The sequence below is a fragment of the Streptomyces sp. NPDC094143 genome, assembly GCF_040303825.1.
Classification (GTDB): domain Bacteria; phylum Actinomycetota; class Actinomycetes; order Streptomycetales; family Streptomycetaceae; genus Streptomyces.
The window spans coordinates 56,075-112,626 of the sequence record NZ_JBEOTZ010000023.1; the positions used below are offsets into that span (position 1 = coordinate 56,075).

Annotated in this window: 55 protein-coding genes and 2 pseudogenes (2 of these 57 running past the window's edge); 39 read left to right on the forward strand and 18 right to left on the reverse strand. The window is 69.9% G+C overall.

The genetic code is table 11. From position 1 onward, the window contains the following. From ABTZ58_RS26435 to ABTZ58_RS26460, 6 genes are all read left to right on the forward strand, one after another. A protein-coding gene (locus ABTZ58_RS26435; RefSeq protein WP_082319687.1) for a WXG100 family type VII secretion target crosses the window boundary here: on the forward strand, positions 1-105 show its final stretch. 195 nt of this gene lie to the left of the window's left edge; 105 of the gene's 300 nt are visible here — the last part of the coding sequence; its start codon lies beyond the left edge, outside the window; its stop codon occupies positions 103-105. Between the two features lie 89 nt (positions 106-194). Beyond that, on the forward strand, positions 195-518 hold the full coding sequence (locus ABTZ58_RS26440) for a DUF6317 family protein (protein ID WP_351361479.1): 324 nt from the start codon (positions 195-197) through the stop codon (positions 516-518). Then, positions 515-2,035, forward strand: coding sequence for a putative T7SS-secreted protein (locus ABTZ58_RS26445; RefSeq protein ID WP_351361482.1), 1,521 nt, complete (start codon positions 515-517; stop codon positions 2,033-2,035). Before ABTZ58_RS26440 ends, ABTZ58_RS26445 begins: the two co-directional genes overlap by 4 nt. A 12-nt stretch (positions 2,036-2,047) precedes the next feature. Continuing rightward, positions 2,048-3,400, forward strand: a complete 1,353-nt coding sequence (locus ABTZ58_RS26450) for a hypothetical protein (protein ID WP_351361485.1) — start codon at positions 2,048-2,050, stop codon at positions 3,398-3,400. Positions 3,401-3,432: 32 nt separating this feature from the next. Beyond that, entirely contained in the window at positions 3,433-4,074 is a 642-nt protein-coding gene (locus ABTZ58_RS26455; protein WP_351361682.1) for a hypothetical protein, read from the forward strand. Then, complete coding sequence (locus tag ABTZ58_RS26460; RefSeq protein WP_351361488.1) at positions 4,067-4,660, forward strand: hypothetical protein; 594 nt, start codon at positions 4,067-4,069, stop codon at positions 4,658-4,660. Before ABTZ58_RS26455 ends, ABTZ58_RS26460 begins: the two co-directional genes overlap by 8 nt. An 875-nt stretch (positions 4,661-5,535) precedes the next feature. On the opposite strand, the gene ABTZ58_RS26465 is transcribed toward ABTZ58_RS26460, so the two are convergent. From ABTZ58_RS26465 to ABTZ58_RS26510, 10 genes are all read right to left on the reverse strand, one after another. Further along, the gene (locus ABTZ58_RS26465) at positions 5,536-5,835 is read right to left on the reverse strand and encodes a hypothetical protein (RefSeq protein ID WP_351361491.1); all 300 of its coding nucleotides are present in this window, start codon (positions 5,833-5,835) and stop codon (positions 5,536-5,538) included. A gap of 33 nt (positions 5,836-5,868) precedes the next feature. Beyond that, complete coding sequence (locus ABTZ58_RS26470) at positions 5,869-6,045, reverse strand: hypothetical protein (RefSeq protein WP_351361494.1); 177 nt, start codon at positions 6,043-6,045, stop codon at positions 5,869-5,871. Positions 6,046-6,212: 167 nt separating this feature from the next. Further along, positions 6,213-6,863: a hypothetical protein gene (locus ABTZ58_RS26475; protein ID WP_351361497.1), complete on the reverse strand. Its 651-nt coding sequence runs from the start codon at positions 6,861-6,863 to the stop codon at positions 6,213-6,215. Continuing rightward, positions 6,863-7,741 (reverse strand): hypothetical protein, encoded by an 879-nt coding sequence (locus ABTZ58_RS26480; RefSeq protein ID WP_351361500.1) that lies wholly within the window; start codon positions 7,739-7,741, stop codon positions 6,863-6,865. Before ABTZ58_RS26480 ends, ABTZ58_RS26475 begins: the two co-directional genes overlap by 1 nt. 17 nt (positions 7,742-7,758) lie before the next feature. After that, complete coding sequence (locus ABTZ58_RS26485) at positions 7,759-9,021, reverse strand: putative T7SS-secreted protein (RefSeq protein ID WP_351361503.1); 1,263 nt, start codon at positions 9,019-9,021, stop codon at positions 7,759-7,761. Continuing rightward, complete coding sequence (locus tag ABTZ58_RS26490) at positions 9,018-9,323, reverse strand: hypothetical protein (RefSeq protein ID WP_351361507.1); 306 nt, start codon at positions 9,321-9,323, stop codon at positions 9,018-9,020. The genes ABTZ58_RS26485 and ABTZ58_RS26490 overlap by 4 nt, the downstream gene beginning before the upstream one ends. A gap of 47 nt (positions 9,324-9,370) precedes the next feature. Next, positions 9,371-10,459 carry a hypothetical protein gene (locus tag ABTZ58_RS26495; protein WP_502996124.1) on the reverse strand — a complete coding sequence of 363 codons (1,089 nt, stop codon included), beginning with the start codon at positions 10,457-10,459 and terminating at the stop codon, positions 9,371-9,373. After that, complete coding sequence (locus ABTZ58_RS26500; RefSeq protein ID WP_351361513.1) at positions 10,450-11,121, reverse strand: hypothetical protein; 672 nt, start codon at positions 11,119-11,121, stop codon at positions 10,450-10,452. The genes ABTZ58_RS26495 and ABTZ58_RS26500 overlap by 10 nt, the downstream gene beginning before the upstream one ends. 145 nt (positions 11,122-11,266) lie before the next feature. After that, positions 11,267-12,517, reverse strand: a complete 1,251-nt coding sequence (locus tag ABTZ58_RS26505) for a hypothetical protein (protein WP_351361516.1) — start codon at positions 12,515-12,517, stop codon at positions 11,267-11,269. Next, positions 12,507-14,486: a hypothetical protein gene (locus ABTZ58_RS26510; protein ID WP_351361519.1), complete on the reverse strand. Its 1,980-nt coding sequence runs from the start codon at positions 14,484-14,486 to the stop codon at positions 12,507-12,509. Before ABTZ58_RS26510 ends, ABTZ58_RS26505 begins: the two co-directional genes overlap by 11 nt. 663 nt (positions 14,487-15,149) lie before the next feature. Here ABTZ58_RS26510 and ABTZ58_RS26515 point away from each other — a divergent pair. The 12 genes from ABTZ58_RS26515 (at position 15,150) to ABTZ58_RS26570 (ending at position 24,127) form a co-directional block, all read left to right on the forward strand. After that, positions 15,150-15,878 (forward strand): hypothetical protein, encoded by a 729-nt coding sequence (locus ABTZ58_RS26515; protein ID WP_351361521.1) that lies wholly within the window; start codon positions 15,150-15,152, stop codon positions 15,876-15,878. 17 nt (positions 15,879-15,895) lie between these two features. Beyond that, positions 15,896-16,852: a hypothetical protein gene (locus tag ABTZ58_RS26520; RefSeq protein ID WP_351361524.1), complete on the forward strand. Its 957-nt coding sequence runs from the start codon at positions 15,896-15,898 to the stop codon at positions 16,850-16,852. Then, a complete protein-coding gene (locus ABTZ58_RS26525; RefSeq protein WP_351361526.1) occupies positions 16,849-18,156 on the forward strand; it encodes a TadA family conjugal transfer-associated ATPase in 1,308 nt (435 codons plus the stop codon). Before ABTZ58_RS26520 ends, ABTZ58_RS26525 begins: the two co-directional genes overlap by 4 nt. Before the next feature lie 49 nt (positions 18,157-18,205). Continuing rightward, positions 18,206-19,168 carry a type II secretion system F family protein gene (locus ABTZ58_RS26530; protein WP_351361685.1) on the forward strand — a complete coding sequence of 321 codons (963 nt, stop codon included), beginning with the start codon at positions 18,206-18,208 and terminating at the stop codon, positions 19,166-19,168. Further along, complete coding sequence (locus ABTZ58_RS26535) at positions 19,165-20,088, forward strand: type II secretion system F family protein (protein ID WP_351361529.1); 924 nt, start codon at positions 19,165-19,167, stop codon at positions 20,086-20,088. Before ABTZ58_RS26530 ends, ABTZ58_RS26535 begins: the two co-directional genes overlap by 4 nt. 55 nt (positions 20,089-20,143) lie before the next feature. Continuing rightward, positions 20,144-20,395 carry a hypothetical protein gene (locus tag ABTZ58_RS26540; protein ID WP_031107180.1) on the forward strand — a complete coding sequence of 84 codons (252 nt, stop codon included), beginning with the start codon at positions 20,144-20,146 and terminating at the stop codon, positions 20,393-20,395. A gap of 29 nt (positions 20,396-20,424) precedes the next feature. Then, positions 20,425-20,886 (forward strand): TadE family protein, encoded by a 462-nt coding sequence (locus ABTZ58_RS26545; RefSeq protein ID WP_502996125.1) that lies wholly within the window; start codon positions 20,425-20,427, stop codon positions 20,884-20,886. Further along, entirely contained in the window at positions 20,886-21,317 is a 432-nt protein-coding gene (locus ABTZ58_RS26550) for a TadE/TadG family type IV pilus assembly protein (protein ID WP_351361535.1), read from the forward strand. The genes ABTZ58_RS26545 and ABTZ58_RS26550 overlap by 1 nt, the downstream gene beginning before the upstream one ends. Positions 21,318-21,325: 8 nt before the next feature. Then, on the forward strand, positions 21,326-21,784 hold the full coding sequence (locus tag ABTZ58_RS26555; protein WP_351361688.1) for a TadE/TadG family type IV pilus assembly protein: 459 nt from the start codon (positions 21,326-21,328) through the stop codon (positions 21,782-21,784). Between the two features lie 96 nt (positions 21,785-21,880). After that, positions 21,881-22,555 carry a hypothetical protein gene (locus tag ABTZ58_RS26560; protein ID WP_351361538.1) on the forward strand — a complete coding sequence of 225 codons (675 nt, stop codon included), beginning with the start codon at positions 21,881-21,883 and terminating at the stop codon, positions 22,553-22,555. Further along, the gene (locus tag ABTZ58_RS26565; RefSeq protein WP_351361541.1) at positions 22,555-23,607 is read left to right on the forward strand and encodes a hypothetical protein; all 1,053 of its coding nucleotides are present in this window, start codon (positions 22,555-22,557) and stop codon (positions 23,605-23,607) included. Before ABTZ58_RS26560 ends, ABTZ58_RS26565 begins: the two co-directional genes overlap by 1 nt. 292 nt (positions 23,608-23,899) lie before the next feature. Continuing rightward, positions 23,900-24,127 carry a hypothetical protein gene (locus ABTZ58_RS26570; RefSeq protein ID WP_351361544.1) on the forward strand — a complete coding sequence of 76 codons (228 nt, stop codon included), beginning with the start codon at positions 23,900-23,902 and terminating at the stop codon, positions 24,125-24,127. Positions 24,128-24,236: 109 nt separating this feature from the next. Here the strand turns inward: ABTZ58_RS26570 and ABTZ58_RS26575 are convergent, their stop codons facing one another. Further along, complete coding sequence (locus ABTZ58_RS26575; RefSeq protein WP_351361547.1) at positions 24,237-24,566, reverse strand: hypothetical protein; 330 nt, start codon at positions 24,564-24,566, stop codon at positions 24,237-24,239. Between the two features lie 180 nt (positions 24,567-24,746). Here ABTZ58_RS26575 and ABTZ58_RS26580 point away from each other — a divergent pair, with 180 nt between their 5' ends. Further along, entirely contained in the window at positions 24,747-27,746 is a 3,000-nt protein-coding gene (locus tag ABTZ58_RS26580) for a BTAD domain-containing putative transcriptional regulator (protein WP_351361550.1), read from the forward strand. Next, positions 27,743-28,471, forward strand: coding sequence for a prepilin peptidase (locus tag ABTZ58_RS26585; RefSeq protein WP_351361553.1), 729 nt, complete (start codon positions 27,743-27,745; stop codon positions 28,469-28,471). The genes ABTZ58_RS26580 and ABTZ58_RS26585 overlap by 4 nt, the downstream gene beginning before the upstream one ends. A gap of 26 nt (positions 28,472-28,497) precedes the next feature. Here the strand turns inward: ABTZ58_RS26585 and ABTZ58_RS26590 are convergent, their stop codons facing one another. After that, positions 28,498-28,728: a hypothetical protein gene (locus ABTZ58_RS26590; protein WP_351361556.1), complete on the reverse strand. Its 231-nt coding sequence runs from the start codon at positions 28,726-28,728 to the stop codon at positions 28,498-28,500. A 153-nt stretch (positions 28,729-28,881) separates the two neighbouring features. Between ABTZ58_RS26590 and mqnC the strand changes: the two genes are divergently transcribed. Together mqnC and ABTZ58_RS26600 are read left to right on the forward strand one after the other, a co-directional pair. Then, positions 28,882-30,081, forward strand: coding sequence for a cyclic dehypoxanthinyl futalosine synthase (gene mqnC, locus ABTZ58_RS26595; protein ID WP_309096505.1), 1,200 nt, complete (start codon positions 28,882-28,884; stop codon positions 30,079-30,081). A 7-nt stretch (positions 30,082-30,088) separates the two neighbouring features. Further along, the gene (locus ABTZ58_RS26600) at positions 30,089-30,751 is read left to right on the forward strand and encodes an imidazolonepropionase-like domain-containing protein (RefSeq protein ID WP_351361559.1); all 663 of its coding nucleotides are present in this window, start codon (positions 30,089-30,091) and stop codon (positions 30,749-30,751) included. Positions 30,752-30,761: 10 nt separating this feature from the next. Here ABTZ58_RS26600 and ABTZ58_RS26605 read toward each other — a convergent pair whose 3' ends face one another. After that, complete coding sequence (locus tag ABTZ58_RS26605) at positions 30,762-31,760, reverse strand: chitinase (RefSeq protein WP_351361562.1); 999 nt, start codon at positions 31,758-31,760, stop codon at positions 30,762-30,764. Positions 31,761-31,919: 159 nt separating this feature from the next. Here ABTZ58_RS26605 and ABTZ58_RS26610 point away from each other — a divergent pair, with 159 nt between their 5' ends. After that, positions 31,920-32,615, forward strand: a complete 696-nt coding sequence (locus tag ABTZ58_RS26610) for a demethylmenaquinone methyltransferase (RefSeq protein WP_351361565.1) — start codon at positions 31,920-31,922, stop codon at positions 32,613-32,615. A gap of 29 nt (positions 32,616-32,644) precedes the next feature. Here ABTZ58_RS26610 and ABTZ58_RS26615 read toward each other — a convergent pair. Beyond that, positions 32,645-32,969 (reverse strand): annotated as a pseudogene (locus ABTZ58_RS26615) (PASTA domain-containing protein). Positions 32,970-33,186: 217 nt separating this feature from the next. On the opposite strand from ABTZ58_RS26615, the gene ABTZ58_RS26620 reads away from it, so the two are divergent. Beyond that, positions 33,187-34,470 carry a geranylgeranyl reductase family protein gene (locus ABTZ58_RS26620; RefSeq protein ID WP_351361568.1) on the forward strand — a complete coding sequence of 428 codons (1,284 nt, stop codon included), beginning with the start codon at positions 33,187-33,189 and terminating at the stop codon, positions 34,468-34,470. A gap of 349 nt (positions 34,471-34,819) precedes the next feature. On the opposite strand, the gene ABTZ58_RS26625 is transcribed toward ABTZ58_RS26620, so the two are convergent. Continuing rightward, complete coding sequence (locus tag ABTZ58_RS26625) at positions 34,820-35,665, reverse strand: C40 family peptidase (RefSeq protein ID WP_351361571.1); 846 nt, start codon at positions 35,663-35,665, stop codon at positions 34,820-34,822. Positions 35,666-36,389: 724 nt separating this feature from the next. Here ABTZ58_RS26625 and ABTZ58_RS26630 point away from each other — a divergent pair. From ABTZ58_RS26630 to nuoN, 14 genes are read left to right on the forward strand one after another with little or no spacing between them, the layout of a single operon-like run. Beyond that, complete coding sequence (locus ABTZ58_RS26630; RefSeq protein WP_003974383.1) at positions 36,390-36,749, forward strand: NADH-quinone oxidoreductase subunit A; 360 nt, start codon at positions 36,390-36,392, stop codon at positions 36,747-36,749. Between the two features lie 13 nt (positions 36,750-36,762). After that, on the forward strand, positions 36,763-37,317 hold the full coding sequence (locus ABTZ58_RS26635) for a NuoB/complex I 20 kDa subunit family protein (protein ID WP_018528252.1): 555 nt from the start codon (positions 36,763-36,765) through the stop codon (positions 37,315-37,317). Continuing rightward, a complete protein-coding gene (locus ABTZ58_RS26640; RefSeq protein WP_351361575.1) occupies positions 37,314-38,057 on the forward strand; it encodes an NADH-quinone oxidoreductase subunit C in 744 nt (247 codons plus the stop codon). The genes ABTZ58_RS26635 and ABTZ58_RS26640 overlap by 4 nt, the downstream gene beginning before the upstream one ends. Continuing rightward, complete coding sequence (locus ABTZ58_RS26645; protein ID WP_351361578.1) at positions 38,054-39,376, forward strand: NADH-quinone oxidoreductase subunit D; 1,323 nt, start codon at positions 38,054-38,056, stop codon at positions 39,374-39,376. The genes ABTZ58_RS26640 and ABTZ58_RS26645 overlap by 4 nt, the downstream gene beginning before the upstream one ends. Continuing rightward, positions 39,373-40,233: an NADH-quinone oxidoreductase subunit NuoE gene (nuoE, locus tag ABTZ58_RS26650; RefSeq protein ID WP_351361581.1), complete on the forward strand. Its 861-nt coding sequence runs from the start codon at positions 39,373-39,375 to the stop codon at positions 40,231-40,233. Before ABTZ58_RS26645 ends, nuoE begins: the two co-directional genes overlap by 4 nt. Continuing rightward, positions 40,233-41,579 (forward strand): NADH-quinone oxidoreductase subunit NuoF, encoded by a 1,347-nt coding sequence (gene nuoF, locus ABTZ58_RS26655; RefSeq protein ID WP_375141752.1) that lies wholly within the window; start codon positions 40,233-40,235, stop codon positions 41,577-41,579. Before nuoE ends, nuoF begins: the two co-directional genes overlap by 1 nt. Then, positions 41,576-44,080 carry an NADH-quinone oxidoreductase subunit G gene (locus ABTZ58_RS26660; RefSeq protein ID WP_351361584.1) on the forward strand — a complete coding sequence of 835 codons (2,505 nt, stop codon included), beginning with the start codon at positions 41,576-41,578 and terminating at the stop codon, positions 44,078-44,080. Before nuoF ends, ABTZ58_RS26660 begins: the two co-directional genes overlap by 4 nt. Next, positions 44,077-45,456, forward strand: a complete 1,380-nt coding sequence (gene nuoH, locus ABTZ58_RS26665; protein WP_351361587.1) for an NADH-quinone oxidoreductase subunit NuoH — start codon at positions 44,077-44,079, stop codon at positions 45,454-45,456. Before ABTZ58_RS26660 ends, nuoH begins: the two co-directional genes overlap by 4 nt. Next, positions 45,431-46,114, forward strand: coding sequence for an NADH-quinone oxidoreductase subunit NuoI (nuoI, locus tag ABTZ58_RS26670; RefSeq protein ID WP_502996126.1), 684 nt, complete (start codon positions 45,431-45,433; stop codon positions 46,112-46,114). The genes nuoH and nuoI overlap by 26 nt, the downstream gene beginning before the upstream one ends. Next, positions 46,111-46,953, forward strand: coding sequence for an NADH-quinone oxidoreductase subunit J (locus ABTZ58_RS26675; RefSeq protein WP_351361593.1), 843 nt, complete (start codon positions 46,111-46,113; stop codon positions 46,951-46,953). Before nuoI ends, ABTZ58_RS26675 begins: the two co-directional genes overlap by 4 nt. Further along, positions 46,950-47,249, forward strand: coding sequence for an NADH-quinone oxidoreductase subunit NuoK (nuoK, locus tag ABTZ58_RS26680; protein ID WP_003992252.1), 300 nt, complete (start codon positions 46,950-46,952; stop codon positions 47,247-47,249). Before ABTZ58_RS26675 ends, nuoK begins: the two co-directional genes overlap by 4 nt. A gap of 15 nt (positions 47,250-47,264) precedes the next feature. Continuing rightward, positions 47,265-49,229 (forward strand): NADH-quinone oxidoreductase subunit L, encoded by a 1,965-nt coding sequence (gene nuoL, locus ABTZ58_RS26685; RefSeq protein WP_351361596.1) that lies wholly within the window; start codon positions 47,265-47,267, stop codon positions 49,227-49,229. 5 nt (positions 49,230-49,234) lie between these two features. Beyond that, complete coding sequence (locus ABTZ58_RS26690; RefSeq protein WP_351361599.1) at positions 49,235-50,806, forward strand: NADH-quinone oxidoreductase subunit M; 1,572 nt, start codon at positions 49,235-49,237, stop codon at positions 50,804-50,806. Then, positions 50,803-52,452 (forward strand): NADH-quinone oxidoreductase subunit NuoN, encoded by a 1,650-nt coding sequence (gene nuoN / locus ABTZ58_RS26695; protein ID WP_351361602.1) that lies wholly within the window; start codon positions 50,803-50,805, stop codon positions 52,450-52,452. Before ABTZ58_RS26690 ends, nuoN begins: the two co-directional genes overlap by 4 nt. 82 nt (positions 52,453-52,534) lie before the next feature. Here the strand turns inward: nuoN and ABTZ58_RS26700 are convergent, their stop codons facing one another. Then, positions 52,535-52,744 carry a hypothetical protein gene (locus ABTZ58_RS26700; RefSeq protein ID WP_351361604.1) on the reverse strand — a complete coding sequence of 70 codons (210 nt, stop codon included), beginning with the start codon at positions 52,742-52,744 and terminating at the stop codon, positions 52,535-52,537. 645 nt (positions 52,745-53,389) lie between these two features. Here ABTZ58_RS26700 and recQ point away from each other — a divergent pair. Further along, complete coding sequence (recQ, locus tag ABTZ58_RS26705) at positions 53,390-55,468, forward strand: DNA helicase RecQ (protein ID WP_351361607.1); 2,079 nt, start codon at positions 53,390-53,392, stop codon at positions 55,466-55,468. A gap of 11 nt (positions 55,469-55,479) precedes the next feature. On the opposite strand, the pseudogene ABTZ58_RS26710 reads toward recQ, so the two are convergent. Together ABTZ58_RS26710 and ABTZ58_RS26715 are read right to left on the reverse strand one after the other, a co-directional pair. Continuing rightward, positions 55,480-55,784: pseudogene (locus ABTZ58_RS26710) on the reverse strand (winged helix-turn-helix domain-containing protein); the annotation flags it as partial. 130 nt (positions 55,785-55,914) lie between these two features. Further along, a protein-coding gene (locus ABTZ58_RS26715; protein WP_351361691.1) for a M56 family metallopeptidase crosses the window boundary here: on the reverse strand, positions 55,915-56,552 show its 3' portion. The gene runs 301 nt beyond the window's last position; the window shows 638 of its 939 coding nt (coding positions 302-939); its start codon lies off the right edge, out of view — the gene reads right to left on this strand; it ends in the stop codon at positions 55,915-55,917.

The following is a 56,552-nucleotide window of genomic DNA, read 5'->3' on the forward strand; positions in this document are numbered from 1 at the left end:
AAGACGACGCTGGACGGTCTCGACGGCATGGGTGACTACCTGACCATGGCGGCGGACAAGTTCGAGCAGATCGACGAGGAACTGGCCAAGCAGGCTCGTAAGTGACCTTGTGTTAGAAGATTCATACCGGCGGGGCGGGTACTGTGACCCGCCCCGCCCGGGTTGCACCAGTACGCCTCGCAGCGGGGGGACCTGTGTCGGACCAGACTGCGGACATCGAACGTATCAAGGAAAGCGCCAAGGCTCTGTCGAAGATCCACCGGGAGTTCGACAAGAACGCCAACCCGGCCGAAGGGCTGGGGGTGGCCACCCTGGGCGACCAAGGGCTTGTCGATGTCTTCGACGATTTCGGTGACAACTGGAAGATTCATCGTGAGCGTCTCACGGAGGAGCTGGAGAATCTTTCCAAGTTGCTCTCCACGGCGGCGAAGACGTATGAGGACGTTGATCACCAGCTTGCCGAGGCGTTGCGCAACGCAGGTAAGAAGAAGCCCGCTACCGGGGGAGGCGCCAAGTGACACGACCGCGCTCCGAAGAGTGGGCAGTTATCGGGGAGGCTGCCGACCCGATCCCCGGCGATCCGGATGAGGTTGCCAAGCTGGGTCGACAGCTGAGGAAGACCGCCGAGGCCATCAAAAAGCAAGCGGACGAAATCAAAGCGCTTTCGTCTGTTGATGAGTGGAAGAGCAAGACGGCCGAAGAGTTCCGTAAGGATGCCGAAGAGGCTGAAGGGAAGTTGCGGAAGGCGTTCAAGCGCTACGACGCCGCCGCTGATGCCCTAGGGGAGAAGGTAGTCGAGGGCGGCTGCTCAAGCCAGTACGCCTCGGAACTTCATCGCGCCCAGGCCATGGCTGACAAGGCGCTCCGTGATGCCCGAGACGCTCATGACGAGCAGTACGCAAGCAGCACCGCGATCGGCAAACTTCCCAAATCAACAGACGACGATGATCCGGACCGCAAGAAGCTGGAGAAGCGCCAGGACGAGGCGAGTGCGGCTCTGGAACGAGCCAAGAAACACTTGGAAGCAGCCAAGGACGTACGTGATGCTGCCGCAAAGAGGGCACGTGATTCCATCCGGCATGCCATTGATAACGATGGCCTGAAAGACGACGCATGGGACAAGTTCAAGGACTGGGTCAACGACAATTCCGGATGGATAGAGGACGTCCTCAAGGTTTCCGGTTGGGTATCGACCGTTTGCGGGACGCTGGCACTCATGGTCGGATGGATCCCGATTGTCGGGCAGGTTCTTGCCGGTGTTCTCGGCACCATAGCCCTGGTGGCCACCCTGGTTTCACTCGTGGGACACACCCTCCTGGCGCTAGGAGGTAAGGGGAGCTGGTTCGACGTCGCCCTCGACGTCGTGGGCATTGCTACGTTGGGTATTGGTCGAGGCGCCCTCGCCGGCGCGAAGGGCGCGTCGGCGGCGGCAAAAACCCTTGGGCGATCTGTGAGAGCGAAGGCGCTCAGAGAGGGCATCAAGGCGAAACCCGGCTCTGCCGCGTATAAGAAGGCTGTCAATGACGCCTGGAAGCGGGCCAATCGAGAAAGCGCCGGAGCCTTGCGCGGCAAGGCTGGTGTCGAGGCGATCGCCAAGGCGCCAAAGGGCTGGTTCCCCGGTGCACAGCGGATGGCGGATGCCTTCAACCCGAAACTGATCTACAGAGAATCGATGGACAGCCTCAAAGCGGTCAAAGACCTGCGTTGGAGTAATATCCGGCAGCTTGGGCAGGCCGACAATTGGTCGGGGGTTCGACCGGGACTGAATGATCCCGGAATCACGAGCCTGCAAAGGAGCCTTGACCAGATGTCCGACGGTCTGCGTGCAGACGACGCGGTGAGAGCCGCAAGCGACGTGTTCGAGACTCAGACCCGGATCTGGGCGGGCTCCACAGCCGTAGCGTCCACTACCGACTTGCTTGACAAGGGCGAGATCACGGGGAAGATCGGTGATCTTGTTGGGGTGCAAGGATTGGACGACGGCGTCTGGTCGGCAACCGGGATCAAGGATGCCACCACAACGAGTAACGGATGATCAGGGTAAGCAATGGCTGAGCAGCCTCGACTGAGTGCGTCGCTACCACAACCGACCGAGCCGACGGCGCGTCCCGCGGGTGCGCTGCCCCATCACGCGCAGGTCGTGCGTCGGGCCCGTCTGTATGTTGAAGGGCGCACCTTGGTGGTGCGGGACGCTCGGCTCGGGGAACGCCGGTACGCGGTCGGTGTCGATGGTATTCGCCGTGCGGTCTTCCATCCGCCTGCTGATCTCTGGGAGACGGTGCAGAAGCACCCCTGGAAACGCTGGGGCGTCCTGACGTTCAAGGGGGAGGGGGAACGAGACCTCCTGCAAGTACCGCTCGCAGCATGGTTGCCTGAGGCTGGTGTGGTCGGCGCCATGGACCTTGCACCATTGAAGTGTCTGGAGCGGACCGGACTCAGCGACTTGGTCGCCACCCTCGGGATCGCGCTTGAGGAGGGCTCGCCCAGCGGTCGTGCGGAAGTTCAGGGCGACAGCACTGGGAGCCGGCCGGATCGTGCTGTCCATGCCCACCTGCCGCGCTGGCACAGTTGGGTACGAGGGCTCGGCATGTTCGGATGGTTCGTCGCTCTCGTCACCGCCTTCTCCGCTGATCTGACGTGGGCCATGCCTGTTGCTGCCTGCGCTCTCCTCCTGATCCCTGCATCGGATGGCGCTGTCCGCGTCACGGCCTGGTGGCGGAACAAGAAAACCAATGTGTTCGCTGACGCCCTGGTGGTCAGGCCATCGCCGGCGGGCAGCGCGACCCGACGGTTCTTGCGAACGGCCTCCGTGCGTGTGCTTCCCGGCGATGTGATCCTGACCAATACGGTGGGGGAAGAGCGCTGGCTCGGACGGGCCTGTATGCACGGTGTAGCGCGATTGGTGCGACTTGTCGTTCCTGCGACGGGAGAGCCGCTCGCGGTGGAGCTCCGGGACGGTAGAGGTGAAGCCCGGGCGCTGCTGCCTTGGAAGGACTGGTTCGCGGGACAGCAGGGACCCGAGCGATGGAAAGAACTGCAAGCGGCTTTGGGAGTTCCTGTGTCGGACGAGAAGCTGGGCCGAGACAAGGACAGCAGCGGCTGGTGGCAGGGGCACATGCTTCGTGCGGATGTCCGCAAAATGTCACCCATGGAGGGAAAGGAAGTCCGCCGAGAAACTGATTGGCACCGCTCCGTCATCGGCAGGAACGAACTTCTCGCGCTTTCGCTCTTCAGCGCCGTGCTGCTCGCCGGACTCTTCAGCGACGATTCGTCGGCGTTCGTGGCGGGCTTGTTGTCCGCGCTGACCATCGCCGCATCCTTGGTTCCCGCAGCGACGATTGCGCTTGTCAGCCGCCTTTCATACGACAAGGTGATCGAGAAGGGAGAGGCCCCCCTATGAGAGCAGCCGACCGGACCGGAGCACCCGTGAACATGCTGGAAGGCACGGACAACGTGGCACCACCGCCGACTGACTACCGCCTACTTCTGCCGGAGGGGTGGTTCCGCGTGCGCATCGAACCGGAGTTCCGTGAATGCTCAGTCGACGCACTGATCAATCGGCAGTTCGAGGGGGTCGACAACGCACCGCACCTCAAGCAGCAGTTGCGGGACAGCCTCTTGTCCCAAGCGGCCGCAGCGTTCCGGGACGGTGGTATCGAGCTCTACTTGAGCCTGCAGAAGGCTGGCGCTTTGACCATCCCTGCTTCTCTGCTCGTCACGTTTCTGCCGCAGAGGAGTGGAGGGCAGCTCACGGCGCAGGACATCGCTGCCCACCTCTCCGCCGACGAGGACCTGGAAGTGTCCGTCGTCGAATTGCCTTCGGGGCCTGCGGTGCGCACTCGCAGAACGACAGGACAGTCCGAGCAGCCAGTTCCACCCCATATGCCGGGTTCACCCGGCGAGGCTCTTCCGTCGGTCACGCTCGACTACCAACTGCCGGTCCCCGCAGCTGACGCATGGCTGCTGCTGACCTTCTCGACGCCCTTGGTGCAGATTGCGGACGCCATGGTTGAACTCTTCGACGCTGTGGCCGCATCGTTGGCCTGGGTGGGCGGTGACGGCGGACATGAGTAATATCAGTGCCTGCGGCATCGTCGTACCAACGGACTGGGTGCCGCTTCCGGTCGAGCCGTCGGACGACGTCAAGGGCTGGGCCAAGAGCACAGCAGCGGAACTACGAGACCGCAGCGCAGCGGCGGGATACGAACTGGACAAGCGGACGCTGCGGAAGGAGTTGCTCGCCCGGGCCGAAGACAGCCGCAGCCGAGAGCCCTTCTATGCGTTCGCCTTCTTCCCCGACGGGTTCGACAGTGCTCTGGCGATTCTGGAAGTCGATCTGCTCCATCCTGACGAGACGGTTCCCACGATCACATTGGATTGGCTGGCTGAGACCTTCAGCGCTGACGACTTCGGGCCTCCGCAGATCTCGCGTGTGGACCTGCCGATCGGCCACGCCGTACGCATCCGTCAGGATTTCGCCGCTGGTCCGGCTTCACGCCGCGGGCCCGGCGTGCTGATGGAGACACTGACGTACGGAATTCTTCCGGCCGGCGCTGAGAGCGCCGTCATGTTGCTGGTGTCATGGACGGTGCCTGGTATCACACAGGAATTGGAAGAGGCCGCGGACAGCATCGCCCAGACTGTGACGGTGGACCTCTAGAGTGGGCTCCAGCCCTCGTCGGCAGGACACGATGGTGAACGCTAACGGAGTTCATGTGTCGGTCGACGGGCCTGTGTATCACTTTGACCTCCAGCCGGATTGGCTCGACCTGACGTTGGAAAGCGTCGATTGGCCGAGGCCTGGGCGTGGCCACGGTGCTTGCTTCGACACAGTTTGAACCTGCCAGACTCGCGGTGACGACGCGAAAGTTGGTCCTGGACCTCAGAAGTCGTGCGCTCGATCTCAACAGGGAGCAGTCGAACCTTGCGGCTGCTCGCTACACGCCGGAAGGACAGGTCGTCGCGGATGTGAGGCTCAACACGTACGGCGACAGTGAAAAACCGAGGCCGGCGCCGGCCGAAGTAGTTCCTCTACTCCCGCAGTCCCTTGAAGCCGAGGCGGCCATCGAGCCGGACGTCCGGCATCTCACTCTGCCAGGTCGGGCCGATGATTCGGGTCCGTGCCGAGCTGAAAAGGAGAGGCCGCTTTGGCATCGGTCACAAGCGGTCAGCAGGTCTCATCAGATACGCCCTGTTCCCTTCAGGCTTGGAAGACGTGGGTGTGGTCACCGCCAAGTGGTGGCGACCGGAGGATGCCAACGAGGTGACTCGCGTTTGGCTGACCAGTCGGTGGCCACGTTGTGCATGGTGCCTGCCGAGCGGGGGGGGGGGGGACTGCGGGGGAGTCTCCGCCGGATCAGCCCTGAGAATCCTCCGGCAATACCTGTAGGCACAGCCCTACGAACGTTGAGGCAGTGCTTCGCAGTCCGCTCATCGGCAATCTTGTGCCTTCGTTTCGACGAACACCTTGGACGCCTGCCACGGGTCGCTGCCCGTGGGGGACTTGACCATGGCGAGCTTGAAGTAGTCGAAGTCCTAGATGCTGGGCTCGGTTTTGAGCGTCTTCTTCGACTTGGTCTCCTTGCTGAAGAACTTCCCGGAGACCGCGCAGAACGCCACCTCCACCGACTTGCCGTTCGGGGCCGAGCGCGTGGTGGCGTCGTAGTGGCGCGGTGTTCCGGTGGCGGTCCAGTCGCCGTCGATCCAGGCGTTGATCTGCGTGTCTGCATAGTGCAGCCCATCACCGATGGCGTACGTGGTGACGGTAGCGTCCTCGACGGAACGTTGGTCGACGCCGCGATAGTTGGCGCGGAGGAAGATGGCGGCGTCATCCATGGCAGCAGCCTCGTTCGCGTCTTGTGAGTTACTTCAGTCGAAGACGAGGTTCATGTCCTTGGGCAGGGACACGTCTACGCCGTCGGGCTTGACCCCGGCCTGTGCCGCTGACGGTTCGGCGGGCCTTATGGGCATCCCAGCCCTCTGGCTGGTGTTGGCGACCTTGTCGTTGTCGGTCGACTCGTCGTTCCCGCTACCGCAGGCCGTCAACAGCAGTGTCCCGTCGTCATCAGGACGATGACGGGCGATGCGGGGCGCTGCACAGTGGCTCCCTGTGACAGAAGTGCGGTACGAGCGCTGCCCATACCTGTGGGTGGATGGCGCGAGGAGCTGCCCCCTCACGGGGCACATCCCGCAAGTCGACGGGTAGGGCTCCCTCACGGGTCCTCGAAGGACACCGTTTCCAGCACTGCCACGGTCATGTCGCATATTTCCCCCCAGTACTCCATGGCTGCGGTGTCCAGCGTGAAGATTGCTATGAAGCGTTGGGTCGGGAAGGGGATGAAGACCTGGATCTGGCCGGTGAGGAGCTTCGTCTCCTCGCCCGTCGCGGTGAGTTGCGCACCGATCGTGATCTCGCGGACGGATATGTTCGACACTGCCGGCCCACAGGGCAGCGTGATGCGGCGACTGTCGTTTCCTGGGTCCCGGCCGAGGGACTGCACGATCGCGCCCGCAGCCTCGTCGGGGGTTGCGTACGGTGACTCGATCGCGCCGACGGTAAAGGAGAAGTGCACGACACCGCCGTTGTCGTCGCTGAACACCCCCATGGCGGAATACGCCAGCCCGGCGTCTGCGAAAACCTCGGTGAGCCCGGCGTAGAAGGGCGCTGCCGACTCCCACAGGTGGGCGTCACCCTCGGGGAAGAGTTCACGGGCAAACGCGTCGGCGGCAGACAGTCGAGTACCTGGTTCGGCGTCCACGGGCAGGGCGTGGAAGCCCTCCGGGACCACGAACCAGAGGGGAGGGATGGCCGGATCGGCAGGGGTGGTTGGGATGCCAGACAGTGTCGTGCGGTTGGTGCTCATCACGCCTTGCTCGGTTCGATGTCTCCGGGAGCGGGTGCCGCGTCCTGGCCGGCCTCGTCCATCACGAAACCCCGTGACTCGGAGACGATGCCCTGTCCGTGGCCGGGAAGCGTGAACTCCACTCGCACCAGGCCACTAGGCAGTTTTGTGATGACGGGGCGCGCGACATCTGCCGGCAGTGACGACGCGAAGCTGGAGAGCCGCTCGCGCTGGGCGGGCGAGAGTTCGGCCTCGGACAGTCGGTGGTGACTTCCTGACAGCAGGCCGACCAGTTCGACGGTGCAGGGGGAGGCGTTGGTCGTCAGCCTGGCCCAAGAGCCGTCCTGGAAGGTGACTTGGAAGTCCCTGCGGCCGACACTGAAGCGTTTGGCCGTGGCGGCAGCGATGTTGCCCCGAGGTGTCTCCCACAAAGCTGTGCCGGACCCTAGTACGACGAGACGTCGAGTGGTCAGGACGATCTCCGAAACGTAGCCGTGCGGTCGTCGGGAAGGATCGAGCTGCCAGGGCAGCCCGCGGGCGGTGTCCTGTGTGTCGGCCCACATGACGGGAAAGTCGGCGACCTCGTTTTCCCTGTCCTCCAGCTTGCCGCGCCCCGGCTCGGGGTTGGTCACCCCGCCGCCCAGCAGTTCGGAGAGGATTCCCCAGGCCACTGCGAAGACGCCCGAGAGAGTGTGGCTGATCTGCACTCCGATCCTGCCGGGCAGACGGCGCACCTTGAAGGTGCCCCGCTCGGGCCAACCGGGCAGTTCGGCTTCGATGTCATTGCGCTGCCGGTCGCGAAACGAACGGCGACCCTTCACGGACGCGGCGGTTCCGGTCGCGAACGAGACCGGATAGCGTGCCAGTTGCATTTCGTCGGAATCTGGGTGCCAGTCCATTGGGATTCCAGCCCTCGTCATGAGGCGACCGACTCCTGGAATCGGTCACCGGGATTGATGAGTTCGCCTACGTGTGTGGGGATCGAAACCAGTTTGGGGGTGATCTTGAGGCCGGCGTCGATGCCGCGGCCCAAGTTGCTCATGGGGTCGATCGCCCGTTCTCCCCTGTTGAGCAGATTCCAGCCCCGGGTACCGAGCCATTGGCCATTGTGAACGGTCTTCTCGGCCACCAGCGTCATGCGCCCCATCAGTCCCTCGGCCTTGATGAGGCCACCGTGCTTGAATCCCCACAACCCGATGGTCTTTCCCTTGACCGTGAAGCTCACTGCTCCGGCCACGTTGTCGCCTATTCCGACGATGTTCCTACCGATCGTGGTGACGCCGCGGACTCCCTCGCCGAGTTGCCGTGCACGTGCGACCGCGATCGCACCGTCGGCGACCTTGACGCCCTTGGCGAACGCGCTGATGCCGGGGATGGCCCCGAGGGCCTCAAGACCCACGCTGAACCAGCTGACGTCTGCGCCGCCGGCCTTCGCCAAAAGGTGGCTGATCAGGGCAATGCCGCTGGTCACAGCCGCGGCCGTGGCGAAGATGGCTCCGAGAGGTGGAAAAGGCATGGTGATGATGGCGAGCATGCCGAGAATGCCGCTCAGGTCTCCGACCAGGTCGCCGATCGTCTTGAAGAGGTCGGCGTTGTCGTGGAGCCAGCCCTTGGCGTCGTCCCAGAAACTGTCCTCGATGGCGTCGTCGAGTTCATCGCGGATCTTGCCCGCGTAGTGTGAGGCACGCTCGTCACGCTCGGTCGTGATCCGGTTCAGCTGCAGCCGGTACTCGGTGAGTGGATCGTGATCGGTGCCGCTCGGAGAAGGACTGGGTTCTCCCGGACCCGGCTTGTTCGTCTCCGCCTTCTTCTTCTCGGCGTCAGCTTCCTCCTGCGCCTTCTTCGCGTTGGCCAGTACCTTGTCGGCCTGGATCTGAAAGCCCTCCAGCTCGCCAGCCCAGCTGGTCAGGTAGCCGTGGACGTTCTCGTAGCGCTCGGCCACGTCACGAAGCTTCTTCTCCAGGCTCTCCGACTCCTCGCGCAGGGCACCGGCGTACTTGCCCTTCAGCTCGTCGTCGTTGCCGATACCGCGGAGGAGACGGGCCTGCTCACGCAGGGAGCTCGCGACGCCCTTCATCCGCTTGACCTCGGACCGGATCTCGTCCGCGTCGCCCGGGACTGGGTCGAACTCGGCAAGGGGATGCCAATCGCGAGGCCGGGCTTTGGGAGCCGTTGTCACTTCTTCTTTTCCTTCTTGCGCAGTTCCTTGGCAAGCTCGGCGTCCAAGCCGGTGAACCCGTCGATGGTGGCCTTGATCAGCTTCCCCACGGTGTCGACGTGGGTGAGCAGACTTTCGCGGTAGTCGTCCCAGTTGTCCACGAACTCGTCCATAGCGCCCGTGATGTCACCGCTGCCCCAGTGCTCGCGCATGTCATCGCGATGATTACCCAGGTTCTTGAATTCCTTCTTGATCTTTCTGAGTCGGGACTCCGACTCCACAAGAAGGTCGACATTCACCTTGAGGTCTGCGTCGTTTGCCACGCTTACTTCTCCGGCCGGGCTTGTGGTTCTGTGGTGACAGCGGGTTGTCAGCGGTTGACCGACTGAATCTCCTGGACCGTGATTGCCTGTTCGTTGCCGAACGTCCCGTCGGGCAGGTCGCCACCCGTGCCGCCGGTGCCGGTCCAGGCGATGTCCCAGGTGATGGTGGCCTGAAGCTTGAACGTGCCGTTGCCGGAGGAGCGCAGGTACTTGAGGCCGCAGGGCGGGGTCTGGTCGGCCTTGCCCTTGGCGTACGGCTCGCCGATGGAGCCGTCGGCGTTGATGACGCACTCGCCGGAGGCGGGGTAGGTCTCGGCGTCCTCGGTGCCCGGCTCCAGCTTGAGGGCCACCGGCTTGGCAGTGGTGGTGGCCTGGATGTTGAAGCCGGGGACGTTGATGGCGGCGGTGGCCTGGACCTCGTCGAAGACGGCCTTGTCGAGCCAGGCCCAGGTCGGCAGGTTCACCTTGGTCTCCGCCTTAGGCGCGAGGGTGACCTTCGTGTCGGGCAGCTGCATGTGCTGGTAGGCGAGCGCGGCGAGCATCTCCGGCTTGATGGCCTCTTCGTAACGGGCCGGCGGGGCCTCTCCGTTCGCCACCCAGAAGGGCAGGTCGGTGCACGAGGTCCGCTTGAGGTAGTCCGGCTCGTTGGGGTTCTCGACGCCGGCCCAGAACATGCCCTTGCCGTCGTTCTCGACGTTGTAGTCCTTGTAGCCGGGGCTTCCGTCCCAGCCGAACTCGTCCTCGTAGTGCCGCTTGGTCTGGCCCAGGGCCGAACCCGCCGTCCCGCCCATGCCGGGTGTGTTCAGCTGGCGCTCCAAGTCCTCGGACATCTTCTTCTTGAAGTCCTTGGCGCCGAGGTAGGGGGCATACCAGCAGGGTGGAGGCGTCCAGTTGACGTCCGCGGGCCGCACATTGCCGGTGCTGCCGTCCTTGGTGACGGATCCGGAGTACTGGATGCGGGCGGCTGCGTAGATGCCGGTCGCGTCGCCGCCGCCCTCCTGCGCCGTGTTGGCTCCCTTGCCGGAACCCACCGGCTTCGCGGCGTAGGCGGACGGCGTGAGGAGGAGTGAGCTGAGTGCCAGGGACAGCGCCGTGGCACCAAGGAGAGCGACGCGCCGTGAACCCCTCACTGGCACTTCGCCGCCTTCGTCTCGACGAACACCTTGGAGGCCTGCCACAGGTCCTTGCCCGTGGGGAACTTGACCATCACGATCTTGTAGTAGTCGAAGTCCTCGATACTGCGCTTGGTTTCGAGAATTTTCTTCGACTTGATCTCCTTACCGAAGAACTTCCCCGAGTCCGCGCAGAACGCCACCTCCACCGACTTGCCGTTCGGGGCGGACCGTGTGGCGGCGTCGTAGTGACGCAGTGTTCCGGTCGCGGTCCAGCCGCCGTCGATCCAGGCGTTGATCTGCGTCTCTGCGTAGTGCAGCCCATCGCCGGTGGCGTACGTGGTCACGGCAGCGTCCTTGGTCGTGCGCTTGTCCACACCGCGGTAGATGGCACGGAAGAAGTTCGCCGTGTCATCCATCGCAGCCGCCTCATTCTTGTCCTTCGGCTTGTCCCAGTCGAAGACCAGGTTCATGTCCTTGGGCAGGGACACGTCCACGCCGTCCGGGTTGTCCCCGGCCTGGGCCGCTGACGGGTCGGCGGACTCCTTCGGGGTCTCCGTCCCCTGGTCGGCTCCTGCGATCTTGTTGTTGCCGACCGGCTTCTCGTCCCCGCTGCCGCAGGCCGTCAACAGCAGTACTGCCGTCGCTGTCAGTGCGGCGGCAACGGGCAATGTGCGGCGCTTCACAGTGGCTCCCCGTGAAAGAACAGAAGTGCAGTACGAGCACTGACGGTACCGGTGGGGTTTTCGGTTTCACCAGTGCGAACTACCGAGTGATCAGGGGCAAGCCGGTAGGTATGGGGCTCTTCGACGTGCCCGGATCCGTTCCCGCTCAACTGCGGCACCGACCGTCCTGAGCCAGCCCGGCCGACACCGTCATCAGCGAGCCGTATCCGGTCGCCGCCCACACGCTTCTCCCTGCCGGAACCTCGAAGTAGGGCACCGTACGGCCGCCCTCCCCCCGGTCCGTGAGGACCTCCGGGGCGCGGCGGTTCCGCAACGCGTCCGTGCACTCCTGGCATGCCGCCACGTCCAGCCGGTCGCGGCGGCCGAGCGGACGCCACGCCGTGCGGTGGGCCGCGGCGCCGTGCAGGGGGTTGAAGAAGCAGAGGGGCAGGCCGGGAGTGCCGTCCAGGGCGTCCCGGCCCTCCTTGACCAGCGCCAGGACGCCCGCCAGGTCGGGCAGGCCGCGGGCCTCGTCGAGGACCTTCCCCGCGGTGGCGTACGCGTCGAGGGCGCTCTGCAGGCCGGGTGTGGAGGCGTCGGCGGCCCGAGTTGCCTCGCCGAGTGCAATCACCTCTGCCTCCGCTTGGCTCCGCAGCCGCGTCTCGTCGGCGGCTCGGGCCGCCGCAAACACGAGTTGGGGGACGGCCGGCGAGGTCCTGCGGGCACGGACCAGCGTGCTGGCGGCGAGGACGATGAGGGCCAGCGCGGGGACGGCGACGAGCGGCCAGAGCCACCGAGCGCCGGCAGTGTTCGAGGACGGCCCGGACGCCGGTCGCTCCGAGGCCCGTGCACCGGCGGGCGCCGAGCCGTCCAGGGTCTCCAGCGCCTCCTCGTGCCGCTGGCGGCCCCTGCCCTCCGCCACCAGATCCACGGCCTTGGCGGTCAAGTCCGCGAGCCCCGCGTCCCGCATCCCCTCAAGGAACCCGGCGGCGGCCACCGCGTCCCGGGCCTGGTGGGTGTCGGCGGGCCACTCGAACCCGCGCAGGGAGTCGGGGAAGTCGCCGTCCGTCGTGATGAGGACGAGTTCCCGCTGTTCGGGGAGCCGGTCGCGGACCGTGCCCGCGAGGACATCGGAGTCGCCGTCGAAGGCGTCGCCCTTCGTGAGCGGTGTGAGTACGACCTTGATGGGTAGGCCCGTGTGCCGGATTCGCTCCGCCAACTGCCGCTGCCGAGCGGGCGGTACGGCATCGGCGTAGGCCTCGTCGACGTACACGGGCGAGCCGCGCAGGGCGGTGGCGATGCGCTGCCCGGCAGCGGGGCCGCCGGTGCCGTCCGCCGCTCGGGCGGGCGCGGCGGCGAGGGACGCCAGCAGCAGCGCCGCCAGGACGGTGGCCAGGCGTCTGACGTCAGTGGACACCAGCGGTCTCCCTCACCTTGTCGACAAGCCGGGCGATTCCCCTGGGTACGACGGTCAGCGGGCCGTCGGTGGCGTCGTAGTAGGGGAGGCGGCCGTCGCCGGACGGGGCGGGCAGTCTCAGCAGCCGGGCCGGGATGCCGCGGGGGTCGGCGATGGCGGTGTCGCGGCACAGCTCGCAGACGGGCAGCAGGCGTCGACCGGTGCCCTCGGTGGAGACCCGGACGTGGGAGAGCCGTACGCCGCGTCCGTGCAGGGGATTGACGCCGCAGCACAGCTCGTCGTCGCCGGTGAGCGCGGCACGGCCCGCCCGGGCCAGCACGATCACGGTGACCAGGGTCGCCGGATCCACCCCGGGCCGGCGGGCACGGCCGGGATCTCCGTCGAGGAGGAGCAGCGCGGCGTCGAGGCGGTCCCAGGCGCGGGGATGGTCGTCGCGGCGCTCGGTGAACTCCCGGGTGAGCGCGCTGATCTCGGCGTACGCGGTGCGCCGCAGGTAGGACGCCGACGGTTCCGTGGGTGCCGTGAGGGGCAGGCGCTCGGCCGGTTCCGTCGCCGGACGCCGCCGGCGCAGCACGAGCGCCGCGATCCCGGCCAGAACGGCGGAGAGCAGGAGGGCCGCGAAGGCGCCCACCACCAGCCCCGGCCAGAAGTCGGTGGCGAACAGCGGGGGGAGGGCGGTGTCCTCGGCGGGACTCGGGGCCGGTGCGGGGGAGGAGCCCTCGACCGGCCGGTCCGTGCGCGGCGTCCGGTCGAGGAAGGTCATCAGCGCGTCGAGGCGTTCGCCGAGGAGGTGGTCGTCGGACTCGTCCGCCCTGCTGTCGCCGAGCGTGATGTCGTCCGGCAGATCGAAGAGCAGCCGGTCGCTGTCCAGTCGCAGGCCGTGGTTGTAGGCGTCGATCGTGCCGTCGCCCGGGTCCGCGACCACGTACACCCCGGGTTTCCCGACCTTGGCGTGCACCGCCGCGGCGAACAGCTCCGTGTCATCGGCCGACTCGTTCTCGGACGTCTGCGGCACGAGCGCGACGTACACCGGGCCGCCGCCGTCGGAGCGCCGGAAGTCGTCGATCCGCTGGTGCAGACGGTCGAGTCCGCGGGCGTCGAGGACGCGCGGACTCTCCGGGTCCTGGTAGACGGCGTCCTGCCGCAGGCCCGCCGCGACGCGTTCCGCCCGGGCGGACATTTCGGCCGGGGTGGGCGGCTTCACCCCGCTGGAGGCGGTCTGGTCGAAGACAGCGGTGGCGGTCAGGGCGACCGCGACGGCGGCGAGGGCGGCCGAGGCGACGACTGCGACGACGGCGACCGCGGACGGCATCCGGTGTGCCGCGCGGTCCGCCTTCCGGGCGTTCCCCGCGTAACGGCGGCGCAGGCGGCGCCCGTACGCCGCAAGCAGCAGGATCAGCAGAGGGACGCCCGTGAGCAGGATCCCGGTGAGGAACGACTGGTTGCGGCGGTCGGACGGGCCGATGTACATCGCTTTGGGCTCGGCGTCCTCGTACTTCGCGCGAGCCGCCTCCGCCCGGGCGGCGGCTTTCTCCGGACCCTGGGCGACGACCTCCGCGAACCGCTCGAAGCTCAGCAGGGGGCCAGCGTCGTAGGGGAGTTCGTAGAGCTGGGTGCTCCAGGCGTCGTCGGCCGGAGCTCGCACGCCGAAGGCCCTGGCGTCCGTCACCCCGTGGTCGTCGACGAGCACGTACAGCCCGTTCCGTCCCAGCCGGTCGTGGACCGCGCCGAGCAGCGCCTTGCCGTCGCGGACGCTCTCGGCGGGCAGCACCAGGACGTAGGTCGGGACGCCGGTCCCCTTGGCGAGCCGCGCGAACTCGGGCGCCGTGGACCGCGGGACCGCACGCGGCAGTTGATCCGTCACGTAGACCGGCTGCTCGCGCAGGCGGTCGGCGAGATAGGCCGCCTGGGTGGGCCCGCCGGGGGTCTCGGCCTGGGCGGGTGTGGCGGTTGCGAAGACGGCCGTCAACGCGCAAAGGGCCAGGAGCAGGCGCAGGACGCGGTCGCGGCCGCTGTCACCCGCCCGTATAGGCCCTGCGTGCGCGTGGTTCGACGTGACTGCTTCCACCGGTGAGCCCCCCGCGGTCCGATCGCTGTCCGCGCGGCACTCTACTAAGGCTTCGCGAGTGCTACAGATCCACGTTGTGCGATCCACGTTGTGCGATCCACGGTGTGCGATCCACGGTGTGCGGTCGACGGTGTGCGGTCGCCGGTGTGCGATCCACGGTGTGCGATCGGTGCCGCCGGCCGGCGGCGGGGGACCGTAACGACGCGGTCCCGACTTCGTGAGTGAATCGTGCAGACGTGATGGGCGGTGCGTGACCAACACCGCCCCGGCGAGCCGCAGTTGTGGGCGTCCAGGATTCGCTGGCGCACAGGTGCCCGTCCGTCGCGCGGCTTGTGCCGAGCGGGTCGGGTGAGGGCGGCGTTGCAGAGGGATAACGCGCCGCGGCCCGGGGTTGGTGAGGCCGGACGCGCCTTGAGGGGCTTATGGGCGGCTGATACGGTGCCATGGCTTGACACTCACTTCGGCGCTGGCTATTCCGCCAGCTCAGGCACCACTTCAGCGGGCCGAGAAGTGCGAAGTGTCCCTTTTTGTAGATAACTTCTTGGGTGTACGGGGAGCGGTTGCGTGAAGATCCAAGAGCGTACGGGGGCGGGCGCCGGTCGTCCCGCCGCTCCGGCTCAGCCGTCGGTCGGTGACCGGCTTCCCACACCGCCTCGCGAGCGCAAACCGGCACTGGCCGCGCTCGCCGTACTGCTGATCCTCGTGGGTGCGCTGGGCGCGACGATGCTCGTGCTCCAGGCCGGGGACCGGATCGAGGTCGTCAAGGTGACGAAGGAGATCCAGGCCGGAGAGTCCGTCGGGGACAACGTGACCTCGGTGATGGTCGCCGCCGACGACAGCATCAACTACGTCAAGTGGGAGCAGCTGGGAGCGCTCAGGACCCTCAAGGCCAAGTCCACGATCTACAAGGACACGGTCGTGATGGGCCAGATGTTCGCCAAGGCCGCCAGCCTCCCCGCCGGGAAGGCCTCCGTCGGTCTCGCGCTGAAGGAGGGTCATTACCCCTCCGACATCAAGGCCGGTGACATCGTCTCCGCCTACCGCGTCGGCACGACGACCTCCGGCAACTCCGGCAGCAACTCCGGCGGCAACTCCGGTACGGGCGGCGGCACCTCCTCCGGCGGCGCCCTCGTCGACGACGCGCGCGTCAACACCGTCGCCGAGGACGACGACGCCACCGTGAGCACGGGCAACCTCTCGCTCACCCTCCTCGTCGACCAGGCCGACGCGGCCGCGCTCGCCACCGCGGCGGCCGCGGGCGAGGTCGCCATCGTGCACGTCCCCGGCAACTAGAAGGCGGCACCCACCCCATGGCGCTCATCGCTCTCGCCGCCGACAAGGGTTCCCCCGGCGTCACCACCGCGGCCGTCGCCCTCGCGGCGGTCTGGCCGCGGCGTGTCCTGCTCGCCGAGACGGACCCGGCGGGCGGTGACCTCGTCTACCGCAGTGCGGCCGCGCACGGCGGACCGCTCAACCCCAACACCGGCATGCTCTCCATCGCCGCGACCGCGCGCCGCGGCCTGGTGCCGGACCAGCTCTGGGACCACGTCCAGCCGCTCAGCGGCGGACTGGAGGTGCTCGTCGGGCTCGGCATCGCCGAACAGGCCGCCGGGTTCGCCGGGTTGTGGCCCACCCTCGGGCACGCCTTCGCCTCCCTCGCCGACTCCCCGCACGCCGCCGCCGACGTCATCGCCGACTGCGGACGCATCAGTGGCGACACCCCGGCCGTCGAACTGTTCCCGCACGCCTCGCTCGTGCTGCTGCTCTCCCGCACCGAGCCGGAGTCCCTCGCGCGGGTGCGCGACCGGGCCGCCGCTCTCGCGGGCAAGCTGCACGGCGGACCGCGCGGCGCCGCGAGCCTCGCCAACCCGGTCATCGGCGTCGTCCTGATCGCCGACACCGGCACCGCGGGCAAGCTCGCCTCGCAGGTCAACGACATGCTGGTGCACGCCCAGACCGGGGCCCGCGTGGTCGGCACCATCGCCGACGACCCGGCCGGCGCCGACCAGCTGGCCGGCCGCAGGCGCGGCCGGCTCGACAAGTCGCTGCTGATCCGCTCGGCCCGCAAGGTCGCCGCCGACATCCACCAGCAGTACGGCGCCGCCTGGGCAGCCTCCGCGCAGGCGAACCAGGCCCACCAAGCCCAGCAGGCCCAGGCCCAGCAAGCCCAGCAGGCCCAGGCCCACCAAGCCCCGGCCCACCACGCCCAGCACGTCCCGCACCAGCAGGCGGGTCACACGCAGGGCCACGCGGGGGCCGGCACATGACCGCTGTCGACCACCAGTTGGTCAAGCGGTTCCGCCAGGACGCCGGCGACCGCATCGCCGAACAGCGCCGGCAGGACCAGCTCAACAACGTCACTCCGATGTCCTCGGAGGACGAACGGCAGTACGCCCGCGCCGTCATAGCCCAGATCCTGGAGGAGTACGCCCGCGCCGAGATCAACGCGGGCCGTACGCCGCTGGACGCCGAGACCGAGGAGCAGTACGCGGCCGCCGTGCACGCCGCCCTGTTCGGCGTCGGCCGGCTCCAGCCGCTGCTGGACGACCCCGAGGTCGAGAACATCGACATCAACGGCTGCGACCAGGTCTTCGTCGGCTACGCCGACGGCCGCGAGGTGAAGGGCGACCCGGTCGCCGAGACCGACGAGGAGCTCATCGAGCTCATCCAGGTCCTCGGCGCCTACTCGGGCCTGTCCTCCCGCCCCTTCGACTCGGCCAACCCGCAGCTCGACCTGCGGCTGCCCGACGGGTCGCGCCTGTCGGCCGTCATGGACGTGGCCCGGCGCCCGGCGCTGTCCATCCGCCGCGCGCGCATGGGCAAGGTGTTCATCTCCGACCTCGTCGGCAACGGCACGCTGACCCCCGAGGTCGCCCACTTCCTGGCCTGCGCGGTCCGCGCCCGCAAGAACATCATGATCGCCGGCGCCACCAACGCGGGCAAGACCACGCTGCTGCGCGCCCTCGCCAACGAGATCCCCCCGCACGAGCGTCTCATCACCGTCGAACGGGCCCTGGAGCTCGGCCTCGACACCTTCCCCGACCTGCACCCCAACGTCGTCGCCTTCGAGGAACGCCTGCCCAACTCCGAGGGCCAGGGCGCCATCTCGATGGCGGAGCTGGTGCGCCGGTCGCTGCGTATGAACCCCTCCCGGGTCATCGTCGGCGAGGTCCTCGGCGACGAGATCGTCACCATGCTCAACGCGATGTCCCAGGGCAACGACGGCTCGCTGTCCACGATCCACGCCAACAGCTCCAGCGAGGTGTTCAACCGCATCTCCACCTACGCGCTGCAGGCCTCCGAGCGGCTGCCGATCGAGGCCAGCCAGATGCTGATCGCCGGTGCCGTGAACTTCGTCGTCTTCATCCAGCGGCGCAACGACTTCGGTAACGGCGGCCGTCTCCAGCGCATGGTCACCTCGGTCCGCGAGGTCAACGGCGTCGACGGCCGGGTCCTGTCCAGCGAGGTGTTCGCCGAGACGCCCGACGGCCGGGTCGTGCCGCACGCCCCCCTTGCCTGCCTGGAGGAACTGATGGCACACGGCTACCGGCCGACCGGGACCTGGGGGTGAGCCGGGGATGAACACGACGACTCTCGCCGCGCTCGGCTCGCTCGGCTCCATGGGCGGCCTGTTCTCCACCCAGGTGCTGTACTCGATCGGCAGCGGCGTCGCCGTCGGCGGCGGCCTCGCCCTGCTGCTCGTCGCCGTACGCGGACTGCCCGTCAAGCCCGACCACGAGAAGCAGAAGGCCGCCCAGCGGGCGAGCGAACTGATCCGCTTCGCCGGGCAGCGCGGCTCCCTCGCCGCGATCGTCGGACTCGTCGTCCTGCTGCTGACCCGCTGGGCGGTCGCCGGCATCGCGGCCGGTGTCCTCGTCTTCTTCTGGGACCGCCTCTTCGGCGGCGCCGGCGAGGAGCGGGCCGCCATGCGCCGCGTGGAGGCCCTGGCCTCCTGGACGGAGTCCCTGCGTGACACCATCGCGGGCGCCGTCGGCCTGGAACAGGCCATCCCGGCCTCCGCCCGCGCCGCGGCCCCCGTCCTGCGCCCCCACCTCGACGCCCTCGTCGACCGGCTGCGCGCCCGCACCCCACTGCCCGAGGCGCTCCAGCAGCTCGCCGACGAGATCGACGACGCCTCCGCCGACATCATCGTCGCGGCCCTGATCCTCAACGCCCGCCTGCGCGGCCCCGGTCTGCGCCAGGTGCTGGGCGCCCTGGCCAAGTCGGCGCGCGAGGAGGTCGACATGCGCCAGCGGGTCATGGCCCAGCGCGCCTCGACCCGCCGTTCGGTGCAGATCGTCGTCGCGGTCTCCATCGCCTTCGTCCTCGGCCTGTCCGTCTTCAACCGCGATTTCGTGGAGCCGTACGGCACGGCGGTCGGCCAGCTGGTCCTCGCCTGCGTCTGCGGCCTGTTCGCGCTCGGCTTCTGGTGGCTGCGCAAGCTGTCCACCATCGAGACGCCCGAGCGCTTCCTGGTCCGCGACCAGGCGGGTGTCCGGTTCGTCCGTCCGAGGACGCCGTCGCAGCAGCAGTCGCAGCAGCCGCAGCAGACGCTGCCGCAGGAAGAGGGGGCACGCCGGTGAACCTCACGATGCCGCTCGTCGTCGGCGCCGTCATCGGCCTCGGCCTCTACGCCCTCGTCCGCGCCCTCATGCCCGGCAAGCGCAGCCCGATCTCACAGGTCGCGCGGATCGACGCCATGCGGGCCCGCGGCTCGGTGTACGAATCGGCGCGCGTCGAGCGCGAGACGGGCCGCCTGGGCACGCTGCGGGCCGAAGTCGGCCTGCGCGTCAGCGAGTTCTACCTCCAGCAGGGCTGGGAGCAGCGCTCGCTGCGCGCGGACCTCGCGGTCCTGGAGCGCAGCTGGGAGAAGTTCCTGGCGACGAAGGTGCTGCTGGGGGTGGCGGGCCTGTTCTTCGGCCCGTTCCTCTTCGCCGTCGTCTGGACCCTCGGCGTGGGCTCCAGCCCCATCATCCCGGTGTGGCTGGCGCTGCTCTTCGCGGTGGTCTTCTTCTTCCTGCCCGACCTGGAGGTACGGCGGGACGCCGCCGAGAAGCGGCGTGACCTGCGGCGCGTGATCGGCGCCTACCTCGACCTGGTGTCGATGAGCCTGGCCGGCGGACGCGGTCTGCCCGAGGCCCTGATGGCGGCGGCCGAGGTGTCCGACGGCTGGGCCAACCAGCGCATCAGGAACGCCCTGTCCGACGCCCGGATCACCGGCGTCAGCCAGTGGCAGGCGCTCGGCCAGCTCGGCGAGGAGATCGGTGTGGAGGAACTCAAGGACCTCTCCGCATCCCTGGCGCTGGTCGCGGACGACGGTGCGAAGGTGCGCGAGTCCCTCGCCTCCCGAGCCGAGACCATGCGGCACCGCGAACTCGCCGAGATCGAGGGCAGCGCGGGCGAGAAGTCCCAGTCGATGCTCGTGGCGCAACTGCTGCTGTGCGCGGGGTTCCTGGTGTTCCTGATCTTTCCGGCGGCGATGCGGGTGTTCCAGGTGCAGTGAGCCGGCCTCCCCGACCGAAGAACCTCCCCGAACGATCTCGAAAGGACAAGACGTCATGAACGGACGCACCTTCCACACCGGCATCCCCGCCGTGGACTTCCTGGTCACCTTCCTCCAGGCGCGCACCGAGCGGGCCCGCTCCGGTGAACTGGACCGCGGTGCCTCCGCGGTCGAGTGGGTCATCATCTCCGCGGTCGTCGTGGCGATCGTCGGGGTCGTGGCCGCCATCATCAACGCCGCGCTGAGCGAGGGCGCCAACAAGGTCGGCGACTGCATCAAGGGCGCGGACGCGGGCAAGACCTGCTGACCAGCTCAGGGACAACGGGGTTCACGGGGATGCCGGCAGAGCTGGGCAGACGGACACGCCGCGGGTTGGGGGCCGCACGGAGACGGGCGGCCGCCGGCGGCGACTCGGGCATGACCGCGATCGAGTTCGTGCTGCTCACCCCGGTCCTGTTCTTCATGATCTTCGCGACGGTGCAGTTCGCCCTGTACTTCTTCGCGGACCACGTCGCCCAGGCGGCGGCCCAGGCGGGCGCGCGCAAGGCGCGCGCCACGGCCGACGAGCAGCCGGGCGCGTGGCGGGGCGAGGCACGGGACGTGGTCGACAGCTACATCCAGCAGCTGGGCCCGCAGCTGGTCCTGTCCCCGGACGTGACGATGCTGCAGCCGGAGCAGAACACGGTGGGCGTGGAGATCGAGGCGCGCGTCCCCACGGTCTTTCCCGGCCTGGACCTGACGGTGCACGCGCGGTCGGCCGGGCCCGTGGAGCGGTTCGTGCAGGAGGAGGGGAACTGATGCCGCGCTTCTCCGTCCCGGCGGAAGGCCGCCGCAGGTCCGGCGACAGCGGCCTGTCCACCGTCGAGGTCGTGATTCTCGCCCCGGTGATGATCCTGTTCATCCTCGTCCTGGTGGCCTTCGGCCAGCTCGTGGAGGGCCGCGGAGCCCTGGACGGAGCGGCCCGGGACGCGGCCCGCGCGGGCTCGATCCAGAAGAACCACGCCCTGGCCATGGCCGAGGCGAAGAAGGCCGCCGAGGCCGACCTGGCGGACGTCTGCTCGGGCCCGGTCTCGGTCGTCCAGACCAGTCAGGGCTTCGAGCCGGACACCATCTTCACGGTCGAGGTGAGCTGCCAGGTGCGGGGCCTGGCCATGCTCGGCCTGGACGTGCCGACGCGGCTGACGGCCAGCTTCAGTTCCCCGCTCGACCCGTTCCGGAGGTCGGCGTGAGACACGCAGTGAGGACCGGACGCTCCTGGTGGGCGGCGCGCCGGACGCGCCTGGACGACCGGGGCTCGGGGGCCGGCGCGGTCATCGTCTTCGCGCTCGTCTTCCTCTCCCTCTCCGCGTTCGTCATCGACGGCGGCCTGTCCATCTCCAAGCGCGAACGCGCCGCCGACATCGCCGAACAGGCCGCCCGCTACGCCGCCCAGGACATCGACCGCGAGGCGCTCTACGAGAACGAGGGCGGCCCGGCCCCCATCAACTTCGCGAACTGCGACGCCCGTGTGAAGGCCTTCGCCCGCGAGATGGACATGACGGGCGCGGACATCGCGGCGACGCACTGTGTCGCGGCGGACGCCGACGCGGTGGAGGTCGAGGTGCAGCTCACGTACTCCCCGGTCTTCACCGGGATGTTCTACGGCGGCGACGTGACCGTGCACGGCCAGGCGGTGGCGGAGAACCAGGTCGGCTGACGCCCCGGCCCGCCTCCGCCGCCCGTACCCACCGGGCTCGGTCGAGCCTTTCGCACTATTTCCCCCACTTGTCCCCCCACCTGGAGGTACACCCCCATGCGCACACGCAGGACCACGGCGGCCGCCACCGCCCTGACCGCGGCGGTGGCGCTGCTGCTGAGCGGCTGCGGCGGATCCGGCGCGGCGGACGCGAAGGACACGAAGGACGGCGACAGGATCGCGGGAGCGGACGCGGGCACGGAGACCGGTTCGGCGACGCCGTCGGCGTCCGCGGCGGACGACGGGATCGAACGGCCGGAGATCAAACTGCCGTCGGATGTCAGGAACGTCTTCGAGGGCGGCGCGACCGGCGACGCGAAGAAGGACGCGGTCCTGGCCGACAACGAGCGGCGGATCAACTCCATCGACGAGGCGATCACCGTCGACGCCAAGAAGTACCCCGCCCTGCAGTTCTACTCCAAGGGCGACGCCCTGATGTCGGCGGCCTCCTACATCAAGTCCTTCCGCGACGAGGCCCGCAGCTTCACCGGCACGACCCGCTACTACGACCGCGAGGTCACGTTCCTCAAGGACGGCGCCGCGTCGGTCACCTACTGCATGGACGCGACGCAGACCTACCCGAAGGACCGGGGCACCGGCAAGGTCGACCGGTCGGTCAAGGCGTCCCCGAGCGACTACGTCTTCTACAGCACCCGCCTGGAGAAGAACTCCGAAGGCGTGTGGCAGACCGCGACCGTATCGTCCACGGAGGCCGCCGAACAGTGCATGTGATGCGTCGTACGAAGGTGCTGCGCGCCGTCGGGGTGTCGCTTCTCGCCGTTGCCGTGGCTGCCGTCCCGGCTCCGGCCACGGCGGGCGGCGGCCGCAACGGCGGGGAGAAGGGCGGTTACGAGGGCAGCGCCGAGGGCTCCGGGGACGGCGGCGTCATCAGGGCCGAGACCAGGATCCGGGTCACCACCAACGGTGGTTCCGGGGCGGCCACGACGGGCACCCTGACCCCGTCCAACAGCAACTGGACACCGCCGGCCTGCTGGTACGAGCCCTCTTTCTCGCCCAAGGAGATCGAGACCACCGTCAAGCTGTGGCGGAGTATCGACGGCTTTCTGCTGCCCGGGGTCGGGGAGGTCGTCGGCAACATGCTGGACCACCGTTACAAGGACGGACACCCGTACAAGAACTACAACCTCGACAAGCAGGGCGAGGGAATGTTCTGGGCGGCGGTGAAGAACCTGAAGCGCAAGGACGACCCCGAAGCGAACGCCTGCGACAGGCAGCCCTTCTGGGTCGACGAAGGCGAACCCCCCAACGAACCCCTGGCCGTCTCCCCGCAGGTGCTCGCCGAGTACGCCTACGACGAACTGCCCGTCCCCGGGACCCAGATCGAGACGGCACCGGCGGGGAAGTCCACGGTCAACCTGCCCACCTGGATCTGGCTCGACAAGGCCCGCTTCAGGAAGCTCTCGGTCACCGCGAGCCTCCCCGGCACGGGCCTGTCCGCGACCACCACCGCCGAACCCGTCTCCCTGCGCATCGAGCCCGGTACACCCGACGCCCGCACCTACCCGGCCTCCGGCGTCTGCGAGATCGACGAGGACGGCGGCATCGGCGAACCGTTCGCGCGGGGCAAGGCCGACCGGAACCCGCCCTGCGGCGTCGGCTACCTGCGCGCCACCGGCGCCGACGGCCCCTACCCGCTGCGCGCCACCGTCACTTGGAAGATCAGCTGGACCAGTACCGACGGCCAGGGCGGGGACCTCCCCGACGGCACATTCGGTACGACTCAGGACGTGACGGTACGGGAGATCCAGTCGGTGAACCGCTGATCCGGAACCTCCGAAGGATCTGCACACCGTTCACCACGAGGTCGCGGACCGTCCCGGCGGGAACCGAGACCGGCGCGATTCCCCCGTCGCACACCACCCGTGTGTACCGCGACGGGGCGGATGGTGTGAAGAGAACGGGCCGGCCGCTGACCGGAACACCACACCCGTGAATCCGGATCCCGGAATCCCCCGCGCTTCCCTAAGCGAGGACTGGCCGCCCGTTCTCCCCGCGTGCTTTGATCGGTCGCGCTTGAGCACCTCGACTTTCCTGAGACGAAGGGAACCGCCTTCCATGGCCTTCACCCCGCAGATCGAGACCGCCCAGATGTCCGACGCCGAGCTGGACGGCATCGCCGGCGGCCAGGCGGGTGTCGCCGCGGGCGCCGGCGCCGCTGCCGGTCTCTACGTCGAGACCACGGCAGCCGGCGTGACCGCCGGCGTCGCCGGCGGCGTGGGCCTCGCCGTCTCCCCGCAGGGCATCGCGGCGGACCTGCACCTCAACGCCGCCGTCGCTTCCTGATACAGGCGACGCGGCGCGGCGCGGCGCGACGAGAAAGGCCCCGGTCGATCGGAACCGGGGCCTTTCTTCTGTCTTTCGGACCGCGGCTCGGCGGCCATTGGCTCGGCGGCTATTTCTCCTTCTTCCGCCTGTCCTCGGTCTTCATGGCGTCGTTCACCTTCTTGGTGAGTTCGTCATCGAGCTTCTTGAACTCACGCACCACGGCGTCGGACATACTCGCCAGCGCGTCGAGCTGCTGCGTGATGTCCTCGCGCCCGTCCTCCCAGTTGGACTCGAAATCCCCGAGCGCGTCATTGACGCCGCCGTCACCGATGTCGTCCCGGTAGGACTCGAAGAGCTTCGCGGTGTGATTCAACCGGGTCTTGAGGGAACGCAGCCGGCGCCCGAACCCCTCCAACTCGGTCAGCGGGAGCGCGAGATCGCTCTTGCCCTGGCCCATACGGCAGTCCCCCCACGTCCAGCACGTCCTGCACCCTGATCGCCCCAGCACCGTATCCCGGTCCTGATGTGCCTCCCAACGGTGAGTCCATAAGATCTCTGTAGGCTCAGCACACCCACACCTCACAGCTCGGCCTCACGCAGTCCACGCACGTCCCCTCACGACCCCAGGACACCCGCCATGCCGCGACGCCGCACCCCAAGCTCGTCAAGCCCGACGGGAGACACGACGGGAACGACGGCCCCGAGGAACCGGACGCCGCAGCCCGTGCGGATCCGGCGGCGGTCGTTGGGGGACTTCGTCAAGGCCTTCCTCGCGTTCGTCGCGCTGGCCGTGCTCCTGGTCGGCGTGCCCGTCGCGCTCGCCACGCAGATCGGATGGCCGCTGCCGCACGGGGTGCCGAGCCTCGACTGGCTGCAGCGAGAGATCACCGTCCACACTTTCCTCAACATCCTCACCGTCATCGTGTGGCTGGCGTGGGCGCAGTTCACCGCCTGTGTGCTGGTGGAGATGAAGGCCGCGCTGTCGGGCGTCGGCGTTCCGGGCCGGGTACCGGGCGCCGGGCCCAGCCAGTTGCTCGCGCGGCAGCTGGTCGCCGCGCTGCTGCTCGTCGGTGCCACCGCCGCCGGCTTCACGCCCGGGCTGTCGCAGCTCGGGCAGGGGTACGACGCCCACCAGAAGCCGGCCGTGGCCGCCGCCCAGGCCACGCCGGGCCTCTTCGCCCAGCAGCAGGAGCAGGCCGCCGGCACCGCGGCCGCCCTCGCCGAGCAGGCCTCGCACGCCGCCGCCCACGCCGACGCCGGCAGCAGCGCCCGGCAGGGCGACACGAAGTACTACCGCATCCAGCCGCCCGAGGGACGCCACCACGACTCGCTGTGGGAGATAGCCGAACGCCACCTCGGTGACGGGCGCCGCTACAAGGAGATCTTCGAGCTCAACAAGGACCGCGTGCAGCCGGACGGGTCCAGGCTCTCCGAGGCCAGCCTCATCCGGCCCGGCTGGATCATGGAGATGCCGGGCGACGCGCGCGGCGGCGAACTCGTCGAGCTGCCCGACGAGTCACCGGGCGTCTCGCCCGACGTGCGGCAGCAGATCGCCGACTACGCCCAGACCGGCGAACACGCCCAGGGCGGCGGCGGATCCGGCGCTCAGGACGGCGGATCCGGCGCGCAGGGCGGCGGGCACGAGCGCGCCGGCGGTGGCGCCGCCCAGGTGTCCGTCCCCGAGCGGCAGCGGCCCGCCCCCGACGGCGACCGGCAGCAGGCCACGGCGGCCACCGGGGCGGAGAGCGCCTTCGGCCTTCCCGAAGCCCTCCTGGCCGCACCCCTCCTCGCCGCCGGCCTCCTCGGCGCCCTCGGGCGGCGACGTCGGCAGGCGCTGTGGCAGTCGGCGTTCGGCTCCGCCGGCGGGCGGCGCGGCATGGAGCCGCCCACGCCGGGCGGGGACGCGCAGGACGTCCAGGACGCGCTGCTCGTCGGCGCCGACCCGGAGGGCGTCCGGCTGCTGGACCGGTCCCTGCGGGGGCTCGCCGCATCCCTGGCCGAGGAGTCACGGCCGCTGCCGGTGGTGTACGCGGCCTGGCTCAGCAACGGCGACCTGCACCTCCAGCTCGCCCAGCCCTCAGGCAAGCCGCCCGCGCCCTGGCAGCAGGGGCAGGACCAGACGTTCTGGATGCTGGCCCGCACGGACGCCGAGGGCTACGGCGACACCGACACCGCCGCGCCCTACCCGGGCCTCGTCAGCCTCGGCACCATGGACGACTCGCGGCTGCTGCTCAACCTGGAGGCCGTGCCCGGCATCGTCTCCCTCTCCGGCCGGGAAGCCGACCGGGCCGCCGTCTTCGCCTCCGTCGCCGCCGAGTTGGCCACCAACGGGTGGTCCGACCGCATGACCATCACGCTCGTCGGTTTCGGCGAGGACCTCACGCCGCTGGCCCCGAACCGCATCCGGCACCTGGACGACGTCGAGGCGCTGGTCGAGACCATGGAGGCCGAGACGCGGCAGCGGCGCGGGGCACTGGGCGCCGCCGGGCACGACTCGGTGCTCACCGGGCGTACCGGGCCCGCCCAGCACACGCGTTGGGCCCCGCACCTCGTCCTGCTCGCCGCCCAGCCGTCCGCCGAGGACGCCGTCAAGCTCGCCGAACTGGCCGCCGACGCGAGCCGGCTGGGCATCGGCTACCTCGTCGGCACCGAGACCGGTGAACTGCCCGGTGCCGCCTGGGAGATGGAGATCACCGGCCAGGGCAAGCTGCTCGCGCCGCTCCTCGGCCTGGAACTCGAAGCCCAGCTGCTGCCCGCCGCCCAGCAGCGCGCCGTGGTCGAGCTGTTCGTCGAGGCCGACCCGGACAGCCGCCCCGAGGGCGACCCCGCGCACCGGCCGCCGTTCCTGGTGGACATCAGCGAGCAGGGACGCCCGGCCGTCTACGCCCGGCTCGTCGGGCCGTACGAGATCATCGGCCTGGACACCCCGGACGGGGACCGCAGCGCCCTGCTGCACGAGGCGCTGGCGCTGCTTCTCCTGCACCGCGAGGGCGTGCACCCGCGGGTGCTGTCCTCGGCGTTGTGGCCGCGCGGCGTCACCGACGACGTGCGCGGCGCGCTGCTGGACCGGCTGCGCGCATGGCTCGGCACCGACCCCGACGGCACACCCCGCCTGGGCACCGACGCCGGCGGACGGCTCACGCTCGCCAAGTCCGTCGTCTCCGACCTGGACGTGCTGCGGTCGCTGTACTACGAGGCCACACAGGGCAAGGGCGTCGGCAGCCGGGCCGTGCGCGGGCGGCTGCTCACCGACGCGCTCGTGCTGGTGCGCGGGCCGCTGCTCGCCGACCGGCCCGAGGGCCGCTACCAGTGGCTCACCCACGAGATCGTCGACGCGCAACTGCCGCTGCTGGTCGCGGACACGGGGCTCGCGCTGTGCGCGTTCCACATGGAGAAGGGCCGTGCGGAGAAGGCCATCGAGGCCCTGAACGCGGCGCTGCGCACCGCCCCGGAGGACGAGCGGCTGTGGCACGAGCTGCTGCGCGCGACCCACGCCACCGGCGAGGCGGACCGGCTGACGGCCCTCGCCACCGACCTCGTCCGCCGCAGCGGGGCCCGCGGGCTGCCGCCGCGCACGGAGGCACTGCTCGACGAGCTGCTGCCGACGTGGCGTGACGCGATCGCGGCGGTGGGATGAGCACCGGGCTGCTGGTCCTGGCCGCCGCGCTGTGGGGCGCGGCGGCGGGAGCGTTGCTGCCGCGCGCGGCCTACCGGTTCTCGGCGCCCTCGGGGGAGCCGTGGCGGCATCAGTGCCCCGGCGGGCACCCGGTCAGGGGCTGGCTGGGCCCGGCCTCCTGCAGGGACTGCGAGGAGCCCGGGTACGGTCCGCGCACGACCCCCCTGGCCCTGACGACGGCGGCCCTCTGCGCCGCCCTCGCCGCCGCGACCGGCACCCGCCCCGAGATCGCCGTCTGGCTGCTGCTCGCCCCGGTCGGTGTCCTGCTCACCGTGGTCGACTTCCGGGTCCGGCGCCTGCCCGACCCGCTCACCCTCCCCTTCGCGGCGGCCGCCCTGGCCCTGCTCGGCCTCACCGCGCTCGTCCCCGAACACGCGGGGCAGTGGACCACCGCCCTCCTCGGCTCCCTGGCCCTCGGCGGCGGCTACTTCGTCCTCTTCCTCGTCAACCCGGCGGGCATGGGCTTCGGCGACGTCAAACTCGCCCTCGGCGCGGGCGCCGTCCTCGGCTGGTACGGCTGGTCCACGGTGATGCTCGGCACCTTCGCCGGCTTCCTCCTTGGCGCCCTCTACGGCCTCGCGCTGGTCGTCACCCGCCGCGCCACCCGCAAGACGGCCATCCCCTTCGGCCCGTTTCTGATCACGGGCGCCCTCCTGGGCCTCCTGATCGGCGCGTACACGGCCTGACCCGGCCGGCGCCGCGCGGGCGCCGGTCATCCGCCGACGCCGTCGGCGACCCGGCACACCATGTACAGGCCGTACGCGGCGAGCAGCGCACCGAGCAACCGGGTCCAACCGGGCAGCGGCCGGCGCCGATGCGCGCCGCCCATGCGGCGCAGCCGTAAGACGGTGACCACGGCGCCGAGCACGGCGACGGCCGCGAACACCCAGAACGGCACGGGCCGCTCGCCCAGCGGTGCCCGCTGCGCACCGGCGTCGGCCACGACGAGCAGCAGAGAGGTCTTCCACGCGGCGCGCCCCGCCCCCGTTCCGGACGGCCCGGGCCCGCCCCCCCGGCGCAGGCTGGCGTCCGGCCCTTCAGCCCTCTGGCGTACGCTGGGCGGGTCCGTCCACAACCCTTACGAAAGGGACGCCCGGTGACCGAGAAGGCCGACCTTCAGCCCATCCTCGACCGTGCTGCCGCCGGTGGGCGGATCACCCCGGACGAGGCGCTCGCGCTGTACCGGGACGCCCCGCTGCACGCGCTGGGGGCCGCCGCCGACGCCGTGCGGCGCCGCCGGTACGCGGGGACCGAGCACATCGCGACGTACATCATCGAGCGCAACATCAACTACACGAACGTCTGCGTCACGGCCTGCCGCTTCTGCGCCTTCTACGCCGCCCCGAAGGACACCGCCAAGGGCTGGACGCGCGATCTCGACGACATCCTGCGCCGCTGCGCCGAGACGGTCGAGCTGGGCGGCACCCAGATCATGTTCCAGGGCGGGCACCACCCGGACTACGGCGTCGAGTACTACGAGAAGCACTTCAAGGCGATCAAGGAAGCCTTCCCGCAGCTGGTGATCCACTCCCTCGGCGCGTCCGAGGTCGAGCACATGGCCCGGATCTCCAAGGTCAGCGTGGAGGAGGCCATCCAGCGCATCCACGCCGCCGGCCTCGACTCCTTCGCCGGTGCCGGCGCCGAGCTGCTGCCCGAGCGGCCCCGCAAGGCCATCGCCCCGCTGAAGGAGTCCGGCGAACGCTGGCTGGAGATCATGGAGATCGCGCACAACCTGGGCGTGGAATCCACCTCCACCATGCTCATGGGCACCGGCGAGACCAACGCCGAGCGCATCGAGCACCTGCGCATGATCCGCGACGTCCAGGACCGCACGGGCGGCTTCCGGGCCTTCATCCCGTACACCTACCAGCCCGAGAACAACCACCTGAAGGGCCGCACGCAGGCGACGCTCTTCGAGTACCTGCGGATGATCGCCATCGCCCGGCTGTTCATGGACAACATCGCCCACATCCAGGGCTCGTGGCTCACCACAGGCAAGGAGGTCGGCCAGCTCTCCCTGCACTACGGCGCCGACGACCTCGGCTCGATCATGCTGGAGGAGAACGTGGTGTCGTCGGCCGGCGCCAAGCACCGGTCGAACCGGATGGAGATCATCGACCTCATCCGCAAGGCGGGCCGGGTCCCCGCCCAGCGCTCCACCACCTACGAGCACCTCGTCGTGCACGACGACCCGGCGAACGACCCCGTCGACGACCGCGTGGTCTCGCACATCTCCTCCACGGCCATCGAGGGCGGCACGGCTCACCCCGAGCTGAAGCTGCTGGCGTCCAACTGATCCGACCGTGCTGACGATCCACGCCGCCCCGCTGGTCCTGCCCGCGGGCGCGGACCCCGTCACGGACGGCGCGGTCGCGGTCGACGGCGACCGGATCACGGCCGTCGGACCGTACGAGGACGTCGCCGACGAGACGCCCGGCGCGCGTGTACGGCGCTGGCCGGGTGTGCTCACGCCGGGCCTGCGCCAGTGGCACGCGCTGTGGCTGCTGCGCCAGTGCTACCACCCCGACCCGCGTGAGGCCGCTGAACTGGGCGAACAGCCCTTGTGGGGCGAGCGGCTGGCCGCGCTCGGCGAGCTCGGCGAGACCCGCTGGGCGGGCAGCGTACGGCGCGGCGTGCAGCGGATGCTGCGCTACGGCACCACGGCGGTCGCCTCGCCCGGTGCCCGTTTCCGCGACCCGCTGGTGGCCATGGCCGTCGCCCGGTCCGGCCTCACCGTCGTCGGCATCACGAACGCCCCCGGCCCCCTGCTCGGCGAGCGGCCCGACCTCGACCCGTTCGCCGAGGGCCACGACCTGCTGGGCACGGTCCACGGCCCGCTCACCATCGGCGGCCGGGCCGACCTGGCCGTGTTCGACGTACCCGACGAGACGGCCCTGCGCGAGCGCGGCGCGGCCACCTGCGTGGCGACCGTGCTGGCCGGACGGCTGGTGTACCGGGCCCGCTGAAGCCGGCGGCTCAGCCCGCGAAGGCCTCGCCGAACGCCCCCGGACCCTGCGCCACCCCACTGCAGTCGGTCGCCGCTCCGCCGCTCCGTCGGCCGGTCGCGCACTGCCGGTCCCGGGCCGTCGACCACATCGACACCCAGGCGATGTTCCTCTCCTCGGCGAAGGCGCGGACCTCGGCCGCGTCGGCGAGCGTGAAGGTCTCGCCCGCGACGTCGTTGACGCCGATCATCGACGTGAGCGCCATGCCCTGCCAGGCTTCGGCGTCCGACGTGCCGAAGACCTTCCTCAGCTGCGTGTGCGCGGCCTCGGCGGCGGTGAGCGCGTATCCGCCCATGTCGCCGTCGTAGGACGAGCCGTAGTTCATCGTCATCAGGTTGACCGTGGAGACCCGCACACCGTGGTCGTTGGCCGAGGCGAGCAGCGCCAGGCCGTCCTCGTCCAGGCCCGACGGCATCACCGGCAGTGTGAACGAGACCTCCAGGCCGTCCCGTTCCTCCTGCAGCCGCGCGATCGCCCGCGAACGCAGCGCGACGGAGGCGGAGTCGGACAGGTCGTCGCCCTCGACGTCGAAGTCGGCCAGGGTGGTGCCGGCCGCGTCCAGGGCCTCGCCGTAGGCCGCGGCCAGCGCGGAGACGCTGTCGCAGTTCGCCGCGAGTTCCTTCCCGGAGGCGCCGCCGAAGGAGACCCGGACCCGGCCGCCGTCCTCCTTGAGCGCCGCGATGCGGGAGGTGACCGCCGTGTCACCGAGGGCGTGGGTGCCGTTCCAGCGCGGCGTGCAGTCGCTGCCCTCGGCGATGACGAAGGCCAGGTTGTACGTCGTGGGGGAGCCGGCCGTGTCGGTGGCGGCGGCCTCGGTGGCGCTGACGTACGGGGCGTACGAGGTGCCGGCGGCGGCCGTCGCCGAACCGGCAGCGCGGGCCGGGCCGTCCTGGCCCGAACAGCCCACGGCGGCGAGGGCGAGGGCGATCAGACAGCCGAGACCGGCGGCCGTCCTCCGCGAACTCCTCATGGCGTGCGCTCCCGTCTTCGTGGGACCTCAGGGGTCAAGGCTCAGTACGTTTCCCGGCCGCAAACGTCTCACGGGGGTGCCGTGCGGCTGGGTGGAGGACGTGGCGGCACGGCGCGCACCCCGGCTCCTGCCCGGAGGTTGTACTGTAAGAATGGGCCCGTGACCCGCGCATCCCTGGACAAGCAGCCGCACGAAGTCGCCTCGATGTTCGACGACGTGGCGGAACGGTACGACCTGACCAACGACGTGCTGTCCCTCGGCCAGGACCGGCGATGGCGCAAGGAGGTCGCCAGGGCGGTCGACGCGCGCCCGGCGCAGAAGATCCTGGACCTGGCGGCCGGCACCGGCACCTCCTCGCTGCCCTTCGCCCGCACCGGCGCCTACGTCGTCCCCTGCGACTTCTCCCAGGGCATGCTCCGGGTCGGCAAGCAGCGGCAGCCCTGGCTGCCGTACACCGCCGGGGACGCGACGCGGCTGCCGTTCAAGGACGACAGCTTCGACGCCGTCACCATCTCCTTCGGCCTGCGCAACGTGCAGGACACGGACGCGGCGCTGCGCGAGATGCACCGGGTGACCCGGCCCGGCGGGCGGATCGTCATCTGCGAGTTCTCGCACCCCACCTGGGCGCCGTTCCGCACGGTCTACACCGAGTACCTGATGCGCGCCCTGCCGCCGGTGGCCCGGGCCGTGTCCTCCAGCCCCGACGCGTACGTCTACCTCGCCGAGTCCATCCGCGCGTGGCCCGACCAGGCCGCCCTGGCCGGGCGGCTGGGCGGGGCCGGCTGGTCGCGGGTGGCCTGGCGCAACCTGAGCGGCGGGATCGTCGCCCTGCACCGGGGCTTCAAGGAGAGCTGAGCCCGTCGAGCCGCCCCGGCGGCCGGGCCCTAGCGGTCGCTGAGCACCATGTGCGGGTCGCCCGGCTCGTCCAGTTCCTGTCGCAGTCCGCCCCGGGGCGGTTCCGGGACGCGCGGCTCGCGCACGCCCCCGCCGCCCTCGCCCGGCCCGAAGCCGAACCACACGTAGACCATCGACTCCCGCGGCGCCGGGCTGCGGGTACTGGCGTACGACGTAGTCGACGACGGCGAGGTGGAAGTCGGGCCGGTCCGGCGCGTTGAGGGACAGCCCCTGGGCCCGGGCCGTCTCGCGTGCGTCCACGGCCATCAGGCCGACCAGGCGCGGAACCCGCACCTCGGGTGTTTCGCGGGACATGTGCACAGTTGTCACCCCCAGCGGTACGGGAAGGGTAACTCCGGCTCCGCGGCGGCCGGAAGCGACAGGTGTCTTTCTGTGACACTCGAACACGGAGAGTCACCGACCGTGTCGCGTAGGGGGCGGCCCTTCGACCGGGTGATCAAGAGCGCTGAATAGACTGCCCGTGTCCTGTGCCGGTCGGCACGCAGACTTCGAACCTTGGGGAGATCCCGCCGTGACCGAGCCCCTCTCCGAAAACACCGCCGATGTCATCGTCGTCGGCGCGGGGCCAGCCGGCTCCACGACCGCGTACCACCTCGCCAAGGCCGGACTCGACGTACTGCTGCTGGAGAAGACCGAGTTCCCGCGTGAGAAGGTCTGCGGTGACGGACTCACCCCGCGCGCCGTCAAGCAGCTCGTGGCGATGGGCGTCGACATCTCGGAAGAGGCCGGCTGGCTGCGCAACAAGGGGCTGCGGATCATCGGCGGGGGAGTCCGCCTCCAGCTCGACTGGCCGGATCTCGCCTCCTTCCCCGACTACGGCCTGGTCCGCAAGCGCGACGACTTCGACGAGCAGCTCGCCCGGCAGGCCCAGAAGGCCGGTGCCCGGCTGTTCGAGAAGTGCAACGTGGGCGCGCCGATCGTCGACGACCGCACGGGCCGCATCACCGGGGTGCACGCCAAGCTCGGCGAGGAGAAGCGCGAGGTCACCTTCCACGCGCCGCTGGTCGTCGCCGCCGACGGCAACTCCACCCGGCTCTCCCTCGCGATGGGCCTGCACCGCCGCGAGGACCGCCCGATGGGCGTGGCGGTCCGGACGTACTTCACCAGCCCTCGCCACGAGGACGACTACCTGGAGTCCTGGCTCGAACTGTGGGACCGCCGCGGTGCCCAGGACCGCCTGCTGCCCGGCTACGGCTGGATCTTCGGCATGGGCGACGGCACCTCCAACGTCGGCCTGGGCGTGCTCAACACCTCCGAGTCCTTCAAGGAGCTGGACTGGCGCGAGGTCCTGAAGGCGTGGTGCGCGTCCATGCCGGAGGACTGGGGCTACACCCCCGACAACATGACCGGGCCCATCCGCGGCGCCGCGCTCCCGATGGCCTTCAACCGCCAGCCGCACTACACCAAGGGCCTGCTGCTGGTCGGCGACGCCGGCGGCCTGGTGAACCCGTTCAACGGCGAGGGCATCGCCTACGCCATGGAGTCCGGCCAGATCGCCGCCGACGTCATCGTCCAGGCCCACGCGCGCTCGACCCCGGCCGGCCGGGAGATGGCCCTCCAGCGCTACCCGCGCGTCCTGAAGGACACCTACGGCGGCTACTACACCCTCGGCCGGGCCTTCGTGAAGCTCATCGGCAACCCGAAGGTCATGCAGATCGCCGCCCAGCGCGGTCTCACGCACCCGCTGCTGATGAGGTTCACGCTGAAGCTCCTCGCGAACCTCACCGACCCGACGGGCGGCGACGCGATGGACCGGATCATCAACGGACTGAGCAAGGTCGCGCCGAAGGCCTGAACGGCCCGGTGGCCGAGCGGCGGCAGGCCATCCGCCCGGGACCGCACCGCCGGCGGCGCGACACGTCGTCAACGCGCCGCCGGATGCGGACAATCCGGGCGCCGGGTGTCATAGCGTCCGGGCGCCGTGCCGACCGCCGGGGCCGGAGCCTCTGAGGCGGGTGGACGAGCCGCGCCACCGGCTCCGGGCGCCCCGGGCGCACTCGGCACCGTCGAGGCGCCCAGAGGGGCCCTGGAGGGCCTCGTGGGCCTGCGGGGCGGGTGAGGCGCGCTCCGGGCAGCACGGGAGGGCCGTTGCCGGCGTACGGCAGCGGCCCTCCGGTCGTTCGGGGTGCTTGGGGTGCTTGGGGTCAGAGGACGCGCACCGCGCCCGACGCCGGGTAGCCCGACAGGTCCTGGATGACGACGCCCTTGGACGGGTTGGCCGCGTCCAGGTACTGGCCGTTCCCGATGTAGACACCCACGTGGTACGCGGAGCCCTTGCCGCCCCAGTACAGGATGTCGCCGACCTGGATGCTGGACAGCGGGACGTCCGTGCCCGCCATCGACTGGTCCTGCGAGACGCGCGGCAGGTCCACACCCACCTGCTTGTACGCCGCCTGCACCAGCGAGGAGCAGTCCCAGGCGTTGGGACCGGTCGCACCCATGACGTAGGCGTCGCCCACCTGCGCCTTGAGGAAGGCGATGACGGTGGCGACGCTGCCGCTGGCGGGCGCCGAGACCGACGTGGAGGTGGAGGCGGACGCGGACGCGGTCGTGGCGAGCGTGGCGCGCTCGGCGCTGCGCTCGGCACGCTCGGCGGCGGCCTTGCGGGCGGCCTCGGCGGCCTTCTTCTTGGCCTCGGCCTTCTCCTTCGCCTCGGCGAGGTCCTTCTTGGCCTCCGCGGCGGCCTTGGCGGCGGCGGCGTCACGCTCTGCGCGCAGCTCGTAGTTCGCGGCGGCCTGCTGCGTGGCGGCCGCCGACTGGGCGACCGCGGCGGACATGTCGGCCGTCAGGGTGGGCAGTTCGATGGTCTGCGTCACCGGCTCGGCGGCGTTCGCCGAGGCCGACGCACCCGCCGCCGCCATGCTGAGAACGCCACCGGCGACTCCGGCACGCATGGCGATCGAAGAGGTCGCGCTGCGGCGGGGCTTCCGGTGGCTGCGTATGTGAGCGGTGTGGGACATGGGAACAACCGGTACCAGGGGCTCCTTCATATCTTCAAGAAACGTGTCCTGCGCCACAGTTGTTCAACCGAGGGCCCAAAACCCCTGAACGAGGCTCTTTATTGACGCCATAACGGACATTGCGGGCGCGATGTAACCGGCCTGTGATCACGGCGTTTGATCAATACGCCCGAATTGCCCCGCGCCTACCACTGGTTGGCTTGATTGGCCAAGCCCCGTTCTCATGAGCCTCTCATCAATGTGGCGGAGGTCACGGAACGGTTGCCCCGGCGGCGGCGTCCCGGTGCGTGGATCACGGCCGGATCACGACCGGACGGAGATCGTGAACGCGTGCACGCGTCCACACCCCGCCCCGCGCGCCCCCGGAGGTGTGAACGCGCCACTATCAAGAGATCGAGGCCACCGCCAATTTGCATGCACGCGAACTCTCTTGATATTGAGACGCACCCTCCGAGCTGCGCTGACGAGCCAAAATGTCACCTCTGGTGATCACTCGGACGCTTCGCGTGTGAAGATCACCGCTCATCCGACTTCATGATCGATCGTCAGGTGGTGGAGATCACAAAGCTTGTGCAATACCCCGTGTCGCAGATCACAGAGCGTCGGGCATAAGATGCACGCGGTTGGGCTTGTGACCTGCTTCACATGTTCCCGATCTTCGCCGGGGCGGGCGGGGTTCGCGGGACTGGTGGGGCGGACGTGAGCTCAACGCCAACCGCCAGCAGTCAGTGCCGACTGAGAGGAGCGAGGAGCGGTGAACGCTTATGCGCCCATCCTCGTACTGGGAGCCCTCGGGGCAGGCTTTGCGATCTTCTCCGTGGTCATGGCCACGTTGATCGGGCCCAAGCGGTACAACCGGGCCAAGCTCGAGGCCTACGAGTGCGGTATCGAGCCGACCCCCACGCCGGCCGGCGGCGGGCGCTTCCCGATCAAGTACTACCTGACGGCGATGCTCTTCATCATTTTCGATATCGAGATCGTCTTCCTGTACCCCTGGGCCGTCACCTTCGACGCCCTGGGGATCTTCGGGCTCGTGGAGATGCTGCTCTTCGTGCTCACCGTCTTCGTCGCGTACGCGTACGTATGGCGGCGCGGCGGCCTGGAATGGGACTGAGGGGCCACAAGTCATGGGACTCGAAGAAAAGCTGCCGAGCGGCTTCCTGCTGACCACCGTCGAGCAGGCCGCGGGCTGGGTGCGCAAGTCGTCCGTCTTCCCCGCCACGTTCGGCCTCGCCTGTTGCGCCATCGAGATGATGACCACCGGTGCCGGCCGCTACGACCTGGCGCGCTTCGGCATGGAGGTCTTCCGGGGCTCGCCCCGCCAGGCGGACCTGATGATCGTCGCCGGCCGGGTCAGCCAGAAGATGGCGCCGGTGCTCCGGCAGGTCTACGACCAGATGCCGAACCCCAAGTGGGTGATCTCCATGGGGGTCTGCGCCTCCTCCGGCGGCATGTTCAACAACTACGCGATCGTCCAGGGCGTCGACCACATCGTGCCGGTCGACATCTACCTCCCCGGCTGCCCGCCACGGCCGGAGATGCTGATGGACGCCATCCTCAAGCTCCACCAGAAGATCCAGTCCTCCAAGCTCGGCGTGAACGCCGAGGAGGCGGCCCGCGAGGCGGAGGAGGCGGCGCTCAAGGCCCTGCCCACGATCGAGATGAAGGGGCTGCTGCGATGAGCGACGCGAACGGCGCCGGTGGCGCCAACCCCGAGAAGGACCTCAGCGCGTCGAACCTCCCGGGCCAGCGCGGCCAGGGCGGCGAGGAGATCCGCGTCCAGCGCGGCATGTTCGGCGCGAGCAACGGCGGCGACACCTCCGGCTACGGCGGCCTGGTCCGCTCGGTCCGGCTCCCGGGACCGGCGACCCGCCCCTACGGCGGCTGGTTCGACGAGGTCGCCGACGAGCTGGAGGGGGCCCTGGAGGAACAGGGCCTGCTTCCGGAGAACGCCATCGAGCGGACGGTCGTCGACCGCGACGAGCTGACCTTCCACATCGAGCGCGAGCACCTGGTCCGGGTCGCCCGCACCCTGCGCGACGACCCGGCCCTGCGCTTCGAGCTGTGCACCGGCGTCAGCGGCGTGCACTACCCGAACGACAAGGGCCGCGAGCTGCACGCCGTCTACCACCTGCGCTCGATCACCCACAACCGGGTGATCCGCCTGGAGGTCAGCTGCCCCGACAGCGACCCGCACATCCCGTCGCTGTTCTCGGTGTATCCGACCAACGACTGGCACGAGCGCGAGACGTACGACTTCTTCGGCATCGTCTTCGACGGCCACCCCGCCCTGACGCGGATCATGATGCCGGACGACTGGCAGGGCCATCCGCAGCGCAAGGACTACCCCCTCGGCGGCATCCCCGTCGAGTACAAGGGCGCCCAGATCCCGGCTCCGGACCAGCGGAGGTCGTACTCATGAGCACTTCGCACGCCTCCCCTCGGGAGACCACCGAAGGCACCGTCTACACGGTCACCGGCGGCGACTGGGACGAGGTCGTCCAGTCCGCGGCCCGCGCCGACGACGAGCGCATCGTCGTCAACATGGGCCCGCAGCACCCGTCCACGCACGGCGTGCTCCGCCTGATCCTGGAGATCGAGGGCGAGACCGTCACCGAGGCCCGCTGCGGCATCGGCTACCTCCACACCGGCATCGAGAAGAACCTCGAGTACCGGACGTGGACGCAGGGCACCACGTTCGTGACGCGCATGGACTACCTGACGCCGTTCTTCAACGAGACGGCGTACTGTCTCGGCGTCGAGAAGCTCCTCGGCATCGAGGACCAGATCCCGGACCGCGCCTCGGTCATCCGCGTGCTCCTGATGGAGCTGAACCGGTTGTCCTCGCACCTGGTGTGCATCGCCACCGGCGGCATGGAACTCGGCGCCACCACGATCATGATCTACGGCTTCCGTGATCGTGAACTCATTCTCGACATCTACGAGCTGATCACCGGCCTGCGGATGAACCACGCGTACATCCGCCCCGGCGGACTCGCCCAGGACCTGCCGCCCGGTGCCGTGGACCAGATCCGCGAGTTCGTGAAGAAGATGAAGAAGAACCTCCCGGAGTACGACAAGCTCGCCACCGGGAACCCCATCTTCAAGGCCCGCATGCAGGACATCGGCTACCTCGACCTGGCCGGCTGCATGGCCCTCGGCGCCACGGGCCCGATCCTGCGCTCCACCGGCCTGCCGCACGACCTGCGCAAGGCCCAGCCGTACTGCGGCTACGAGACGTACGACTTCGACGTCCCGACCGCCGACACCTGCGACTCCTACGGCCGCTTCCTGATCCGCCTGGAGGAGATGCGCCAGTCACTGCGGATCATCGAGCAGTGCCTGGACCGGCTCCAGCCCGGACCGGTCATGGTCGCCGACAAGAAGATCGCCTGGCCCGCCCAGCTCGCCCTGGGCCCCGACGGGCTCGGCAACTCCCTCGACCACATCAAGAAGATCATGGGCACCTCCATGGAGGCCCTGATCCACCACTTCAAGCTGGTCACCGAGGGCTTCCGCGTCCCGCCGGGACAGGCCTACGCGTCGGTCGAGTCGCCCAAGGGCGAGCTCGGGGTGCATGTCGTGTCCGACGGCGGCACCCGCCCCTACCGGGTCCACTTCCGCGACCCGTCCTTCACCAACCTGCAGGCGATGGCGGCGATGTGCGAGGGCGGCCAGGTCGCCGACGTCATCGTCGCCGTCGCGTCCATCGACCCCGTGATGGGAGGCGTCGACCGGTGACCACATCGTCTTCCGAGCGGGGCGTCAGCCTGGGCATGCCCGAACTGCCCGCACCCGCCTACCCGGACGACGTCCGGGCCCGGCTGGAGACCGACGCGCGCGAGATCATCGCCCGCTACCCGGACTCCCGCTCCGCCCTCCTGCCGCTGCTGCACCTGGTGCAGTCGGAGGAGGGTCACGTCACGCGCACCGGCATGCGCTTCTGCGCGGACGTGCTCGGCCTGACCACGGCCGAGGTCACCGCCGTCGCGACCTTCTACACCATGTACCGGCGCAAGCCGAGCGGTGACTATCAGGTCGGGGTGTGCACCAACACCCTGTGCGCCGTCATGGGCGGGGACGCGATCTTCGAGGAGCTCCAGGAGCACCTTGGCGTCGGCAACGGCGAGACCACCGACGACGGCAAGGTCACGCTGGAGCACATCGAGTGCAACGCGGCCTGCGACTTCGCGCCGGTCGTGATGGTCAACTGGGAGTTCTTCGACAACCAGACCCCCACCAGCGCCAAGCGCCTCGTCGACGACCTGCGGGCCGGACGCCCGGTCACGCCCACGCGCGGGGCGCCGCTGTGCACCTTCAAGGACACCGCCCGGATCCTGGCCGGCTTCCCCGACGAGCGGGACGGCGCCGTGGAGTCCGGGGGAAGCGCGGGACCGGCTTCCCTGATCGGCCTGAAGCTCGCCAAGGGGGAGGCGTCCCCCGCGCGCGTGGTGCACCCGCGCGGTGAGGCCGCCCGCACCGGCGCACCGCACGACCCGTCACCGACGGAGCACTTGAGCTCGCACGACGCGCCGCAGGACACGTCGGCCTCCGACCCGGCCCACCCGGCCGGGCCCGCAGCCGAGGAGGGGGAGTGATGACCTTGGCACCCGAGCTGAAAGACATGAGCCCCGAGAAGCTGCTCGCACCGGTGCTGTCGGCCTTCTGGGACGAGGACAGGTCCTGGACGCTGGACGTGTACCGGCGGCACGACGGCTACGAGGGACTGCGCAAGGCGCTCGCCATGTCGCCGGACGACGTGATCGCGTACGTCAAGGACTCCGGTCTGCGCGGACGCGGCGGCGCCGGGTTCCCGACGGGCATGAAGTGGCAGTTCATCCCGCAGGGCGATGGAAAGCCGCACTATCTCGTTGTCAACGCCGACGAGTCGGAGCCCGGGACGTGCAAGGACATCCCGCTCCTCTTCGCGAACCCGCACAGCCTCATCGAGGGCATGATCATCGCGTGCTACGCCATCAGGTCGTCGCACGCCTTCATCTATCTGCGGGGTGAAGTCGTCCCCGTGCTGCGGCGGTTGCACTCGGCCGTACGCGAGGCGTACGCGGCGGGCTTCCTCGGCGAGAACATCCTGGACAGCGGACTCGATCTCGACATCACGGTGCACGCGGGCGCGGGCGCGTACATCTGCGGTGAGGAGACCGCACTGCTGGACTCGCTCGAAGGCCGCCGGGGTCAACCGCGGCTCCGTCCCCCCTTCCCCGCCGTCGCGGGCCTCTACGCGTGCCCGACTGTGGTGAACAACGTCGAGTCGATCGCGTCGGTTCCCGCGATCATGAACCGGGGCAAGGAGTGGTTCCGGTCGATGGGGAGCGAGAAGTCGCCCGGCTTCACGCTCTACTCCCTGTCCGGCCACGTCGCCAGCCCCGGTCAGTACGAGGCGCCGCTCGGGATCACGCTCCGCCAGCTCCTCGACATGAGCGGCGGGATGCGCCCGGGGCACCGCCTCAAGTTCTGGACGCCCGGCGGCTCCTCGACCCCGATGTTCACCGACGAGCACCTCGACGTCCCTCTTGACTACGAAGGAGTGGGGGCCGCGGGTTCCATGCTCGGCACAAAAGCCCTCCAGTGCTTCGACGAGACCACCTGCGTGGTCCGCGCCGTCACCCGCTGGACCGAGTTCTACGCCCACGAGTCCTGCGGCAAGTGCACGCCCTGCCGCGAGGGGACGTACTGGCTCGTGCAGCTGCTGCGCGACATCGAGGCCGGCAAGGGACGCATGTCCGACCTCGACAAGCTGAACGACATCGCCGACAACATCAACGGCAAGTCCTTCTGCGCCCTCGGCGACGGCGCCGCCTCGCCGATCTTCTCCTCGCTCAAGTACTTCCGCGAGGAGTACGAGCAGCACATCACGGGCCGGGGCTGCCCCTTCGACCCGGCCAGGTCGACGGCCTGGGCCGACCGCACGGAGGTGAACGCATGACCGTGACCACCAGCTCTCCCTCCGGCGGGGGAGAGGCGGCGGTCCCGCCGGAGGACCTCGTGTCGCTGACGATCGACGGCGCCGAGATCAGCGTGCCCAAGGGCACCCTGGTCATCCGGGCCGCCGAACAGCTCGGCATCGAGATCCCCCGGTTCTGCGACCACCCCCTCCTGGACCCGGCCGGCGCCTGCCGCCAGTGCATCGTCGAGGTCGAGGGCCAGCGCAAGCCGATGGCCTCCTGCACCATCACCTGCACCGACGGCATGGTCGTGAAGACCCACCTCAGCTCCCCGGTCGCGGAGAAGGCCCAGAAGGGTGTGATGGAGCTCCTGCTCATCAACCACCCGCTGGACTGCCCGGTCTGCGACAAGGGCGGCGAGTGCCCGCTGCAGAACCAGGCCATGTCGCACGGCGACGCCGAGTCCCGCTTCGAGGGCCGCAAGCGGACCTACGAGAAGCCCGTCCCGATCTCCACGCAGGTGCTGCTCGACCGCGAGCGGTGCGTGCTGTGCGCCCGCTGCACCCGGTTCTCCAACCAGGTCGCGGGCGACCCGATGATCGAGTTGATCGAGCGGGGCGCGCTGCAGCAGGTCGGCACCGGCGAGGGCGACCCGTTCGAGTCGTACTTCTCCGGCAACACCATCCAGATCTGCCCCGTGGGAGCGCTGACCTCGGCGGCGTACCGGTTCCGCTCCCGCCCCTTCGACCTGGTCTCCTCCCCGTCGGTGTGCGAGCACTGCTCCGGCGGCTGCGCCACGCGCACCGACCACCGGCGCGGCAAGGTCATGCGGCGGCTCGCGGCGAACGACCCCGAGGTCAACGAGGAGTGGATCTGCGACAAGGGGCGGTTCGCCTTCCGGTACGCCCAGCAGCGCGACCGGCTTCAGACGCCCCTGGTGCGCAACGCCGAGGGCGACCTCGAACCGGCCTCCTGGCCCGAGGCGCTGCAGATCGCGGCCCAGGGGCTGCTGGCCTCGCGGGGTCGCACCGGCGTGCTGACCGGCGGGCGCCTCACCGTCGAGGACGCCTACGCGTACAGCAAGTTCGCGCGCGTGGCGCTCGACACCAACGACATCGACTTCCGCGCGCGGGTGCACAGCGGCGAGGAAGCCGACTTCCTCGCCGCGCAGATCGCCGGGCGCGGCCGGGACCTCGACGGCACGGGCGTCACGTACACCGCGCTGGAGAAGGCCCCGGCCGTCCTGCTGGTCGGGTTCGAGGCGGAGGAGGAGGCGCCCGGCGTCTTCCTGCGGCTGCGCAAGGCCTGGCGCAAGCACGGGCAGCGGACCTTCGCGCTCGCCACGCACACCACGCGGGGCCTGGAGAAGGCCGGCGGCACGCTGCTGCCGGCGGCTCCCGGCACCGAGACCGAGTGGCTGGACGCGCTGGCGAGCGGGGCCGGCCTGGAGGACGACGGTGCGCTCGCGGCCGAGGCGCTGCGCGCCGAGGGCGCGGTGATCGTGGTCGGCGAGCGGCTGGCCGCGGTGGCCGGTGGCCTGACGGCCGCCGTCCGTACCGCCGCCGCGACCGGAGCCCGGCTGGTGTGGATCCCGCGCCGCGCCGGAGAGCGCGGCGCCGTCGAGGCGGGCGCGCTGCCGTCGCTGCTGCCGGGCGGCCGCCCGGCCACCGACCCGCGTGCGCGGGACGAGGTCGCGGCCGTCTGGGGCGTCGCCGGCCTCCCGCACCGCTACGGCCGCGACACCGGCCAGATCGTGGAGGCCGCCGCGACCGGTGAACTCCAGGCGCTGCTGGTGGCGGGCGTGGAGATCGCCGACCTGCCCGACCCGGCACGCGCGCGTGCCGCGCTCGACGAGGTGGGCTTCCTGGTCTCGCTGGAGCTGCGGCCCAACGAGATCACCCGCAAGGCCGACGTGGTCCTGCCCGTCGCGGCGGTCGCCGAGAAGGCCGGCACCTTCCTCAACTGGGAAGGCCGCGTCCGCTTCTTCGAGGCGGCGCTCAAGCCCGACCAGATGACCCGCACGCTCGCGCCCACCGACGCGCGCGTGCTGCAGATGCTCGCCGACGCCATGGACGTCCACCTCGGACTGCCGGATCTGCGCACCGTGCGCGCGGAGATCGACCGGCTCGGCGCCTGGGACGGACCGCGGGCCGGCGAGCCCGAGGAGACCGCGGCCGCGCTGCCCCGCCCGGCCGCCGGGGAGGCCGTGCTCGCCGGGCACCGGCTCCTGCTCGACCAGGGCGTCCTGCAGCAGGGCGACGAGGCCCTCGCCGGCACCCGGCACGCCGCACGCGCGCGTGTGTCGGCCGCCACCGCCGCCGAGGCGGGCGTCAAGGACGGCGACCTCCTCGCGGTCACCGGCCCCGAGGGCGCCGTCGCACTGCCGCTGCAGATCAGCGACATGCCCGACCGGGTGGTGTGGCTCCCGCTGAACTCCACCGGCGGCGGCGTCGCCTCCGACACCGGGGCGCGGCCCGGCTCCCTCGTCCGCATCGGTCCGGCGACGCTCGCCGCCGAGGCCCCCAAGGAGGTGGAGGCATGAGCCCGTCGTACCTCGCTGCTGAAGACCTCTCGATGTTCGGCACCGACCCCTGGTGGCTGGTCGTCATCAAGGCGGTGTTCTGCTTCGCCTTCCTGATGGTGACCGTGCTGGTCTCCATCGTCATGGAGCGCAAGGTCGTCGCCTGGATGCAGCTGCGCATCGGACCCAACCGGCACGGTCCCTGGGGCATGCTCCAGTCGCTCGCCGACGGCATCAAGCTGATGCTGAAGGAGGACGTGATCGTCAAGCGCGCGGACAAGGCGGTCTACGTCCTCGCGCCGATCATCGCGGCCATCCCTGCCTTCATGGCGATCGCGGTGATCCCCTTCGGCCCGGCCGGCAACGAGATCTCGATCTTCGGCCAGCGCACCACGATGCAGCTCACCGACCTGCCGATCGCGATGCTCTACATCCTCGCGGTCGCCTCGGTCGGCATCTACGGCATCGTCCTGGCGGGCTGGAGCTCCGGTTCGACCTACCCGCTGCTGGGCGGCCTGCGCTCCTGCGCCCAGATGATCTCCTACGAGATCGCGATGGGCGCCGCCTTCGCCTCCGTGTTCCTCTACTCCGGGTCGATGTCGACGTCGACGATCGTGGAGGGGCAGACCGACCGCTGGTACATCCTGCTGCTGCCGGTCTCCTTCATCCTCTACATCGTCACCATGGTCGGCGAGACCAACCGCGCCCCCTTCGACATGCCGGAGTCCGAGGGCGACCTGGTCGGCGGCTTCAACACCGAGTACTCGTCGATCAAGTTCGCGATGTTCATGCTCGCCGAGTACGTCAACATGGTGACTGTCTCGGCCGTCGCCACCACGCTCTTCCTCGGCGGCTGGCGGGCCCCCTGGCCCGTCAGCACCTTCTGGGAGGGCGCCAACCACGGCTGGTGGCCGCTGCTGTGGTTCACCGTCAAGGTCCAGCTGCTGCTGTTCATGTTCATCTGGATCCGCGGCACCCTCCCGCGCGTCCGCTACGACCAGCTGATGAAGCTCGGCTGGAAGGTCCTCATCCCGGTCTCGCTGGTGTGGCTGATGCTCGTCGCGACCGTCCGGGCCCTGCGCAACGAGGGCTACGACTTCGCCGACATCGCCCTCTACGTCGGCGGTGCCGTGCTCGCCCTGCTGCTGCTCTCCTTCGTCGCCGACATGTTCCGCGAGAAGACCAGGCAGGCCGAGCAGCCGGCCGAGGCCCCGGCCGCCTTCGACCCGATGGCGGGCGGATTCCCCGTACCGCCCCTGCCGGGACAGGAACTTCCGCCGGTTCCGCGACGGCCCTCGCGCCGTGAGCGGGAGCTGATTGTCAGTGGTGGGCCAGATACTCACAGTGACGGATCTGTGGGCGGATCTACGGATGGAAAGGAGGCGTCCGATGGCTGAGGAACTCGAGCGTTCGCAGGCCGAGGAACCGAAGGACACCAAGCCCGGGTTCATGAACCCGGTGGCCGGCTTCGGCGTGACCTTCAAGGCCATGTTCAAGAAGCGGCTGACCGAGCAGTACCCCGAGCAGCCGAAGACCACGGCCCCGCGCTTCCACGGACGGCACCAGCTCAACCGCCATCCGGACGGCCTGGAGAAGTGCGTCGGCTGCGAGCTGTGCGCCTGGGCCTGTCCCGCCGACGCGATCTACGTCGAGGGCGCGGACAACACCGACGAGGAGCGCTACTCGCCGGGCGAGCGGTACGGGCGCGTGTACCAGATCAACTACGCCCGCTGCATCCTGTGCGGCCTGTGCATCGAGGCGTGCCCCACCCGCGCGCTCACGATGACCAACGAGTTCGAGCTGGCCGACTCCAGCCGCGCCAACCTCATCTACACCAAGGAGCAGCTGCTCGCGGGCCTGGAGGAGGGCATGGTCGACACGCCCCACGCCATCTACCCGGGCACGGACGAACAGGACTACTACCGGGGCCTGGTGACGGAAGCCGCCCCCGGTACCGAGCGCCAGGTCGCCCACTCCAAGGGCGAGGTGGTGCAGGAGGCCGACTCGACCTTCGGCGGGAGCGAGCCGGCGTCGGAGAAGGTGATCGGCCGATGACCGCCCAGCTCGCCGCCTACTCCACCTCCACCGGAGAGGCCGTCCAGTTCTGGGTCCTCGGCACCGTCGCGGTGATCGGCGCCCTGTGCACCATCCTGATGAGGCGGGCCGTGCACAGCGCGCTGTGCCTCGCCGGGACCATGATCATCCTGGCGGTGTTCTACCTCGCCAACGGCGCCTACTTCCTGGGCGTCGTCCAGATCGTCGTCTACACCGGCGCGATCATGATGCTGTTCCTGTTCGTGGTGATGCTCGTCGGCGTCACCGCGGCGGACTCCCTGAAGGAGACCATCAAGGGCCAGCGCTGGCTGGCCCTGCTGTGCGGGCTCGGGTTCGGCGTCCTGCTGATCGCCGGGATCGGCAGCGCGTCCCTGAGGGAGTTCAACGGCATCGGCCAGGCGAACGCCGGCGGCAACGTGGAGGGCATCGCCGCCCTCATCTTCACCAAGTACGTCTTCGCGTTCGAGATCACCGGCGCCCTGCTCATCACGGCCGCGGTCGGCGCCATGGTGCTCACCCACCGCGAGCGCACCGAGCGCGCCAAGACCCAGCGCGAACTCGCCGAGGAGCGCGTGCGCAAGGGCACCTACCTGCCGCCGCTGCCGGCGCCCGGTGTCTACGCCCGGCACAACGCGGTCGACATCGCGGGCCTGCTGCCCGACGGCACCCCCTCCGACCTCACCGTCAGCAAGACGCTGCGCGAGCGGGGCCAGGTCCGGGACGTGTCGCAGGAAGCGCTCAACGACCTGCGGGCCCTGGAGCAGCGGGCCGAGGAGCGCCTGGAGCGCAAGGCCGTCGAGCCGGCCACGTTCAAGCGGCCCGAGGAGGCATCGAAGTGAACCCGGTCAACTACCTCTATCTCGCGGCCCTGCTGTTCACGATCGGCGCCACCGGAGTGCTGATCAGGCGCAACGCGATCGTGGTGTTCATGTGCATCGAGCTGATGCTCAACGCCTGCAACCTCGCGTTCGTCGCCTTCTCCCGGATGCACGGCAACCTCGACGGCCAGATCATCGCCTTCTTCACGATGGTCGTCGCCGCCGCGGAGGTCGTGGTGGGGCTCGCGATCATCGTGTCCCTGTTCCGTGCCCGCCACTCGGCCTCGGTCGACGACGCCAGCCTGATGAAGCTGTAAGGGGTCGGGAGAATCGTGGAGAACCTGATTGCGCTGCTGGTCGCGGCGCCCCTGCTCGGAGCGGCGGTCCTGCTGTGCGGCGGACGCCGGCTGGACGCCGTCGGCCACTGGCTCGGCACCCTGCTCGCGGCCGTCTCCTTCGTGCTCGGCCTGGTGCTGTTCAGCGACATGCTGGCCCAGGACGCCGACCAGCGCGTCATGAGCCAGCACCTGTTCAGCTGGATCCCCGTCGAGGGCTTCCAGGCGGACGTCGCCTTCCAGCTCGACCAGCTGTCCATGACGTTCGTCCTGCTGATCACGGGCGTCGGATCGCTGATCCACCTGTACTCCGTCGGGTACATGGAGCACGACGAGCGGCGCCGCCGCTTCTTCGGCTATCTGAACCTGTTCCTCGCGGCGATGCTGATCCTCGTCCTCGCCGACAACTACCTGCTGCTGTACGTCGGCTGGGAGGGCGTCGGTCTCGCCTCCTACCTGCTGATCGGCTTCTGGCAGCACAAGCCCAGCGCCGCCACGGCCGCGAAGAAGGCCTTCCTGGTCAACCGCGTCGGCGACATGGGCCTGTCCATCGCGATCATGCTGATGTTCCTGTGGTTCGGCACCTTCGCCTTCGGGCCGGTGCTCGGCAGCCACGAGGAGGCCGGACTCGCCGGTGCCGCCGGTGAGGACAAGCTGACGGCGATCGCCCTGATGCTGCTGCTCGCCGCCTGCGGCAAGTCCGCCCAGGTGCCGCTGCAGTCCTGGCTCGGGGACGCGATGGAGGGCCCGACCCCGGTCTCGGCCCTGATCCACGCCGCGACCATGGTGACCGCGGGCGTCTACCTGATCGTCCGCTCCGGGGCCGTCTTCAACGGCGCCCCCGACGCCCAGCTCGTCGTCACCATCGTCGGTGCCGTCACGCTCCTCTTCGGTGCGATCGTCGGTTGCGCGAAGGACGACATCAAGAAGGCACTGGCCGGCTCGACCATGTCGCAGATCGGCTACATGATCCTCGCCGCCGGGCTCGGCCCGATCGGCTACGTCTTCGCGATCATGCACCTGGTGACGCACGGCTTCTTCAAGGCCGGGCTGTTCCTCGGCGCCGGCTCGGTCATGCACGGCATGAACGACGAGGTCGACATGCGCAGGTACGGCGGCCTGCGCACGTACATGCCGGTCACGTTCGTCACCTTCGGCCTCGGCTACCTGGCGATCATCGGCTTCCCGGGCCTGTCCGGCTTCTTCTCCAAGGACAAGATCATCGAGGCGGCGTTCGCCAAGGGCGGCACCGAGGGCTGGATCCTCGGCGCGTGCGCCCTGCTCGGCGCGGCCATCACCGCGTTCTACATGACGCGCGTGATGCTGATGACCTTCTTCGGCGAGGAGCGCTGGCGGCACGCGCCGACCCCGTCCCCGGCCGAGCCGGACGTGGAGCCCGCGGCCGAGACACGCGGCGAGTACACCCCGCCGCACCCGCACGAGTCGCCCAAGGTCATGACGATCCCCATGATCGTGCTGGCCGTCGGGTCGGTGGCGGGCGGCGCGTTCTTCAGCATCGGCGACCGGTTCCTGCACTGGCTGGAGCCGATCACCGGGCACGACCACGGCAACCCGCCGGTCAGCGCCCTCACGGTCACGCTGTCCACGGTCGCCGTGATGGTCATCGGCGTCGCCCTCGCCTGGGCGCAGTACGGCCGCCGCCCGGTCCCGGCCGTCGCCCCGCGCGGCTCGCTGCTCACCCGGGCCGCCCGCCGCGACCTGCTCCAGGACGACTTCAACCACGTCGTCCTGGTCCGCGGCGGCGAGCACCTCACGCGGTCCCTGGTCTACGTCGACCACACCCTGGTTGACGGCGTCGTCAACGGCACGGCGGCCTCGGTCGGCGGCCTCTCCGGGCGGATGCGCAGGCTGCAGAACGGCTTCGCCCGCTCCTACGCGGTCTCGATGTTCGGCGGCGCCGCGGTCATCGTCGCCGCGACCCTGCTGATGAGGGCGGTCTGATACCGATGTCCTTTCCTCTGCTGACAGCGACAGCGGCGCTCCCGGCCATCGGGGCGATCGCCACGGCTGCCGTACCGGCCGCGAAGCGTACCGCCGCCAAGTGGCTGGCGCTGCTCTTCTCGCTCGCCACGCTCGTCCTGGCGATCGTCGTCCTGGTCCGCTTCGACCCGGGCGGCGACCGCTACCAGCTCACCGAGTCCCACGCCTGGATCGCCGACTTCGGCGTCCGCTACGAACTGGGCGTGGACGGCATCGGCGTGGCGCTCATCGCGCTGACCGCCCTGCTCATCCCGTTCATCATCCTCGCGGGCTGGCACGACGCCGACCCATTGGAGACCGGCAGCAGCCGGTGGCGGCCGACGCAGGGCTTCTTCGCGCTGATCCTGGCCGTCGAGGCGATGGTGATCCTCTCCTTCGAGGCCACCGACGTCTTCCTCTTCTACATCTTCTTCGAAGCCATGCTGATCCCGATGTACTTCCTCATCGGCGGCTTCGGGGACCGTGCCCACGAGCACGGCGAGAAGGCGGCGGCGACGCAACGCTCGTACGCGGCGGTGAAGTTCCTCCTCTACAACCTGGCCGGCGGCCTGATCATGCTGGCCGCGGTGATCGGCCTGTACGTGGTCGCCGGGAACTTCTCGCTCCAGGAGATCTCCGAGGCCCGGGCCAACGGCACGCTGGACATGGCGACCGGCACCGAACGCTGGCTGTTCCTCGGCTTCTTCTTCGCCTTCGCGGTGAAGGCGCCGCTGTGGCCGCTGCACACGTGGCTGCCCAACGCGATGCAGGAGTCGACGGCCCCGGTCGCGGTCCTCATCACGGCGGTCGTCGACAAGGTCGGCACCTTCGCGATGCTCCGCTTCTGCCTCCAGCTCTTCCCGGAGGCCAGCAAGTGGGCGACGCCCGTGATCCTCGTCCTCGCCCTGATCAGCATCATCTACGGGGCGCTGCTCGCGGTCGGCCAGCGGGACATCAAGCGGCTGGTGGCGTACGCGTCGATCTCCCACTTCGGCTTCATCATCATGGGCATCTTCGCGATGACCAGCCAGGGCCAGTCCGGCGCGACGCTCTACATGATCAACCACGGCATCTCGACGGCCGCGCTGATGCTGGTCGCGGGCTTCCTGATCTCCCGGCGCGGCTCGCGGCTCATCGCCGACTACGGCGGGGTGCAGAAGGTCGCCCCGGTGCTCGCCGGCACGTTCCTGATCGGCAGCCTCGCGACGCTCTCCCTGCCGGGACTGGCGCCGTTCGTCAGTGAGTTCCTCGTCCTGGTCGGCACGTTCACGCGCTACCCGGTGATCGGCATCATCGCCACCTTCGGCATCGTCCTCGCCGCGCTCTACACCCTCGTCCTCTATCAGCGGACGATGACGGGCCCGGTGAAACCCGAGGTCAGCGCCATGCCGGATCTCAGGGTGCGGGAACTCGTGGTGGTCGCCCCGCTGGTCGTGCTGCTGATCTTCCTGGGCGTCTACCCGAAGCCCGTCACGGACATCGTCAACCCCGCGGTGGAGCAGACCATGTCCGACGTTCAGAAGAAGGACCCCCAGCCCGAGGTGGAGGCGGCCAAGTGAGCGCATCAGCCGTCCACAGCCTGTGGACAACCGCGGCCGACCCGATCACCAAGATCGACGCGCCGAAGTTCGAGTACGGCCAGCTGGCGCCCACCCTGATCGTCGTGGGAGCGGCGATCGTCGGGATCCTGGTCGAGGCGTTCGTGCCGCGCAAATCCCGCTACTACGTCCAGATGTTCGTCTCCGTCGTCGCCCTGGCGGCCGCGTTCGCCGCGGTCGTCGCCCTCGCGGCCGACGGGTACGGCACGACCAAGGCGCGCATCGCGGCGATGGGCGCGATCGCCGTCGACGGACCGGCCCTGTTCCTGCAGGGCACGATCCTGCTCGCGGCCCTGGTCGGCCTGTTCACCTTCGCCGAGCGGCGCCTGGACCCGGTGGTCCACGGGAACCGGGTGGACTCCTTCGCCGCGCAGGCCGCGTCCGTGCCGGGCAGCGAGAGCGAGAAGGCCGCGGTCAAGGCCGGGTTCACCACCACCGAGGTGTTCCCGCTGCTGATGTTCGCCGTGGCCGGCATGCTGATCTTCCCGGCGGCCAACGACCTGCTGACGCTGTTCGTCGCCCTGGAGGTCTTCTCCCTCCCGCTGTACCTGCTGTGCGCCCTGGCCCGCCGCAAGCGGCTGATGTCGCAGGAGGCGGCGGTCAAGTACTTCCTGCTCGGCGCGTTCGCCTCCGCGTTCACCCTGTTCGGCATCGCGCTGCTGTACGGCTACGCGGGCTCGATGTCGTACGCGACGATCGCGCAGGTCGTCGACGGCACCGTCCAGGACGTCAACCCGGCGCTCGCCGACACCATGGGCAACGACGCGCTGCTGCTGGTCGGCGCCGCGCTGCTGGTCATGGGCCTGCTGTTCAAGGTGGGCGCGGTGCCGTTCCACATGTGGACCCCGGACGTCTACCAGGGCGCCCCCACCCCGGTCACCGGCTTCATGGCGGCGGCGACCAAGGTGGCGGCCTTCGGCGCGCTGCTGCGGGTGCTGTACGTCGTCCTGCCGGGCCTGCGCTGGGACTGGCGGCCGGTGATGTGGGCCGTGGCGATCGTCACCATGCTGGGCGGTGCGATCGTGGCGATCACGCAGACCGACATCAAGCGGCTGCTGGCGTACTCGTCGATCGCGCACGCCGGGTTCATCCTCGCGGGTGTCATCGCCACCACGCCCGACGGCGTCTCGTCCGTCCTCTTCTACCTGGCCGCGTACTCGTTCGTGACGATCGGCGCCTTCGCGGTGGTCACACTGGTGCGCGACGCGGGCGGTGAGGCGACGCACCTGTCCAAGTGGGCGGGGCTCGGCCGCCGCTCGCCGCTGGTGGCGGCCGTGTTCGCGGTGTTCCTGCTGGCCTTCGCGGGCATTCCGCTGACGTCCGGCTTCTCGGGCAAGTTCGCCGTGTTCAAGGCGGCGGCGGAGGGCGGGGCGGCTCCGCTCGTGGTCATCGGTGTGATCTCGTCGGCGATCGCGGCGTTCTTCTACATCCGCGTCATCGTGCTGATGTTCTTCAGCGAGCCGCGGCCCGAGGGCCCGACGGTGGCGGTGCCGTCGCCGCTGACGATGACGGCGATCGGCGTCGGTGTGGCGGTCACGCTGGTGCTCGGTGTGGCGCCGCAGTACTTCCTGGACCTAGCGGGACAGGCGGGCGTGTTCGTCCGCTAGGCCCCTCGTGCATGGGGGCGTGCAGGGGACCCGGTCTTCTTTGGAGGCCGGGTCCCTTCGCGTGTGCGTGCGGATCAGGCGGTCAGGGGCACTGCACCCGGGGGTTCCAGGGGTGGAAGGCGCCCTTGGGGTTGTCCTTGAAGATCCAGGCGCGCGGCGTGTGGACGACGCGCAGACCGGGGATCCCCTCCGGCCCGTCGAAGTGCCGGTCGCCGAACATCACCGGACGGTCCCGGTCCGTCTCCACCTTCTGGTCGGCGTCCCCGGACGATCCACTCCACGGCCCCGGCACGCAGCTTGCCGTGCTTGTCCTTGTGGTAGACGATCGCGGCCGGCTTCACCGGATCGGTGGAGTTGATCAGCCGCTGCTTGACGTAGTGGTAGCCCATGCCGCCCTGACCGGGCAGGGCGGTGCACGGCCCGGCGGGCCGATAGCCGTCTCCCATGGCGCGCTTCACGTGCTGGTAGTGGCGGGTGGCGGCGTACGTCTGGACGAGCTCGGGCCTCCGCGCCGTGGCCGTGTCCGGCGCCATGGGCGGGAGCGGCGGCGAGGGCGAGCGTGGTGATCAGGGCGAGGGCACCGGCGGCGTTGAGTGTCTCGCGGAGGGACATGTCGAGTCGCTCCTTGCGGACAGGGACGCCCGGGGCGGGCGCTCGTCAGACGGGCGCGGTGGCGCCCGCCGGGGGAGGGGCGGACGGGGGCGTGAGCCACGGGCCTCACCCGGGCCGCGTGAGCAGCTTCGCCCGGCGGGTGGGGGTGTGCCGGACGGGCCGTCCATTGCGCTGAGTCGAACGGGAGTGTGGACCGCTCCGTCTCCTCGGACGGGACCTGTGGATAACTCCGGGGCTGTCGGTGCGGGCGCCTATGGTGGACGCAGTGGTCGAGGCGCGACGCACGGGGGACGCAACGATGGGCGCGACGGGCGGGACGAGTGTGATGACGGAACGGGACACGGCGACCGGTACTGGCGAGGGATCGGGTGCCGACGGTGGCACAGCCGGGTTGCTCGGGGTCGGCGGTGGCCCGGCCGGGCCGCTCGGTGCCGACGCGAGTGAGGCGCTGACCGCGCTGCACCGGGTCTTCGGCTACGGCGCCTTCCGCGGCGAGCAGGAAGCGGTCATCGAGCACGTGATCGCCGGCGGCGACGCCGTCGTGCTCATGCCGACCGGTGGCGGAAAGTCCCTGTGCTACCAGATTCCGTCCCTGGTCAGGCCGGGTACGGGCGTGGTCGTCTCGCCGCTGATCGCCCTGATGCAGGACCAGGTGGACGCGCTGCGGGCCGCGGGCGTGCGGGCCGGGTTCATGAACTCCACGCAGGACTTCGACGAGCGCCGGACGGTGGAGGCCGAGTTCCTCGCCGGCGAGCTTGACCTGCTGTACCTGGCGCCGGAGCGGTTGCGGCTGGAGAGCACCCTCGATCTGCTCTCGCGCGGCAAGATCTCCCTCTTCGCGATCGACGAGGCGCACTGTGTCTCCCAGTGGGGCCACGACTTCCGGCCCGACTACCTGGCGCTGTCGCTGCTCGGCGAGCGCTGGCCGGACGTCCCGCGCGTCGCGCTCACGGCGACCGCCACCCGTGCGACGCACCGGGAGATCACCGAGCGGCTGAACATGCCGGCGGCCCGCCACTTCGTGGCCAGCTTCGACCGGCCCAACATCCAGTACCGGATCGTGCCCAAGGCCGACCCGAAGAAGCAGCTGCTGGCCTTCCTGCGCGAGGAGCACGCGGGCGACGCGGGCATCGTCTACTGCCTGTCGCGCAACTCCGTGGAGAAGACCGCCGAGTTCCTCAGCCGCAACGGCATCGAGGCAGTGCCCTACCACGCAGGCCTGGACGCGGGGACGCGCGCGGCCCACCAGTCCCGCTTCCTGCGGGAGGACGGCCTGGTCGTGGTGGCGACCATCGCCTTCGGCATGGGCATCGACAAGCCGGACGTGCGTTTCGTCGCCCACCTCGACCTGCCCAAGTCGGTCGAGGGCTACTACCAGGAGACGGGCCGGGCCGGTCGCGACGGGCTGCCCTCGACGGCCTGGATGGCCTACGGGCTCAACGACGTCATCCAGCAGCGCAAGCTGATCCAGTCCGGCGAGGGCGACGAGGCCTTCCGGCGGCGGGCCCAGGCCCACCTCGACTCGATGCTGGCGCTGTGCGAGACGGCCCAGTGCCGCCGGAGCCAGCTCCTCGCCTACTTCGGCCAGGACCCGGACCCGGCCGGCTGCGGCAACTGCGACACATGCCTGACCCCGCCGGAGACCTGGGACGGCACGGTCGCGGCGCAGAAGGTGCTGTCGACGGTGGTACGGCTGCAGCGGGAGCGAGGGCAGAAGTTCGGCGCGGTGCAGATCGTCGACATCCTGCTGGGCAAGCGCACCGCCAAGGTCATCCAGTTCGACCACGACCAGCTGTCGGTCTTCGGCATCGGCGAGGACCTGACCGAGGGCGAATGGCGAGGCGTCATACGGCAGTTGCTGGCCCAGGGGCTGCTCGCGGTGGAGGGCGAGTACGGCACGCTGGTGCTGACCGAGGCCAGCGGGGCAGTGCTGCGGCGGGAGCGGGAGGTGCCGCTGCGCAAGGAGCCGAAGAAGCCGGTGACCTCCCGGTCGGGCTCCTCGTCCTCCGGCTCCGGGCGGAGCGAGCGCAAGGCCAGGACGGCCGTGGCCGAGCTGCCCGAGGGGCTGCTGCCGGCGTTCGAGGCCCTGCGCGCCTGGCGGGCCGAACAGGCTCGCGAGCAGGGCGTTCCGGCGTACGTCATCTTCCACGACGCGACGCTGCGGGAGATCGCCCTGGCGTGGCCCACGTCGGTGAGCGAGCTGGGCGGCATCAGCGGGGTCGGCGAGAAGAAGCGCGCGACGTACGGGGAGGGTGTGCTGGAGGTGCTCGCGTCCCTGGGCGGACCGCCCGGGGCGGCTCCGGCGGCCGGCCCGGCTCCGGGACAGGCACCCGGCCAGGACACGCACGGGCCGGACGACTGGCCCGAGATGGACGCGGAGCCGGAGCCCGACGACTGGATATAGGGCCGAGCTCGGTACTTGTGGGCCACGACCACGGTACCGACGCCCGGCTGGCGTTCCACCAGCCCTTCGGCCCGCGGCAGGTCGAGTGCCTCGCGGACGGTGTTGTGGCTGGCGCGGTAGTCGGCCGCTAGTGCCGACTCGTGGGCAGGACGCCCTCGGCGAAGTCACCGGTGAGCAGCTGCCGGCGGAGCAGGTCGGCCAGTTGCCGGGCCCGGTCGGCGCGCAGCCGGCGCCGCGCGCGGTGGGCGGCGACGGTGGTCGCGGCGCCCTGTCCGGCGTGGTCTCGGATGCGGTCGGTCGGCATGGATCGGACCATGCCTATCCGATAGGGACATGTGGTGTAGCGGGAATGTTGCGCCACCGGGGGTGACCGGTTCCACGCCTGACCTGGGTGTTCGTGGTGCCGAAGGGCGGCTCCGCCACCGGCGGCCGTCCGGCCGGTGCGGCTACGACAGCGCCGTCAGGCCCGGCGCGAAGGCGATCAGCAGGGGCAGCAGCGGGACGAGCGCGGCCGTGGTGGTCGTCAGGGCGCGGTGCCTGCGGCCGAGCCGCGGCGGCGGTTCGAGGAGCCGGTCGACCCGCTCGCCCAGCAGCCGGTGGCTGGAGGCGCAGGACAGCACGCCGCGGTGCTGGTTGAGCTCGATCAGGGCCAGGGCCGTGGTCAGGTGGCCGCAGCGGCGGGAGGCGGTGTCGTCGGCGGCCAGCTCGACCAGGCGGTGGGTCTGGTCGCAGAAGTGGGCGAACAGCGGGACGCGGGGGAAGCCGGTGGCCAGGGCGGTGGACAGGTGCAGCAGCCAGTCGTGGCGGGCCCGGGCGTGGCCGCGCTCGTGGGTGAGGACGGCGTCCAGCTGGTGGCCGGTCAGGCGGTGCAGGGCGCCCGTGGTGACGATCAGCTGGGGCGGGCTGCCGGGCATCCACCAGGCGTCCGGGTACTCCTCCTCCAGGACCAGCACGGGCCCCTTGGCGGCGGGCAGGCCGGCCGGCAGGTCGGGGGCGCGCTCGCGCAGATGGGCGCGGGCCTGGGCGCGGCGCCTGCGCGCCTCGACGAGCTCCCGCGCGAGCATCGCGGTCGTCCAGGCCGCGC

What these genes read in the sequence shown, in the direction of transcription:
- ABTZ58_RS26550 (WP_351361535.1), top strand. Translation starts at nt 20,886, where the DNA reads ATGCCGCGCTTCTCCGTCCCGGCGGAAGGCCGCCGCAGGTCCGGCGAC.
- ABTZ58_RS26460 (WP_351361488.1), top strand. Translation starts at nt 4,067, where the DNA reads ATGAGTAATATCAGTGCCTGCGGCATCGTCGTACCAACGGACTGGGTG.
- ABTZ58_RS26450 (WP_351361485.1), top strand. Translation starts at nt 2,048, where the DNA reads ATGGCTGAGCAGCCTCGACTGAGTGCGTCGCTACCACAACCGACCGAG.
- ABTZ58_RS26540 (WP_031107180.1), top strand. Translation starts at nt 20,144, where the DNA reads ATGAACGGACGCACCTTCCACACCGGCATCCCCGCCGTGGACTTCCTG.
- ABTZ58_RS26565 (WP_351361541.1), top strand. Translation starts at nt 22,555, where the DNA reads ATGCGTCGTACGAAGGTGCTGCGCGCCGTCGGGGTGTCGCTTCTCGCC.
- ABTZ58_RS26525 (WP_351361526.1), top strand. Translation starts at nt 16,849, where the DNA reads ATGACCGCTGTCGACCACCAGTTGGTCAAGCGGTTCCGCCAGGACGCC.
- nuoH (WP_351361587.1), top strand. Translation starts at nt 44,077, where the DNA reads ATGAGCCCGTCGTACCTCGCTGCTGAAGACCTCTCGATGTTCGGCACC.
- ABTZ58_RS26455 (WP_351361682.1), top strand. Translation starts at nt 3,433, where the DNA reads ATGCTGGAAGGCACGGACAACGTGGCACCACCGCCGACTGACTACCGC.
- ABTZ58_RS26570 (WP_351361544.1), top strand. Translation starts at nt 23,900, where the DNA reads ATGGCCTTCACCCCGCAGATCGAGACCGCCCAGATGTCCGACGCCGAG.
- ABTZ58_RS26640 (WP_351361575.1), top strand. Translation starts at nt 37,314, where the DNA reads ATGAGCGACGCGAACGGCGCCGGTGGCGCCAACCCCGAGAAGGACCTC.
- ABTZ58_RS26675 (WP_351361593.1), top strand. Translation starts at nt 46,111, where the DNA reads ATGACCGCCCAGCTCGCCGCCTACTCCACCTCCACCGGAGAGGCCGTC.
- ABTZ58_RS26560 (WP_351361538.1), top strand. Translation starts at nt 21,881, where the DNA reads ATGCGCACACGCAGGACCACGGCGGCCGCCACCGCCCTGACCGCGGCG.
- ABTZ58_RS26660 (WP_351361584.1), top strand. Translation starts at nt 41,576, where the DNA reads ATGACCGTGACCACCAGCTCTCCCTCCGGCGGGGGAGAGGCGGCGGTC.
- ABTZ58_RS26625 (WP_351361571.1), bottom strand. Translation starts at nt 35,665, where the DNA reads ATGAAGGAGCCCCTGGTACCGGTTGTTCCCATGTCCCACACCGCTCAC.
- ABTZ58_RS26605 (WP_351361562.1), bottom strand. Translation starts at nt 31,760, where the DNA reads ATGAGGAGTTCGCGGAGGACGGCCGCCGGTCTCGGCTGTCTGATCGCC.
- ABTZ58_RS26475 (WP_351361497.1), bottom strand. Translation starts at nt 6,863, where the DNA reads ATGAGCACCAACCGCACGACACTGTCTGGCATCCCAACCACCCCTGCC.
- ABTZ58_RS26465 (WP_351361491.1), bottom strand. Translation starts at nt 5,835, where the DNA reads ATGGATGACGCCGCCATCTTCCTCCGCGCCAACTATCGCGGCGTCGAC.
- ABTZ58_RS26575 (WP_351361547.1), bottom strand. Translation starts at nt 24,566, where the DNA reads ATGGGCCAGGGCAAGAGCGATCTCGCGCTCCCGCTGACCGAGTTGGAG.
- recQ (WP_351361607.1), top strand. Translation starts at nt 53,390, where the DNA reads ATGACGGAACGGGACACGGCGACCGGTACTGGCGAGGGATCGGGTGCC.
- ABTZ58_RS26480 (WP_351361500.1), bottom strand. Translation starts at nt 7,741, where the DNA reads ATGGACTGGCACCCAGATTCCGACGAAATGCAACTGGCACGCTATCCG.
- ABTZ58_RS26585 (WP_351361553.1), top strand. Translation starts at nt 27,743, where the DNA reads ATGAGCACCGGGCTGCTGGTCCTGGCCGCCGCGCTGTGGGGCGCGGCG.
- nuoF (WP_375141752.1), top strand. Translation starts at nt 40,233, where the DNA reads ATGACCTTGGCACCCGAGCTGAAAGACATGAGCCCCGAGAAGCTGCTC.
- ABTZ58_RS26635 (WP_018528252.1), top strand. Translation starts at nt 36,763, where the DNA reads ATGGGACTCGAAGAAAAGCTGCCGAGCGGCTTCCTGCTGACCACCGTC.
- nuoI (WP_502996126.1), top strand. Translation starts at nt 45,431, where the DNA reads ATGGAAAGGAGGCGTCCGATGGCTGAGGAACTCGAGCGTTCGCAGGCC.
- ABTZ58_RS26580 (WP_351361550.1), top strand. Translation starts at nt 24,747, where the DNA reads ATGCCGCGACGCCGCACCCCAAGCTCGTCAAGCCCGACGGGAGACACG.
- ABTZ58_RS26690 (WP_351361599.1), top strand. Translation starts at nt 49,235, where the DNA reads ATGTCCTTTCCTCTGCTGACAGCGACAGCGGCGCTCCCGGCCATCGGG.
- ABTZ58_RS26520 (WP_351361524.1), top strand. Translation starts at nt 15,896, where the DNA reads ATGGCGCTCATCGCTCTCGCCGCCGACAAGGGTTCCCCCGGCGTCACC.
- ABTZ58_RS26530 (WP_351361685.1), top strand. Translation starts at nt 18,206, where the DNA reads ATGGGCGGCCTGTTCTCCACCCAGGTGCTGTACTCGATCGGCAGCGGC.
- ABTZ58_RS26545 (WP_502996125.1), top strand. Translation starts at nt 20,425, where the DNA reads ATGCCGGCAGAGCTGGGCAGACGGACACGCCGCGGGTTGGGGGCCGCA.
- ABTZ58_RS26645 (WP_351361578.1), top strand. Translation starts at nt 38,054, where the DNA reads ATGAGCACTTCGCACGCCTCCCCTCGGGAGACCACCGAAGGCACCGTC.